Source organism: Roseomonas sp. 18066, assembly GCF_902706185.1.
In the GTDB taxonomy this organism is placed as follows: Bacteria; Pseudomonadota; Alphaproteobacteria; order Acetobacterales; family Acetobacteraceae; genus Pseudoroseomonas.
The window spans coordinates 1-56926 of record NZ_CACSJM010000014.1 but is presented as its reverse complement, the minus strand read 5'-3'; the positions used below and the strand labels follow the sequence as shown (position 1 = coordinate 56926).

At 72.5% G+C, this 56926-nt stretch carries 47 protein-coding genes and 1 pseudogene (1 of these 48 cut by a window edge); 31 read left to right on the top strand and 17 right to left on the bottom strand.

The window, feature by feature from the left end:
- Window positions 1–1475, bottom strand: partial view of a methyl-accepting chemotaxis protein gene (locus tag GVN67_RS04900; protein WP_159993373.1) — the 5' portion only. Its footprint begins 634 nt before the window's first position; 1475 of the gene's 2109 nt are visible here — the first part of the coding sequence; the start codon lies at window positions 1473–1475; its stop codon lies off the left edge, out of view.
- A gap of 170 nt (window positions 1476–1645) precedes the next feature.
- Between GVN67_RS04900 and GVN67_RS04895 the strand changes: the two genes are divergently transcribed.
- The 19 genes from GVN67_RS04895 (at window position 1646) to GVN67_RS04805 (ending at window position 23103) form a co-directional block, all read left to right on the top strand.
- Entirely contained in the window at window positions 1646–2245 is a 600-nt protein-coding gene (locus GVN67_RS04895) for a TetR/AcrR family transcriptional regulator (protein WP_159993372.1), read from the top strand.
- A gap of 56 nt (window positions 2246–2301) precedes the next feature.
- Window positions 2302–2787, top strand: coding sequence for a hypothetical protein (locus tag GVN67_RS04890; protein ID WP_159993371.1), 486 nt, complete (start codon window positions 2302–2304; stop codon window positions 2785–2787).
- A gap of 130 nt (window positions 2788–2917) precedes the next feature.
- Window positions 2918–3883, top strand: coding sequence for an SMP-30/gluconolactonase/LRE family protein (locus tag GVN67_RS04885; protein ID WP_159993389.1), 966 nt, complete (start codon window positions 2918–2920; stop codon window positions 3881–3883).
- A gap of 57 nt (window positions 3884–3940) precedes the next feature.
- Window positions 3941–4840, top strand: a complete 900-nt coding sequence (locus GVN67_RS04880; RefSeq protein WP_159993370.1) for a LysR family transcriptional regulator — start codon at window positions 3941–3943, stop codon at window positions 4838–4840.
- A 101-nt stretch (window positions 4841–4941) separates the two neighbouring features.
- Window positions 4942–5358 carry a DoxX family protein gene (locus GVN67_RS04875; RefSeq protein ID WP_159993369.1) on the top strand — a complete coding sequence of 139 codons (417 nt, stop codon included), beginning with the start codon at window positions 4942–4944 and terminating at the stop codon, window positions 5356–5358.
- A 17-nt stretch (window positions 5359–5375) separates the two neighbouring features.
- Window positions 5376–6152: a VOC family protein gene (locus tag GVN67_RS04870; protein WP_159993368.1), complete on the top strand. Its 777-nt coding sequence runs from the start codon at window positions 5376–5378 to the stop codon at window positions 6150–6152.
- 184 nt (window positions 6153–6336) lie between these two features.
- Complete coding sequence (locus GVN67_RS04865; protein WP_159993367.1) at window positions 6337–7548, top strand: MFS transporter; 1212 nt, start codon at window positions 6337–6339, stop codon at window positions 7546–7548.
- Window positions 7549–7616: 68 nt separating this feature from the next.
- Window positions 7617–7910, top strand: a complete 294-nt coding sequence (locus GVN67_RS04860; protein ID WP_159993365.1) for a hypothetical protein — start codon at window positions 7617–7619, stop codon at window positions 7908–7910.
- A gap of 32 nt (window positions 7911–7942) precedes the next feature.
- Window positions 7943–8173: a hypothetical protein gene (locus GVN67_RS04855; RefSeq protein WP_159993363.1), complete on the top strand. Its 231-nt coding sequence runs from the start codon at window positions 7943–7945 to the stop codon at window positions 8171–8173.
- Window positions 8174–8373: 200 nt separating this feature from the next.
- A complete protein-coding gene (locus tag GVN67_RS04850; protein WP_200845134.1) occupies window positions 8374–8841 on the top strand; it encodes a tripartite tricarboxylate transporter TctB family protein in 468 nt (155 codons plus the stop codon).
- Between the two features lie 7 nt (window positions 8842–8848).
- On the top strand, window positions 8849–10357 hold the full coding sequence (locus tag GVN67_RS04845; protein ID WP_159993359.1) for a tripartite tricarboxylate transporter permease: 1509 nt from the start codon (window positions 8849–8851) through the stop codon (window positions 10355–10357).
- Between the two features lie 97 nt (window positions 10358–10454).
- The gene (locus GVN67_RS04840) at window positions 10455–11444 is read left to right on the top strand and encodes a tripartite tricarboxylate transporter substrate binding protein (protein WP_159993357.1); all 990 of its coding nucleotides are present in this window, start codon (window positions 10455–10457) and stop codon (window positions 11442–11444) included.
- Between the two features lie 133 nt (window positions 11445–11577).
- On the top strand, window positions 11578–12477 hold the full coding sequence (locus tag GVN67_RS04835) for a DMT family transporter (RefSeq protein ID WP_200845133.1): 900 nt from the start codon (window positions 11578–11580) through the stop codon (window positions 12475–12477).
- 339 nt (window positions 12478–12816) lie between these two features.
- Window positions 12817–15795, top strand: coding sequence for a winged helix-turn-helix domain-containing protein (locus tag GVN67_RS04830; protein ID WP_159993355.1), 2979 nt, complete (start codon window positions 12817–12819; stop codon window positions 15793–15795).
- Window positions 15782–17371 carry an ABC transporter substrate-binding protein gene (locus tag GVN67_RS04825; protein ID WP_159993353.1) on the top strand — a complete coding sequence of 530 codons (1590 nt, stop codon included), beginning with the start codon at window positions 15782–15784 and terminating at the stop codon, window positions 17369–17371. Before GVN67_RS04830 ends, GVN67_RS04825 begins: the two co-directional genes overlap by 14 nt.
- A 59-nt stretch (window positions 17372–17430) precedes the next feature.
- On the top strand, window positions 17431–17931 hold the full coding sequence (locus GVN67_RS04820; protein ID WP_159993351.1) for a sigma-70 family RNA polymerase sigma factor: 501 nt from the start codon (window positions 17431–17433) through the stop codon (window positions 17929–17931).
- On the top strand, window positions 17931–18920 hold the full coding sequence (locus tag GVN67_RS04815; protein WP_159993349.1) for a FecR family protein: 990 nt from the start codon (window positions 17931–17933) through the stop codon (window positions 18918–18920). Before GVN67_RS04820 ends, GVN67_RS04815 begins: the two co-directional genes overlap by 1 nt.
- Window positions 18921–19037: 117 nt before the next feature.
- Window positions 19038–21437 carry a TonB-dependent siderophore receptor gene (locus GVN67_RS04810; RefSeq protein ID WP_200845132.1) on the top strand — a complete coding sequence of 800 codons (2400 nt, stop codon included), beginning with the start codon at window positions 19038–19040 and terminating at the stop codon, window positions 21435–21437.
- 100 nt (window positions 21438–21537) lie between these two features.
- On the top strand, window positions 21538–23103 hold the full coding sequence (locus GVN67_RS04805) for a diguanylate cyclase (RefSeq protein ID WP_159993347.1): 1566 nt from the start codon (window positions 21538–21540) through the stop codon (window positions 23101–23103).
- Window positions 23104–23169: 66 nt separating this feature from the next.
- Here the strand turns inward: GVN67_RS04805 and GVN67_RS04800 are convergent, their stop codons facing one another.
- The 3 genes from GVN67_RS04800 to GVN67_RS04790 form a co-directional block, all read right to left on the bottom strand.
- Window positions 23170–24603, bottom strand: coding sequence for a glycoside hydrolase family 108 protein (locus GVN67_RS04800; RefSeq protein WP_159993345.1), 1434 nt, complete (start codon window positions 24601–24603; stop codon window positions 23170–23172).
- Between the two features lie 255 nt (window positions 24604–24858).
- Entirely contained in the window at window positions 24859–25485 is a 627-nt protein-coding gene (locus GVN67_RS29910; RefSeq protein WP_235034953.1) for a YciI family protein, read from the bottom strand.
- Window positions 25482–26783 carry an MFS transporter gene (locus GVN67_RS04790; RefSeq protein WP_159993343.1) on the bottom strand — a complete coding sequence of 434 codons (1302 nt, stop codon included), beginning with the start codon at window positions 26781–26783 and terminating at the stop codon, window positions 25482–25484. Before GVN67_RS04790 ends, GVN67_RS29910 begins: the two co-directional genes overlap by 4 nt.
- A 199-nt stretch (window positions 26784–26982) precedes the next feature.
- Here GVN67_RS04790 and GVN67_RS04785 point away from each other — a divergent pair, with 199 nt between their 5' ends.
- Together GVN67_RS04785 and GVN67_RS04780 are read left to right on the top strand one after the other, a co-directional pair.
- Window positions 26983–28632 (top strand): globin-coupled sensor protein, encoded by a 1650-nt coding sequence (locus GVN67_RS04785; RefSeq protein ID WP_159993341.1) that lies wholly within the window; start codon window positions 26983–26985, stop codon window positions 28630–28632.
- A 165-nt stretch (window positions 28633–28797) separates the two neighbouring features.
- A complete protein-coding gene (locus GVN67_RS04780) occupies window positions 28798–28968 on the top strand; it encodes a hypothetical protein (RefSeq protein ID WP_159993339.1) in 171 nt (56 codons plus the stop codon).
- Window positions 28969–29036: 68 nt separating this feature from the next.
- On the opposite strand, the gene GVN67_RS04775 is transcribed toward GVN67_RS04780, so the two are convergent.
- The gene (locus GVN67_RS04775; RefSeq protein WP_159993337.1) at window positions 29037–30128 is read right to left on the bottom strand and encodes a nitronate monooxygenase family protein; all 1092 of its coding nucleotides are present in this window, start codon (window positions 30126–30128) and stop codon (window positions 29037–29039) included.
- Window positions 30129–30232: 104 nt separating this feature from the next.
- Between GVN67_RS04775 and GVN67_RS04770 the strand changes: the two genes are divergently transcribed.
- Entirely contained in the window at window positions 30233–31201 is a 969-nt protein-coding gene (locus GVN67_RS04770) for a 2-dehydro-3-deoxygalactonokinase (protein ID WP_159993335.1), read from the top strand.
- On the top strand, window positions 31198–31839 hold the full coding sequence (locus tag GVN67_RS04765; RefSeq protein WP_159993333.1) for a 2-dehydro-3-deoxy-6-phosphogalactonate aldolase: 642 nt from the start codon (window positions 31198–31200) through the stop codon (window positions 31837–31839). The genes GVN67_RS04770 and GVN67_RS04765 overlap by 4 nt, the downstream gene beginning before the upstream one ends.
- On the opposite strand, the gene GVN67_RS04760 is transcribed toward GVN67_RS04765, so the two are convergent.
- The 5 genes and pseudogenes from GVN67_RS04760 to GVN67_RS04740 all read right to left on the bottom strand — a co-directional run bounded on the left by GVN67_RS04760 (window position 31836) and on the right by GVN67_RS04740 (window position 38701).
- Window positions 31836–33557 carry a GMC family oxidoreductase gene (locus GVN67_RS04760; protein WP_159993331.1) on the bottom strand — a complete coding sequence of 574 codons (1722 nt, stop codon included), beginning with the start codon at window positions 33555–33557 and terminating at the stop codon, window positions 31836–31838. The two genes, GVN67_RS04765 and GVN67_RS04760, sit on opposite strands and share 4 nt — an antisense overlap.
- A 48-nt stretch (window positions 33558–33605) precedes the next feature.
- Complete coding sequence (gene fabI, locus GVN67_RS04755; protein WP_159993329.1) at window positions 33606–34388, bottom strand: enoyl-ACP reductase FabI; 783 nt, start codon at window positions 34386–34388, stop codon at window positions 33606–33608.
- The gene (locus GVN67_RS04750) at window positions 34382–35581 is read right to left on the bottom strand and encodes an acetate/propionate family kinase (protein ID WP_159993381.1); all 1200 of its coding nucleotides are present in this window, start codon (window positions 35579–35581) and stop codon (window positions 34382–34384) included. Before GVN67_RS04750 ends, fabI begins: the two co-directional genes overlap by 7 nt.
- A pseudogene (locus GVN67_RS04745) lies at window positions 35578–36552 on the bottom strand (phosphate acetyltransferase); the annotation flags it as partial. The gene GVN67_RS04750 and the pseudogene GVN67_RS04745, both read right to left, overlap by 4 nt.
- A complete protein-coding gene (locus GVN67_RS04740; protein ID WP_200845130.1) occupies window positions 36539–38701 on the bottom strand; it encodes a DUF3141 domain-containing protein in 2163 nt (720 codons plus the stop codon). The pseudogene GVN67_RS04745 and the gene GVN67_RS04740, both read right to left, overlap by 14 nt.
- Before the next feature lie 277 nt (window positions 38702–38978).
- On the opposite strand from GVN67_RS04740, the gene GVN67_RS04735 reads away from it, so the two are divergent.
- A complete protein-coding gene (locus tag GVN67_RS04735; protein WP_235034952.1) occupies window positions 38979–39785 on the top strand; it encodes a class II aldolase/adducin family protein in 807 nt (268 codons plus the stop codon).
- 42 nt (window positions 39786–39827) lie between these two features.
- On the opposite strand, the gene GVN67_RS04730 is transcribed toward GVN67_RS04735, so the two are convergent.
- Both GVN67_RS04730 and GVN67_RS04725 read right to left on the bottom strand, forming a co-directional pair.
- Window positions 39828–41171, bottom strand: coding sequence for a sigma-54-dependent transcriptional regulator (locus GVN67_RS04730; RefSeq protein ID WP_408906344.1), 1344 nt, complete (start codon window positions 41169–41171; stop codon window positions 39828–39830).
- Complete coding sequence (locus GVN67_RS04725; RefSeq protein WP_159993327.1) at window positions 41171–42991, bottom strand: ATP-binding protein; 1821 nt, start codon at window positions 42989–42991, stop codon at window positions 41171–41173. Before GVN67_RS04725 ends, GVN67_RS04730 begins: the two co-directional genes overlap by 1 nt.
- 267 nt (window positions 42992–43258) lie before the next feature.
- Between GVN67_RS04725 and GVN67_RS04720 the strand changes: the two genes are divergently transcribed.
- Window positions 43259–44593 carry a dicarboxylate/amino acid:cation symporter gene (locus GVN67_RS04720; protein WP_159993325.1) on the top strand — a complete coding sequence of 445 codons (1335 nt, stop codon included), beginning with the start codon at window positions 43259–43261 and terminating at the stop codon, window positions 44591–44593.
- A gap of 57 nt (window positions 44594–44650) precedes the next feature.
- Here the strand turns inward: GVN67_RS04720 and GVN67_RS04715 are convergent, their stop codons facing one another.
- On the bottom strand, window positions 44651–45304 hold the full coding sequence (locus GVN67_RS04715) for a glutathione S-transferase (protein WP_159993323.1): 654 nt from the start codon (window positions 45302–45304) through the stop codon (window positions 44651–44653).
- 108 nt (window positions 45305–45412) lie between these two features.
- On the opposite strand from GVN67_RS04715, the gene GVN67_RS04710 reads away from it, so the two are divergent.
- Window positions 45413–45967, top strand: coding sequence for a TetR/AcrR family transcriptional regulator (locus GVN67_RS04710; protein WP_159993321.1), 555 nt, complete (start codon window positions 45413–45415; stop codon window positions 45965–45967).
- Here the strand turns inward: GVN67_RS04710 and GVN67_RS04705 are convergent.
- Window positions 45954–48182 (bottom strand): M48 family metallopeptidase, encoded by a 2229-nt coding sequence (locus GVN67_RS04705; protein WP_159993319.1) that lies wholly within the window; start codon window positions 48180–48182, stop codon window positions 45954–45956. The genes GVN67_RS04710 and GVN67_RS04705 overlap by 14 nt on opposite strands.
- Before the next feature lie 253 nt (window positions 48183–48435).
- Between GVN67_RS04705 and GVN67_RS04700 the strand changes: the two genes are divergently transcribed.
- The gene (locus GVN67_RS04700) at window positions 48436–49878 is read left to right on the top strand and encodes an ATPase domain-containing protein (RefSeq protein WP_159993317.1); all 1443 of its coding nucleotides are present in this window, start codon (window positions 48436–48438) and stop codon (window positions 49876–49878) included.
- Window positions 49879–49908: 30 nt separating this feature from the next.
- Window positions 49909–50277 carry a response regulator gene (locus tag GVN67_RS04695; protein WP_159993315.1) on the top strand — a complete coding sequence of 123 codons (369 nt, stop codon included), beginning with the start codon at window positions 49909–49911 and terminating at the stop codon, window positions 50275–50277.
- Window positions 50278–50287: 10 nt separating this feature from the next.
- Here GVN67_RS04695 and GVN67_RS04690 read toward each other — a convergent pair whose 3' ends face one another.
- Both GVN67_RS04690 and GVN67_RS04685 read right to left on the bottom strand, forming a co-directional pair.
- Window positions 50288–51259 carry a 2-hydroxyacid dehydrogenase gene (locus GVN67_RS04690; RefSeq protein WP_159993313.1) on the bottom strand — a complete coding sequence of 324 codons (972 nt, stop codon included), beginning with the start codon at window positions 51257–51259 and terminating at the stop codon, window positions 50288–50290.
- A 79-nt stretch (window positions 51260–51338) separates the two neighbouring features.
- On the bottom strand, window positions 51339–51692 hold the full coding sequence (locus GVN67_RS04685) for a hypothetical protein (protein ID WP_159993311.1): 354 nt from the start codon (window positions 51690–51692) through the stop codon (window positions 51339–51341).
- Window positions 51693–51841: 149 nt separating this feature from the next.
- Here GVN67_RS04685 and GVN67_RS04680 point away from each other — a divergent pair, with 149 nt between their 5' ends.
- Window positions 51842–52582, top strand: coding sequence for an SDR family NAD(P)-dependent oxidoreductase (locus GVN67_RS04680; protein WP_159993309.1), 741 nt, complete (start codon window positions 51842–51844; stop codon window positions 52580–52582).
- Between the two features lie 9 nt (window positions 52583–52591).
- Here the strand turns inward: GVN67_RS04680 and GVN67_RS04675 are convergent, their stop codons facing one another.
- Entirely contained in the window at window positions 52592–53599 is a 1008-nt protein-coding gene (locus tag GVN67_RS04675; RefSeq protein ID WP_159993307.1) for an AraC family transcriptional regulator, read from the bottom strand.
- Window positions 53600–53764: 165 nt separating this feature from the next.
- Between GVN67_RS04675 and GVN67_RS04670 the strand changes: the two genes are divergently transcribed.
- Together GVN67_RS04670 and GVN67_RS04665 are read left to right on the top strand one after the other, a co-directional pair.
- Window positions 53765–55783 (top strand): TonB-dependent receptor, encoded by a 2019-nt coding sequence (locus GVN67_RS04670; protein ID WP_159993305.1) that lies wholly within the window; start codon window positions 53765–53767, stop codon window positions 55781–55783.
- Window positions 55783–56871 (top strand): MFS transporter, encoded by a 1089-nt coding sequence (locus tag GVN67_RS04665; protein ID WP_159993303.1) that lies wholly within the window; start codon window positions 55783–55785, stop codon window positions 56869–56871. The genes GVN67_RS04670 and GVN67_RS04665 overlap by 1 nt, the downstream gene beginning before the upstream one ends.
- The last annotated feature ends 55 nt before the right edge of the window (window positions 56872–56926 follow it).

Genomic DNA, 56926 nt, shown 5'->3' with positions numbered 1-56926 from the left:
AGCTCCTCGGCCGCCGCCGCCACCGTCTGCACGCCGCGGCTGGATTCGCCGGCCGCGACCGAGACCCGGCCGGCCTGGTCGTCGGTGGCGCCCGCGGTGTCGGACATGCCGCGCGCGGTGCCCTCCAGCTGGCCGGCGGCGCTGGCCAGCAGCGAGACCAGCGCGCCGACCCGGCCCTCGAAGCCCTGCACCAGATTGGCCAGGGCCGCCGCGCGCTTTTCCTTCACGGCGCGCTCGGCGGCCTGTTCCTCCGCCAGGCGGGCGGCGGTCTGCAGGCCGCTCCGAAAAACCTCGGTGGCGGCGGCCATGCGGCCGATCTCGTCGCCGCGGCCGAGGCCGGGGATGGCCACCGCCAGCTCGCCGGCGGCCAGGCGCTGCATGGTGGCCGTCATGGCGCCGATCGGGCGGATCACCCGGCGGCTGACCAGCAGCAGCCCGCCCAGCATCAGCGCCAGCGCCGCCAGCAGCACCAGCCCCGACAGGGCCAGCGCGGTGGTGGCGGACGACGCCTCGGCATCGGCGCGCGCCACCAGCTCGCGCAGGGCCAGGAGAGACACCTCGCCGACGGCGGTCACGTCGCCGGCGCTGGCGCGCTGGAAATCGGCCAGCGGCATGGCCGGGCGGCCGGCGGCCAGGTCGTCGGCCACCGCGCGCTGGCGGGCGATGAAGGCGCCGGGGAAGCGCTCGGCCAGCGGCGCCAGCGCGTCGCGCAGGCTCTGCGGCATCTCGGGGCGGGCGGCGATGGCCTGGGCCTGGGCCCACATGGCGGCGACCTGGCCGCGCAGCTCGGCCGCCGTCGCGACCTCGGCCGGCGTCGGCGCGCGGCGGGCGGCCAGCAGCACCTCGGACATGCCGCCGATGCCGCCGGCGGCGAGCCGCGCGCCCCAGACCGCCTGCTTCATCCCCAGCAGCTGGCCGATGCCCGGATTGGCGCGCAGGATGATGTCGGTCAGCGCCGCGTCGGCCCGCGTCAGCGCATCCAGATAGGCCTGGGTCTCGCGCGCGGCGGCGGCGGAGGCCTCGGCCTCGCGGCTGGCCCCCGTCACCGCGCTGTCGACCCGGCCGCGCAGCGCGGTCATGGCCGCCTGCGCCGAGGCCAGGGCGCCGGTCAGCCCGGCATCGAGCTGCGCGCTGGCCATGCGGCGCTGCGCCTCGGCGAAGGCGGCGTTCGCCCGGCCGCGCAGCTCGGCGATGCGGGTGGTGGCGGCGGCATCGGCCGGGCCCTGGCCGGCGAGGGCGGCCAGCATGGCGGCGCGCTCGACGCGGGCGGCGTTCAACGTGTCGAACAGCGCGGCATCGATGCGCGACAGGGTGGCGACCCGCTCGGCCTGGCCGCGCGCCTGCCAGCCATGCCAGACATCGGCGCCGCTGGTGGCCACGCCCAGCACGCCGAGCGCGCCGATCACCGCGCCCAGAATGCCCCGCACGGACATGCCGCGCACCGACATGCCCCGCGCTTTCGTGCTCTCCACCATGCCATCCCCTTTTGGGCCTGCCCCCCTGGGGGGCGCCGCTCGTCGAAAGCTTTGTCCAGAGCGTGGGGTTTAGGGAAAGGGTGCTGACATTTAATTAACCATTCTCGCGATTCGAGACGGGACAGACTGGGATGCTTGACGGCCGTCCTACTAGAAGGTAGGCAGACGGCATGGGCAGCCTCCAGACCCCCTCGACCACTGCTGACGACATCCTGGCCTGCGCCCGCGGCCTGATCGTCGAGGGCGGCTACAACGGCTTCAGCTATGCCGACATCGCCGCGGTGGTCGGCATCCGGAAGGCCAGCATCCACCACCATTTCCCGACCAAGGTCGAGCTGGTCCGCAGCCTGGTCGCCCGGCACCGGGAGGCGGCGGCGGCGGGCATGGCGATGCTCGAGGCCGAGATCCCCGACCCGGCGGCGCAGCTGGGCGCCTATCTCGGCCATTGGCAGGCCTGCATCGCCGATGCCGGCCCGCCCTTCTGCCTCTGCGCCCTGCTGGCCAGCCAGCTGCCCGCCTTGCCGGAGCCGGTGGCCCTCGAGGTGCAGGCGCATTTCCGCGCGCTGTCACGCTGGCTGGCGGCGGTGCTGGCGCGCGGCGCGGCGCAGGGCCGGCTGCGCCTGGCGGCCAGCCCCGCCGAGGAGGCCGAGGCCTTCATGGCGACCGTCCATGGCGCGATGCTGTCGGCGCGGGCCTATGGCGACCCGTCGATCTTCGCGGCGGTGACCCGGCCGCTGCTGGCCCGCCTCGCCGCGCCGCTCGCGGCGTGAGCGGCCGGCGCGGCGTTTTTTTGGCCTTTCAACCTACCTACTAGAAGGGAGATGTCATGTTCGGAATCTCGCCGCCCGGCTGGCTGCACACGCTCGGCAGCCTGCCCGCCATCCCGCTGGCCCTCTACATGTTCGCCCGCCACGGGCGGATCGTGCCGCGCTCGCTGCCGGGGCTCGGCTATCTCGTCGCCATGCTGATCGGCGGGCTGACCGTCTTCCTGGTGGCGCACCAGGCGGCGGGGCATGTCATCGGCGCGGTGACCCTGCTGCTGCTGCTGGCCGGCTATGGCGTCGGCCGCGTCCCGCGCCTCGGCGCCGCGGCGCGCTACCTGGAGACCATCCTGCTGAGCCTGACCGCCTTCCTGCTGATGGTGCCGACGGTCACCGAGATCCTGCGCCGGGTGCCGGACGGCCATCCCTTCGTCACCGACCCGGCCTCGCCGCTGCTGCTGGGCGCCCAGGCCAGCCTGCTGGCGATGCTGGTCATCGGCCTCTCGGCCCAGATCCTGCACCTGCGCCGGGCCTCCCGCCGCCGCGCATGACGGCGTTGATGTATGACGTCATACAATGCTACCGCTTGGGCTTCCTTGAGAATCAGGGGAGGAACCCAGAATGAACAAGATGACGCAGCGGCGCGGGTTGTTGGGCGCCGGGCTGGGGCTGGGCGCCGCCATGCTGGCGGCGCCGGCGCGGGCGCAATGGACGCCCACCGAGCGCTATCCCGATCCGGCGATCCGCATCCTCGACCCCAGCTTCGCCCGCTATCGCCTGGCGGCCGGCGCGGTCGAGCGGCTGTGGACCGGCGGCCGCTGGTCGGAAGGCCCGGTCTGGATGGGCGACCAGCGCGCGCTGATCTGGAGCGACATCCCGAACAACCGGCTGCTGCGCTGGAGCGAGGTTTCTGGTCGTGTCGAGGAATTCCGCAAGCCTGCCAACTTCGCCAACGGCAATGCGCGCGACCGCCAGGGCCGGCTGATCACCTGCGAGCACCTGACGCGCCGCGTCACCCGCACCGAGTTCGACGGCGCCATCACCGTGCTCGCCGACAGCTTCGACGGCAAGCGGCTGAATTCTCCCAATGACGTGGTGGTCAAGTCGGATGGCAGCGTCTGGTTCACCGACCCGCCTTTCGGCATCCTCGGCCATTACGAGGGCGAGCCCGCGCCGGTCGAGCTGCCCACCAGCCTCTACCGCATCGACCCCGCCAGCCGCGCCGTGACCCTGGTCACCGACCGGCTGAACCGCCCCAACGGCCTGGCCTTCAGCCCGGACGAGAAGCTGCTCTATGTCATCGAGGGCGGGCTGACGCCGCGCGTCATCCGCAGCTTCGACGTCAACCCGGACGGCCAGGGGATCGGCGCCGGCCGCGCTTTGGTCACCTGCGCCGAGGGCGAGACGCCGGACGGCTTCCGCGTCGATGTCGACGGCAATCTCTGGTGCGGCTGGGGCATGGGCAGCGACGCGCTGGACGGGGTGCGCATCATCAACCGCGACGGCAAGCCGATCGGCCATATCGCCCTGCCGGAGCGCTGCGCCAACCTGGCCTTCGGCGGCCGGCACCGCAACCGGCTGTTCATGGCGGCCAGCAAGTCGCTGTATTCGATCTACGTCAACACCCAGGGCGCCGCGCTGGTCTGAGCGACGCGGCCCGCGTAGAACCGTCGCGCCATCGGCGCGACGGGAACTGACAGAAAAATGGAGCGGCTGGACTGCGACCGGATGTTCATCGCGGTGCTGGAGACGGGCAGCTTCGCCGCCGCCGCGACCCGTCTCGGCACCAGCTCCGGCCAGGCCTCCAAGCTGGTGGCGCGGCTGGAGGCGCTGCTCGGCGTCCAGCTGATCAAGCGCACCACCCGGGCGCTGGCGCCGACCGAGCTCGGCCAGGCCTATTACGAGCGGCTGCGCCCGCTGCTGACCGAGTTCGAGGCGCTGGACGCCTCGCTGCGCCAGGCCTCGGGCGCGCCGGCCGGGCGGCTGCGGCTCTCGGTGCCGATCAGCTTCGGCACGGCGCAGCTGGCCCCGGTGCTGCTGGATTTCGCCGCCGCCTATCCGGCGATCGAGCTCGACGTGCATTTCTCCGACCGGCCGGTCAGCCTGGTCGATGAAGGCTTCGACGCCGCCATCCGCATCGGCCAGCCGGAGGATAGCAGCCTGATCGCCCGCCGGCTCTGCGACATCCGCGTCGCCTGCGCGGCGTCGCCGGCCTATCTCGCCGCGCATGGCACGCCGGCGACGCCCGCGGACCTGGCGGCCCATGCGCTGATCATCGACAGCAACCTGCGCGACCCGTCGCATTGGCGCTTCGCCGGCGGGATCAACCTGGCGGTCGCCGGCCGGCTGCGCTTCTCCAACGCCGAGGCCTGCAGCCGCGCCGCCGAGGCCGGCTTCGGCATCGCCCGCCTGCCCAGCTTCGTCGCCGGCCCTGCCTTCCGCGCCGGCCGGCTGCTGCCGCTGCTGCGCGACGCCGAGCCCCTGGCCTTCGGCCTCTACGCCCTCTACCCCCCGGCGCGGCAGCTGGCGCTGAAGCTGCGGGTGCTGGTCGACTTTTTGGCAAAAGCCTTCGCCGCCACGCCGCCCTGGGACCAGGGCTGGTGATCCCTTCCGCAATGGAAGAAGTAACCCCCGTTTTCCGCGGCTAATCCCGTGGATCGGAAGCGGGCATCCTGCGGGCAACCTTGCTCATGGAGCCCGCCGCGATGACCACCGATCCCCGCACCGCCCCCTATGCCGCCCTGCTGCTGCGCCTGTCGCTGGGCGGGCTGTTCCTGGCCCATGCCGGGCTGAAGTTCTTCGTCTTCACCCCCGCCGGGACGGCCGGCTTCTTCGCCTCGCTCGGCCTGCCCGGGTGGCTGGCCTATGTGACCATCCTTTGGGAGGTCGTCGGCGCCGCCGCGCTGATCCTGGGCGTCTGGCCGCGGCTGGCCGCCCTCGCCATGATCCCGGTGCTGCTCGGCGCCATCGCCACCGTGCACGGCCCGGCCGGCTTCTTCTTCACCAACCCCAAGGGCGGCTGGGAATTTCTGGCATTCTGGATCGCTGCCCTGGTCGCGCTGGCCCTGACGGGTGACGGCGCCCATGCCCTCCGCCCGACCCCGCTGCGCCGCGCCGCCTGAAGGAAACGGACAGAAAAATGACCAACCGCCTCTTCGCCCCGCGCATCGGCCAGGTCACCCTGGTCGTGCATGACCTGGACCAGGTCAGCGGCTTCTACCAGCGCATCCTTGGCCTTTCGCTGCTTTCGGCCGGCGGCGGCGAGGCCATCCTCGGCGCCGGCGCCACCCCCTTCCTGACGCTGCGCCAGGACAAGGCGGCCCGCCGCAGCGCGCGCCGCGAGGCCGGCCTGTTCCACACCGCCTTCCTGCTGCCGGAACGCGCCGATCTCGGCCGCTGGCTGCGCCACATGGCCGGCACCGGCCAGCGCATCGCCGGCGCCTCCGACCACGCGGTGTCGGAAGCGATCTACCTGTCGGACCCCGAGGGCAACGGCATCGAGGTCTATGCCGACCGTCCCGAGGCGGAATGGCGCTGGCAGGACGGCCAGGTGACCATGGGCACCGAGCCGCTGGACCTGCAGGCGCTGATCGCCCTGGGCGACGGGCCGGCCTGGACCACGGCGCCGGAAGGCACCCGCATCGGCCATGTCCACCTGCAGGTCGGCGATATCCCCGCCGCCGAGGCCTTCTATGCCGGCAGCCTCGGCTTCGGCATCACCGCGCGCTACCAGGGCGGCAGCTTCTTCGGCGCCGATGGCTACCACCACCAGCTGGCGGCCAATGTCTGGAACAGCGCCGGCGCCGGGCGTCGCGACATGCCCTGCACAGGGCTGGCGGAAGTCGAGCTCATCGGGCTGCCCGAGGCCCGGCATGAAGACCCTTGGGGCACCACCATCACCACGACAGAAAGCTGAGGCCGGGACCAGGGATCGCCCCGCGCCAGGCGAGAGGCGCGCGCTCCGTCCCGGCGACGGCGGCGCGGGGCCTTCGCGGCATTCCCGCCGCCTTGCCGGGGCAGGGGGCGCGGCCCATGCTGCGCCGCATGCCCCTGCCCAGCATCGACGCGACTCCCGGAACTTCCAGTCTCCGGCAAAAACCTTGACCAGCGGGGCCAGGCCGCGCTGGCAATCGGCGCTCGGCGTCACCCTGACCATGCAGACCGCCGCCGCCGCCCTCGGCCAGACCCTGCCGGTGGTGGCGCCGGTGATGACGGATGCCCTCGGCCTGTCCGGCCAGAGCATCGGCTACCTGGCCGGCCTCGGCTCGCTCGGCACCGCGCTGTTCCTGGCCTGCGGCGCGCCGCTGCTGCTGCGCTGGGGGCCGGTGCGCACCTTGCAGCTGGGCGTGGCGCTGGCCGGCTGCGCCATCGGCCTCGCCGCGCTGGGCTGGGCGCCGGTGCTGTTCGCCGCCTCCCTGCTGCTGGGCATCGGCTATGGCCCGACGCCGCCGGCCGGCAGCCGCATCCTGGCGGCCACCGCCCCGCCGCGGCACCGCACCCTGATCTTCTCGGTCAAGCAGGCCGGCGCGCCGCTCGGCGCGGTCATCGCCGGCCTGGTCGGGCCGGCGGTGGCGCTGCGCCATGGCTGGGAGGCGGTCTGCCTGCTCGGCCTCGCCTTCGGCCTGGCGGCGGGGCTGGTGGTGCAGCCCTGGCGCGCGACGCTCGATGCCGGGCGCGAGGCCCGCCGCCCGATCGGCCCGCGCGCCCTGCTGGCGCCGAGCAACCTGGCGGCCCCCTTCTCGGCGCTGTCGCTGCACCCGATGCTGCTGCCGCTGGCGCTGCTCAGCGGCGCCTTCGCCTGCCTGCAGGGGTCGCTCTTCGCCTTCGTCGTCACCTGGCTGGTGGCCAAGCACGGGCTGTCGCTGACCGAGGCCGGGCTGATCTTCGCCGTCATGCAGGGCAGCGGCGTCACCGCCCGCCTGCTGCTGGGCTGGGTCGCCGACCGCAGCGGCCGGCCGAGCCTGGTGCTGGCCGTCCAGGCCTTCGCCGGCTCGGCGCTGGCGGCGGTCTTCGCCCTCGCCCCGGTGGGGACGCCCGCCTGGCTGCTCGGCACCCTGGCCGCCGGCTGCGGCTTCGTCGCCGCCAGCTGGAACGGCATCTCGCTGGCCGAGGTCGCCCGCGTCGCGCCAGAGGGCCGCATCAGCGACGCCACCTGCGGCGTCACCCTGGTGGTTTTCTTCTGTTATTTCGCCGCCCCCTTCGCCTTCGCCCTGATGGTCGCGGCCTTCGGCTGGACCCTGCCGCTGCTGGTCATGGCCGCCCTGCCGGCCGCCATGGGCCTGCCGATGATCCCCCGGCTGCTGAGGGGCTGAGAATCGGCTTGTTCATGTTCTGTTCTTGGTGGTAGCTCTGGAGCACCGCCAAGGAGGACATGATGCGCATGGCTTCTGCGATGACCCCGCCCCCGCTTCGCGCCGGGGGCGCGCTCGCCACCCCGCTCTCGCATTGGGCCGCCTGGTCGGTCCGCTACCGCTGCGCCGATCCCGGCTGCCAGCCGGGGCTGCCGCTGCCGGTGGCCGGGCTGCTCGCCGAGCGCGGCGCGCTGTCGCTGCGCGCCTTCGCGGGCAGCCTGCGCTGCGCCGGCTGCGGCCAGGCGGCGGCCGATGTCTCGCTGCGCCGGGCCTGCCCGGGCGGCGAGGTGATCCAGCCCGTGCAGGGCTGCGCCCTGTCATGACCACCCCCTTCGCGACCATGAGGAAGATCCCGATGTCCGAGCCCCGCGTCCCGCTGCGCCTGGCCGACCCGGCCGAGATCGCCGGCCAGATTTCCCTGGCGCTGCGCTATGACGAGCGCGGCCGCAGCCGCCCCGTCGCCCCCGGCAAGGTGCTGGGCGAGTTCGTCGCCGACCAGACCGCCGAGGCGGTGCTGCGCATGCTGGAGCGCGGCGGCTATGTCATCATGAAGACCCCGGCCCCGGCGACCCTGCCGGCGCAATGATCGGGGGGTGATCGGGGCGGCAGGAGGGCGCCTCCTGTCGTCTTGTCCGACAAGTCCTTGACCGGAATCTTCCGGCATCGTCACACTTCCCCGACCAAGAAAGTCGACGCCCGCAAACGGGGCCGGGAAGGCGGCTGCCGCCTTCGCCAGGACCCCGAGGGCCAGGGAAGGGGATCGAGGCATTGCAGCTTTCGGACAGAGTGACCGGGGCCTTCCTGGTGGCGCTGGGCGGCTTCTCCGTCTACGGCGCCAGCCTGCAGCCCGGGGTGCCCGGCCAGGATGTCGGGCCCAGCGTCTTCCCGACCATCATCGGCCTCGGCCTGGTCGGCTGCGGGGCGCTGATCCTGCTGCGCGTCGGCCACAGCTTCGAGGCGCCCGAGGACGTCATCCCGCCCGCCGCCGGCGAGGCGGTGCCGCAGCCGCCGCGCTTCGCCGAGCTGCGCGCCTTCATCCCGCCGCTGCTGCTGGTTTTTTACACGTTGGTGGCGGATTGGCTGGGCTTCCTGCCGACGGCCGCCACGATGGTGCTGGTGGTCGCCCTGGCCCTCGGCGCCAGCTGGCGGCTGGCGCTGCCGCTGGCGGTCCTCGCCCCGCTCGGGATCGCCACGATCTTCATGAAGCTGCTGCGGGTGCCGCTACCCGACGGCCTGCTGCCGCTGCCCTGGTGATCCGGCGATGAACGACCTCATCGAAGGCTTCCGCCTCGTCGGCCAGATGGATGTGCTGATCGCCATCCTGGCCTCCTCGATCTACGGGCTGGTGGTGGGCTCGCTGCCCGGGCTGTCGGCCACCATGGCCACCGCCCTGCTGGTGCCCGTCACCTTCTACCTGTCGCCGATCGCCGCGGTGGCCACCATCATCTCCGCCTCGGCCATGGCGATCTTCTCGGGCGACATCCCGGGCTGCCTGCTGCGCATCCCAGGCACCCCCGCCTCGGCCGCCTACACGGACGAAGCCTATGCCATGACCCGCAAGGGCCAGGCGGAGCTGGCGCTGGGCACCGGGCTGTGGTTCTCGGCGGTGGGCGGCATCGTCGGCACGCTGTCGCTGGTGATCATGGCGCCGCTGCTGGCCGAGGTGGCGCTGAACTTTTCCTCCTATGAGTATTTCTGGCTGGCGGTGCTCGGGCTGATGTGCGCGACGCTGGTGGCGCGCTCCTCGCCGGTGAAGGCCATCGCCTCGATGCTGCTCGGGCTGCTGGTCTCCTGCATCGGCATGGAGAACCCGGCGGGCGCGCCGCGCTTCACCTTCGGCATGGCCGACCTGCTGGGCGGGATCGAGCCGCTGCCGGCCCTCGTTGGCGTCTTCGCGCTCTCCGAGGTGATGCGGGCGCTGGCCACCTTCGACCCGCCGCCGCTGCCCCGCCGCAAGTTCGGCAGCATCATGGCCGGGCAGTGGAAGCTGACCAAGCAGTACCAATGGCCGATGTGGCGCGGCAATGTCATCGGCATCATCATCGGCGTGCTGCCGGGGGCGGGCGCCGACATGGCCGCCTGGGTCAGCTACGCCATGTCGAAGCGTTTTTCGAAAACCCCGGAAAAATTCGGCACCGGCCACCCCGAGGGGCTGGTCGAGGCGGGGGCGAGCAACAACGCGTCGCTGGCCAGCGGTTGGGTGCCGGCGCTGCTCTTCGGCATTCCGGGCGACACCATCACGGCGATCGCCATCGGCGTGCTCTACATGAAGGGGCTGAACCCGGGGCCGACGCTGTTCACCGAGCGGGCGTCGAGCATGTACGCCCTCTACATCATTTTTATCCTCGCCAATATCATCATGATCCCGCTGGGCATCATCATGATCCGGCTGGCGGCGCATGTGCTGCGGGCGCCGCGCGCCTCGATCATGCCGATCATCCTGATGCTCTGCGCGGTCGGCGCCTTCGCCACCGGCAACAACATGTTCTCGGTGCTGCTGGTCGGCTTCTTCGGCGTTGTCGGCTACGTCATGGAGCGCAACGGCTATCCGGTCGCCGCCCTGGTGCTGGGCATCGTCATGGGCTCGATGGTGGAGCAGAGCTTCGTCACCTCGCTGATCAAGTCGGACAACAGCCTGCTGCCCTTCATCGACCGGCCGATCTCCAGCGTGCTGGCCGCCATCACCGCCGGCGCCCTGCTGTGGCCGGTCGGCGCCTGGCTGCTGCGCCGCCGCGCCCGCAACCGGCCGACGCTTCAGCGCCCCGCGTAATCCTGGCTGACGGCCGCGCTTTCGTTCATAGTTCGAGATGAACCGGCATCCATGCCGGAGCCATGAAAACGACAGAAAAACACAGGAAGGAAGCACCATGTCCCCATTCTCCCGCCGGACGCTGCTCGGCGCGGGCGCCGGGCTGGCGGTCGCCCCGCTGGCCGCGCCCGCCCTCGCCCAGCCGCGCTACCCGGTCCGACCGCTGCAGCTGATCTGCCCCTGGGGCGCCGGCGGCGGCACCGACGCCACCGCGCGCATCGTCGCCGCCCTGCTGGAGAAGGAGCTGGGCCAGCCGGTGAACGTGGTGAACCGCACCGGGGGCTCGGGCGTGGTCGGCCATGCGGCGCTCGCCAGCGCCAATCCGGACGGCTATTCGATCGGCATCATCACGGTCGAGATCGCCATGATGCACTGGCAGGGGCTGACCGAGCTGACCCATGCCAACTACACGCCGCTTGGCCTGGTCAACCGCGACGCGCCGGGGGTGCAGGTCAGCGCCAGCTCGCCCTACAAGGACATCAAGGCGCTGGCCGAGGGCATCAAGGCCAGCCCGCCGGGCCGCCTGAAGGCCTCGGGCACCGGGCAGGGCGGCATCTGGCACCTGGCGCTGGTGGGCTGGCTGCAGGCGATGGGGCTGAAGCCCGACCATGTGCGCTGGGTTCCCTCCAACGGCGCGGCGCCCGGCATGCAGGACCTGGTGGCCGGCGGCATCGACATCGTGCCCTGCTCGATCCCCGAGGCGCGGGCGATGCTGGATGCCGGCCGCGCCCGCAGCCTGGCGATCATGTCGCCGCAGCGCGACCCGCAATTCCCGGATATCCCGACGCTGAAGGAGAGCCTGGGCGTCGACTACCAGACCGCGGTGTGGCGCGGCATCGGCGCGCCGCTGAAGCTGCCGGCCGAGCATGCTGCCTTGCTGACCGGGGCGCTGGAGAAGGTCTACAAGTCCGACCAGTATTCCGAGTTCATGAAGGCGCGCGGCTTCGGCATGGACTGGGCCGACGGCGCCGGCTTCGGCAGGGTCATGGCCGAAACCGACGCCGCGATGGGCGTGGCAATGAAGGCCGCCGGCCTGGCGAAGACCTGATTGACAGAAAGAGAAGGGGGCGCGGGGGAATTCCTTCCCCCGCTGCTTGCTTTCTTTTGGTTGTCATTCGTTGCCCCCTGGCGGTCCATGCTGCAACGCGTCAAAGGGTGGGTTTACGCCCGGGACGTTGTTCATGGACCGCACGATGACGCAGGGCATCCTGCTGGCTTTCCTTGCTTATCTTGCCTATGCGGTCTCGGATGCCTCCGTGAAGCTGCTGGAGGGCTCGATCAGCGCTTACGAGGCGGTGTTCTTCGGCGCCGTCTCCGGCATGGTGGCGATCCCGTGGGTGAAGCGCCCCGGCGAGCGCTACCGCGACATTTTCCGCGCGAAGAACCGCATCATGTGGGGCGTGCGCGCCGGCGCCGCGGCCACCGGCAGCCTGGGCAGCGTGGTGGCCTTCACCCATCTCTCCATGGCCGAGGCCTTCTGCCTGTTGTTCCTGATGCCGACCTTCGTGACCATCCTGTCGGTGGTGTTCCTGCAGGAGCAGGTGGGCTGGCGGCGCTGGGGGGCGGTGCTGCTGGGCTTCGCCGGCGTGCTGGTGGTGCTGCGCCCGGGCTTCCGCGAGCTCAACATCGGCCATGTCGGCGCCGTGGTCGGCGGGCTGTCGGGGGCGATCACCGTGGTCACGCTGCGCGCCTTCGGCCAGACCGAGAAGCGCATCTCGCTCTATGGCGCCGGGCTGATCGGGCCGATCCTGGCCACCGGCCTGCTGATGCTGCCGGGCTTCGTCTGGCCCAGCCCGCTGCAATGGCTGTGGATCCTGGGCTATGGGCTGCTGGCGGCCACAGGGAATATCCTGGTGATGCTGGCCTCGGCGCGGATCCCGGCCAGCCTGGTGGCGCCGGCGCAATACAGCCAGATGATCTGGGCGATCCTGTTCGGCTACCTGGTCTTCGAGGACCATCTGGAGCCGATCATGGCGGTGGGCGTCGCCATCATCCTGTTCTCCGGCGTGCTGACCTTCAAGCGCGAGCGGGTGCGCCGGCCGAAGGGCTGGAGCCGGGTGCCGCCGGTCCACCCCCAGTAATTCCCCGGCGGATGTGTCCGGGTCTGGCGGCAGCGTGAGGGCGGCCCGCATTCCCTGAGGGCGGCGCGGTTCCTTGTCCTGGGCGCCAGGGCGCCAGGGCGCCAGGGCGAAGGCCGCGGCGCGGGAGGGCAATGCCGCGCGCTCTGCCGAGGGGGCGGTGGCCATGTTTCGCCAGCAGGCCGGGCTGGACCCGCGCAGCCTGGTGCCGGACGCCCGGGGGTTCCACCGCGGAAGCTAAGCACACCCTCCGGTTGCCGCTGGCCGGGCCGCATGGCAGATTGCCGCCCCGCCCGGCGGCTTCCTTGCCCGGGCGAGATGGTTGACGGGTGCTGGAAATCGATGGCGCAGGGGCGACAGGGCGCAGGCGCGGCCGGTGAATCACACGCCCTCCGCTTCGGCGGTTTCACCCTGTGGCCGGCCCGGCACCTGCTGACGCAGGATGGCGACGGGCAGGATGGCGACGAGCAGGCGGTGCCGCTCGGCAGCCGCGCCCTGGCGCTGCTGGTGGCGCTGACCCGCCAGCCCGGCGAGATGGTCGACAAGCGGCAATTGATGGCCGAGGTCTGGCCCGGCCAGCAGGTCGACGAGAGCAACCTGCGCGCCCAGGTGGCGACGCTGCGCCGGGCGCTGGCGCAGGATCCGGCGCTGGCGCGCGCCATCCTCAGCATCGCCGGCCGCGGCTATTGCTTCGTCGCCCCCGTCCGGTCGGATGCCGGGGCCGTGCCGGCGCCCGCCGCCGAGCCCCGCCCGCTGCCGCCGCCGCCGGCGCGGCTGGCCCCGGTGGTGGGGCAGGAGGCGACCATCGCCGCGCTGGCCGCGGAGCTCGCCCGGCGCCGGCTGGTGACGCTGACCGGCTCGGGCGGCATCGGCAAGACGACGCTGGCCATCGCCGTGGCGCAGGCCAGCGGGCTGCCGGTCTGCTTCATCGACCTCGGCAGCCTGGCCGATCCGGCGCGGCTGCCCAGCCGGCTGGCCGCGGCGCTGGAGCTCGGCGGCGGCGGCGACCTGCTGGTCAGCGTGGCCGCGGCGCTGCAGGCGCGCCCGGCGCTGCTGCTGCTGGACAGCTGCGAGGCGGTGATCGACGCCACCGCGGCGGCGGCCGAGGCGCTGCTGCGCCAGGCGCCGGGCCTGCGCATCCTGGCCACCAGCCGCGAGCCGCTGCGCGTCGAGGGCGAATGGAGCTACCGGCTGCCCTCGCTCAGCGTGCCGCCGCAGGGCGGGGCGCGCGATGCCGCGGCGCTGCTGGCCTTCCCGGCGGCGCAGCTGTTCCTGCAGCGGATGCAGGCCGCCGGCGCCCGCGCGCCGCTGCGCGATGCCGAGGCCCCGGCGCTGGCGGACATATGCCGCCGGCTGGACGGCATCCCGCTGGCCCTCGAGCTCGCCGCCGGCCGCGCCGCGCAGCTCGGCATCGAGGGGCTGGCCGAGCGGCTGGACGAAAGCTTCGCCCTGCTGATGCAGGGCCGCCGCACGGCGCTGCCGCGGCACCAGACGCTGCGCGCCACGTTGGACTGGAGCCACCGGCTGCTGGCGCCGGCGGAGCAGGGCTTCCTGGCCCGGCTGGCCATCTTCAAGGGCCCGTTCAGCCTGGAGGCGGCGCTGGCGCTCGATGCCCGCTGCCGTGGCCTGACGCCCGAGGCGGCGCGGCGCGGCGAGGCGGAGACGGTCGGACGGCTGGCCGACTTGGTGGAAAAATCCTTCATCCTGGCCGAGCCCGGCCCGGCCGGCATGCGCTACCGCTGCCTCGACGTCACGCGCGCCTATCTGCTGGGCCGGCTGGCCGAGGATGGCAGCCTGCCGCGGCTGGCGGCCTGCCATGCCAGCTGGCTGCTCGACCTGCTGGAGGCGGCGGCGCCGCTCTGGGAAAGCCGCCCGCCGGTCGAGCTGCGCCGGCTGCTGGCGCCGCATCTGGACAATCTGCGGGCGGCGCTGGACTGGAGCCTGGGCGAGGGCGCGGCCGAGCCCGGCGCGGTGGGCACCGGCCTGGCGCTGTCGGTCGCCGCCGCGCCGCTCTGGGCGCTGCTCGGCCTGGTCGAGGAAAGCCGCCGCCGGCTGGAGCTCGCGCTGGCCGCGCTGGCCGGCGCGCCGGAAACCCCGCCGCGGCTGGCGATGCGGCTGCACGCGGCCTTCGGCACCACGGCGCTGCTGATGGGCGACGTGCCGGCCCAGGCGCGCGGCTGGCAGGGCACCCTGGCCCTGGCCGGGCAGCTGGACGACCAGGAGCACCGGCTGCGCGCGCTGAACGGGCTGACCGTGGTCGCCATGGACCAGGATTTCCGCGCCGCGCTGGCCATGGCCGAGCGGTTCCGCGCCGAGGCGGCGACCGCCCCCGACCCGAACGATGCCGCCATGGCCGACCGGCTGGTCGGCTATGTCCTGCACAATCTGGGCGAGCAGGCCGAGGCGCGCCGCCTGACCGAGCGGATGCTGGCGCGCTACACCCGCCGCCCGGTCGCCTCGCATCTGGGGCGGATGAACTATTTCGACCAGCGCATCCTCTCGACCAGCACCCTGGCGCAGATCCTGTGGCTGCAGGGCCAGCCGGACCGGGCGCTGGCCCTGGCCAATGCGGCGGTCGAGGATGCGCTGACGCTGGACCATCCCTTCTCGCTGGGCTTCGCCGTCTTCTACGCCGCCCTGCCGGTGGCGCTGCTCTGCGGCGGGCTGCGCCATGCGGCGCCGGCGCTGGCCCTGGTGCAGGACCGGCTGGGCCAGCACGCCGTCTGGCAGCCGCGGCGCGAAATCTTCGCCGGGCTGGAGGCGATCCGCGCCGCCGGCGAGGAAGGCGGCTCGGCGGCGGAGGGCGTGGCGCGGCTGGCGGCGGCGCTGGCCGGCATGTCGCCCACCGCCATCGCGCTGCGCTCCGGCCAGATCCGCGGCGGGCTGGCCGAGGGCCTCAGCCTGACCGGCCGCCATGCCGAGGCGCGGGGCGAGATCGACGCCATCCTCGAGCGCACCCGCGGCAACCACGACCATTGGTACGAGCCGGAGCTTCTGCGCCTGCGCGCAGACATCCGGGCGCGGGCGGGGGAGGCGCCGGGGCTGATCGCGGCCGACCTGGCGGAAGGCCTGCTGCTGGCGCGCCGCCAGCAGGTGCCCGGCTGGGAGCTTCGCCTGGCCACCAGCATTTTTTTCCACTTCGCCGAGGGCGCGTTGCCGCCGGTATTGGCCGAGCTGGCGCCCGAGGGGGCGGCGGCGTTGCTGCGCCAGGCGCTGCGCGCCATCGAGGGCGGCGCCGCCACCGCCGACCACCGCCGCGCCACCCTCCTGCTCGGCGGCACGCGGAAAACCCTGACCGCGATCGCCGATGACCGTGCGTGAGGCCTTCGCGATCTTGCTGCTGGCAGCAGCGCTGTCGGCGCCAGCGATGGCGCAGCCGGCGGCCGGTCCGACCATCGGCCTGGCGGCGCCGCCGACCAGCTTCGACCCGCATTACCAGACCCATGCGCCCAGCTTCGCCCTGCAGCGCCATGTCTTCGAGACGATGCTCGACTGGTCGCCGGAGGGCGCGCTGCTGCCGCTGCTGGCGCGCGAATGGGCGCCGCTGGAGACGGGCCATGGCTGGGAATTCCGCCTCGACCCCGCCGCCCGCTTCCAGGATGGCAGCCCGGTCACCGCGGAGGATGTCGCCGCCAGCCTGCAGCGGGCGCGCACCCTGCCGAACAGCCCCTCGCCGCTGACGCCCTTCTTCCGCGACATCCGCGCCGTCGAGATCGTCGATGCCCGCACCCTGCGGCTGACGACCGACGGGGCCGTGCCGCTGCTGCCGACCAACATGACCACGCTGATGGTCATCCCCGCGCGCCTGGCCGCGGCCGCCACCGGCGCCTTCAACGACGGCAGCGCCGCCATCGGCAGCGGCGCCTGGCGCCTGGCGCGGTTCCGTCCCGGCGAGGGCGCGGTGCTGCAGGCCGATCCCGGCTGGTGGCGCCCGGCCGCCGAGCACCCCGCCTGGCCCCAGCTGTCGCTGCGCGCCATCCCGCAGGACGCCGCCCGGGTCGCGGCGCTGCTGGCCGGCGACGTCGCCCTGATCGAGGCCGTCCCGCCGCGCGATTTTTCTGTCCTCGACGCGCGCGACGATGTCGCGCTGGCGCGGGCGCAGAGTCCGCGGCTGATCTACATCGCCCTCGACCAGCGCGACGCGGTGCCCGACGGCGTGCTGGACGCCGATGGCGCGCCGCCACCGCGCAATCCGCTGGCAGACGTCCGGGTCCGCCGCGCCCTGTCGCTGGCCATCGACCGCGACGCGCTGGTGGCGCAGGTGATGCAGGGCGAGGCCCGCGCCACCGGCCAGCTGCTGCCCGCCGACAGCGTCTCGGCCGATGCCAGCCTGCCGCCGCCGGCGCTGGACCGCCCCGAAGCCCGCCGCCTGCTGGCCGAGGCCGGCTGGCCGCGCGGCTTCCGCCTGACCCTGACCGGGCCGCAGGACCGCTATGTCAACGATGTCGAGACGCTGCAGGCGGTGGCGCAGATGTGGGGCCAGGTCGGCGTCGCGACCGAGGTGCAGACGATGCCGAATGCGGCCTGGCTGCCGCGCTTCGTCCAAGGCCGCTTCGCCGCCTCGCTCTCCGGCTGGCTCGGCCTGTCGGGCGAGCCGCAGAGCTACCTGACCGCCATGCTGGCCAGCCGCGACCGGGCGCGCGGCCGCGGCAGCTTCAACCCCGGCGGCTATGCCAATCCGGCGCTGGACGCGCTGATCGATCGCGCGGTGGAGACGCCCGGCAGCGACGCGCGCCAGGCGCTGTGGCGGCAGGCGGTGCGGCTGGCGGTGGTCGACGATGCCGCGCTGCTGCCGCTGCTGCACGGGGTCAATGCCTGGGCGATGCGGCGCGGCCTGGCGTTTGCCGCCCGGCGCGACGGGCTGACCATCGGCACCGGGTTGCGGCCGGCTCCTTGATGGAACCATTTGCGAATCACTCGCATCCAGGCTAGCAGCGGCGCCAGAAGGAGCGCCGCTTGTCCCAGGACCCCCTGCTGATCGAGGCCTTCCTGGGCCATCGCACCGCGCTGCTGAAGGCGGCCGTCGCCGTGCTGCGCGACCGCAACCGGGCCGAGGATGTGCTGCAGGACGCCTATCTGCGCCTGTGCAGCGCGCCGCCGCTGGCTCGCGTCGAGCAGCCGCTCTCCTACCTGTTCCGCATGATCCGCAACTTGGCGATCGACGCCGCCCGGCATCTGTCGCGCGAGGGCCGGCTGCGCGACGGCCTGGCCGCGCCGCCGGCCATCCCCTCGCCGGAGGACGAGGCCGCCGGCCGCGACCGCCTGCGCCGGCTGGAGGCCGCCCTGGCCGAGCTGCCCGACCGCACCCGGCTGGTCTTCGAGATGAGCCGCATCGGCGGCTATACCGTCGACCATGTCGCCGGCACCCTCGGCATCTCGCCCCGGCTGGTGCATCTGCACCTGCGCGACGCCATGACCCATTGCCGCGCCCGGGTTTTTCCGGGAGGGGAGGGCTGATGCCGCCCGAACCCCCGCCCGGCGCCCTGGCCGCCGCCGCCGACCCTGCCTGGCAGGCCGCGATGGATTTTCTCCTGGCGCTCGAGCAGCGGCCGGACGACGCGGCGCTGCGCGCCCGGCTGCGGCGCTGGCTGGCGGAAAGCCCGGCGCATGCCGCGGCCTATGCCGAGGCCTGCACCCTGTCCGAGCTGGCGCCGCAGCTCTCCCCTGGCCTGGCCTGGCCCAGCGCCGTGGCGCCCACCCGCGGCCCCACCAGCGGCATGGCCCCGCGCCGCCGGCTGCTGGCCGGCGGCGCGGCGCTGGCGGCTGCGGCGGCCGGCCTCGCCTGGACCGGCTGGCCGGCGCCGGAGGGGCTGCTGCAGACCGCGACCGGCGAGATCCGGCTGGTCGAGCTCGCCGATGGCAGCCGCGTGACGCTGGACACCGGCAGCGCGATCCGCGTCGATTTTGCGGACGGCGCCCGCCGCGTCGCGCTGCTGCGCGGCCAGGCCTTCTTCGCCGTCGCCCCCGATGCGGCGCGGCCCTTCACCGTGGCCATCGCCGCCGCCGAGGCGCGCGTGCTCGGCACCCGCTTCGCGCTGCGCCGCGGCGCGGCGGAGCTCGAGCTGGGGGTGGAGGAAGGCCGCGTCGGCCTGGCCTTCGACGGCCGCGACCTGACCGCCGCGGCGCCGCTGACCGCCGGCGCCCGCGCCCGGCTCGACCTCGGCAATGGCGCGCTGCGGCGCGAGGCGGTGGCGCTCGCCGCCATCGCCCCCTGGCGCCAGGGCCGGCTGGTGGTCGAGCGCTGGACGGTGGCCGAGGTGCTGGCCGAGCTGCAGCGCTACCTGCCGGCGCGGCTCTGGCTGCGCGACGCGGCGCTGGGGGCGCAGCGGGTCAATGGCAGCTACGACCTGTCCCGCCCCGAGGCGGCGGCGGCGGCGGTGGTCGAGACCGCCGGCGGCCGGCTGCGCCGCCTGACGCCCTGGCTGCTGCTGGCCGAGGCGCGCTGACGCTCATTGGTGAAGAATCTTTGCAGGGTTTGCCCGGCCCGGACGTCAACCCGGCAAGAGCGAGCTGCGACTGACTGTCAGCCGCAGCTCGGAAGCGCTGCCCGGAGACTTGCCGCCTTGCCACCGACCCTTTCGCTGACCCGCCCGGCCCTGCTGGCCGGGCTGCTGGCCACCACCGGCCTGGCCCTGCCCGCCGTCGCCCAGGCGCCCGCCGCGGAAAGCGCCCAGGCGCTGCGCCGCTTCGACATCCCGGCGCAGAAGCTGCCGGCGGCGCTGGCTGCCTTCGGCCTGCAATCGGGGCTGCAGATTTCCTACCCTTCGGCGCTCGATGCCGGCGCGACCGCCCCGGGCGTCAACGGCTTGATGACGCCCGAGGAAGGGCTGCGCCGGCTGCTGGCCGGCAGCGGGCTGACCTGGCGTTTCGCCGGGCCCGGCACGGTGACCCTGGTGCCGCTGCCGCGCCCGGCGGCGGAGGGCGCGATGGCGCTGCCGCAGGTCGATGTCCAGGCCGCCGCGGCGCGTGGCTACAGCCCGGTCGCCGGCATGGTGGCGCCGGTCTCCGCCACCGCCAGCAAGACCGACACGGCGCTGTCCGAGATCCCGCAATCGATCAGCGTCGTGCCCCGCGCGCAGCTGGAGCAGCAGAACGTCCAGTCGGTCTCCGAGGCGCTGCGCTATGTCCCCGGCGTCGCCATCGAATCCTATGGCGTCGATCCCAAGGGTTTCGACTGGATCCTGCTGCGCGGCTTCAACGCGCAAGGCACCAGCGACTATCGCGACGGCATCCGCCAGGCCAACAACAGCTACAGCTTCTTCCGCACCGAGCCCTATGCGCTGGAGCGGATCGAGATCCTGCGCGGCCCGGCCTCGGTGCTCTATGGCCAGGCGGATGCCGGCGGCATCGTCAACCGTGTCAGCAAGCGGCCCTCGGCGACGCCCGCGCGCGAGGTGCTGCTGCAGGCCGGCAACAACAACCGTCTGCAGGCGGCGATCGACGCCACCGGCCCGCTCGACGAGAACGGCCACTTCCTCTACCGGCTGGTCGGCGTGGTCCGGCGCAGCGACACCGGCTTCACCTATGGCAATGGCCAGGAGGTGGGCGACGACCGCGTCTACATCGCGCCGTCGCTGACCTGGGCGCCGGATGCCTCGACGAGCGTCACGCTCTTCGCCGACTATCTGCGCGATGAATCGGGCGGCACCATCAACCTGGTCACCCGCGACGCGCGGCCGACCCGCACCCTGGTGGGCGACCCGAATTTCGACCTGTTCTCCCAGAAGCAATTCAATGTCGGCTACCAGTTCGAGCACCGCTTCAACAGCGCGCTGACGCTGCGGCAGAACCTGCGCTACGGCGAGGTCGACATCCTGCTCAACAACCTGCAGCTGCTGACGCTCGGCGCCGATGGCCGCACCTATTCGCGCTATGCCCGCCGCTTCGACGAGCACCTGTCGCAATTCTCGGTCGACACCCATCTGCAGGCGGATGTCAGCACCGGGCCGGTGGCGCACACGCTGCTGGCCGGCATCGACTACTACCGCACCGCCGGGCGTGTGCGGCGGAGCATCGGCACGGCGCCCTCGCTCGACCGGCTGAACCCGGTCTATGGGGTGAGCATCCCCTACCCCACCACGCCGCAGGTCGACTACAACACCTGGTACGACCAGCTCGGCCTCTACCTGCAGGACCAGGCGAAGATCGACCGCTGGATCTTCACCCTCGGCGGCCGCTTCGACAGCTTCAGCAGCGACACGCATAACGAGCTGGCGCGCACGCGCAGCAGCCTGGACGACACCGCCTTCACCGGCCGCGCCGGCATCTCCTATGCCGCGCCCTGGGGCGTCACGCCCTATGTCAGCTATTCGGAATCCTTCGTCCCCAACAGCGGGATCGCCTCGCCGGCCAATGGCTCCACCCCCTTCGCGCCGAGCTTCGGCCGGCAGTGGGAGGCGGGGATCAAGTACCAGCCGCTAGGCACCGAGCTGCTGCTGACGGCCGCCGTCTTCGACATCGTCAAGAGCAACGTGCTGACCACCGACCTGCGCAGCCCGGGCTTCAGCGTGGCCGAGGGCGAGGTGCGCTCGCGCGGGCTGGAGCTCGAGGGCCGCGCCAGCCCGGCGCCCGGCCTCGACCTGCTCGCCTCCTACACCTACACCGATGCCGAGGTGACCCGCAGCAACAGCGGCAATCGCGGCCAGGCGCCGACGCTGGTGCCGCGCCACATGGCCTCGGCCTGGGCCAATTACCGCGTGCCGGAGGGGCTGCTGGAAAGCCTCAGCCTGGGCGCCGGCATCCGCTATGTCGGGCAGAGCTGGGGCGATGGCGCCAATACCCTGCGCATCGCCGCCCATACCCTGCTGGACATGGCCATCGGCTATGACATCGGTCCCGCCCGGCTGCAGCTGACCGCCACCAACCTGACCGACCAGCGCGTCATCTCCACCTGCGGCGCGCAGGATGCCTGCTACCTGGCGGCCGGCCGCACCGTCATCGCCGGCCTCCGCTACCGCTTCTGAAACGAACCGGTCCCGTCGCCGTTTTGCGGGCGGCGGCGCTGGCGTCCGGGACCCATCCGTTCATATACCGCTATCAATCGGCGGCTATGGGGGCCGCGGGATGGGCCGGCTTGACCAGGGCCGGCGGCGGAACAGGACGATCGGGCGCGGCATGGTGCTGGAGCAGGTGGAGCGCGAGGCGGGCAGCCCGGCCCGGTTCGGGCGCCGGCTGAACCTGCTCGCCCTCGGCATCGCGCTCGGCGTCATGGGGGTGATCGGCGCCAGCCTGTGGCAGTCGCGCCAGGATGCCTGGGACAGCGCCGAGATCGGCGCCCGCAACGTCATCGCCGCCCTCGGCCGCGACATCGGCGGCAATATCCGCCTGGTCGAGGCCGCCATGCAGGGCGTCGCCGACGGCCTGGCCCTGCCACATCTCTGGGACTACCCCGACGATGTCCGCTACCTGATCCTCTTCGACCGCTCGGCGCGCTCGCCCTATCTGCACAGCATCATGGTCTTCGATGCCGCCGGCGAGGCCGTCGCCGATTCCAACGGCATCGCGGTGCGCCGGCTGAACGTCGCCGAGCGCGATTTCTTCCAGGTCCATCGCGCCGCCGCCGATGCCGGGCTGTTCCTGAGCCAGCCCTTCCCCAACCGGCTGCATGACGGCGCCACCAGCATCGCCATCAGCCGCCGGCTGCAGGGGGCCGATGGCAGCTTCCGCGGCGTCGTCGCCGCCACCCTGTCGCTGAGCGCGGTGCAGCAGCGGCTGGCCGGCATCGCGCTGGCCGAGAACAGCTCGCTGAACCTCTTCGCCCTCGATGGCAGCATCCTGGTGCGCCAGCCGCCGCTGCCGGGCGGCGCGCCGCTCAGCCTCGGCGGCACGCCGACCTTCGAGCGGATCAAGGCCGAGCGGGAGGGCGTCTTCACCGGCTCCTCGGCGATCGATGGCAGCCTGAAGCTCTATGCCTTCACCCGGCCCGAGGGGCTGCCGCTGATCCTCGACGCCGCGCTGTCGACGCGCGAGATCATGCAGCCCTGGCTGCGCAAGGCGGCGATCCTGGCGGCGCTGAGCCTGCTGCTCTGCGGCGCCGTGGTGGTGCTGACCTTCCTGTTCCAGCGCGAGCTGACCCGGCGCAGCCGGCTGGAGGCGGCCCTCGCTGCGCTCGCAGTGACCGACGCGCTGACCGGGCTGGCCAACCGCCGCGCCATGGACCAGGCGCTGGAGCGTGAATGGCGCGCCGCGCGGCGCAACGGCCGGCCGATCAGCTTCATGATGATCGACCTCGACTGGTTCAAGCAATTCAACGATTTCTACGGCCATACCGACGGCGACCAGGCGCTGCGGGCGGTGGCCGGCCTGCTGCTGGACATCGCCCGCCGCCCGCGCGACCAGGCCGCCCGCTATGGCGGCGAGGAGTTTTGTCTGTTGATGCCGGAGACGGACGCCGCCGGCGCCCGCAGCGTCGCCCGCGCGCTGCAGGCGGCGGTGGGGCGGCTGGCCATGCCGCATGCCGGCAGCCCGAGCGGCCTGCTCAGCCTCAGCATCGGCCTGGCCACCGCCGATCCGCGGCTGCAGGAGCCGGGGCCGGAGGATGCGCTGCAGCTGGTCGAGGCCGCCGACCGCGCGCTGTACCGCGCCAAGGCCGCCGGCCGCGACCGCATCGAGGCGCGCAGCGTCGCCTGAGCCGGAGCACGTTCTCTGATCGCGTGATTCAGGCTTCTCGGTGATGCCACCTCAAGCCATCACGCTCTACCGCCCCGCTGCCATGGCCAGCGCCTTCGGCCGCAGCGCCGCCACCCGGTTCAGCCAGCCGCGCAGGAAGACCTCCTGGCTGGGCTCGTCGACGACGCGCTGGCGGTGGAAGGCCTCGCGCGCGTCGCAGAGCGCGCTGACGAGCGCCGCGGGCGCGCAGGCGGCGACGGCGGCGGCGGTGGCGCGGCCGAAGTCGCCATCGACGTCGCGGCCCCGCAGCCCGGCCGCCTGCTGCAGCATGCGGATCGCGGCGCCCGGCCCGCGCAGCACGGCGGTGTCGAAGACGCAGAGATCGACGCCGGCCGGCAATTCCGGGCAATGCGCCTTCTTCCAGTATTCGGCCTGGTAGATTTCCAGCGCGGCGTCCTCGGTGAGCGACGACAGCTCCTCGGGCGTGGCCGGGCGACGCAGCCAGGCCGACAGCGTGTCGCGGGTGATGCCGCGGTTGGTGTGGCCGCCGCGATCGGCCGGGTGGTTCACCTCGCCGCCCTCGCGCAGCAGCACGAAGTCGGCGCAGGCCTGCCAGCGCGCGCCCGCCGGCGCCGAGGACGCAAAGGCGGGGGGCGACGGGTGGGGGGTGCCCGCCGATAAGGAGGCCGAGATGCCGGCGGGCCTGGTCGCCGGCGCCGGGACTGCCGGCATTGGTGCTGCCGGCATCGGGGCTGCCGGCATCGAAGCTGGCGCGGCGGCAGGCTGCATGCCGACGGCGGCGGTCTCCACCACGGTGCCGTCCGGCGTCTCCACCCGCGCGGCGAGGCCGGTGGGCCCGGTCATCGGCTGCGGCGCCATCGGGGCGGGGGGCGGCGGCGACTGGCGCTGGATCTGGCCGAGTTGGCTGATGGCGTTGGTCGCCTGGGTCTGCAGCAGCTCCGACTTCTCCTTCGAGCCGGCGGAGGAGCCGAAATAGAAGCTGACCACCTGCTGCGCATTGGCCGAGAAATAGCCGAGGATGGCGCCGACGAAGCCGGAGACGGCGACCCAGGTCTGCGCGTCGACCCCGGCGGTGCGCAGCCCGCCGGTGACCATGGCGACGACCACGGTCAGCGTCAGCAGCGCCACCACGGTGAAGGAGGCGAGCACCGCCCAGGCCAGCCGGTCGGCGGTGTTGCTGCCGGCGGCATAGGCGGCGGCCTGGCGCGAGCGGGCATCGGCCATGTCGCGCTGCGCCATGTCGGCGAAGCGGAACTCGTTGTCGGCCTCGAACTTGCGCAGCGCCAGCTCGGCCTCGCGCAGCCGGGTCATGTCGGCCGGGTCGGTGATGCGGGCGATGCGCTCGGCGACGCTGGCGGGGGTGGCCTTGGCCTGCTTGTCGGGCTCGTCGGGGAACAGGAAGCCGGCCACCACCGAGGCCACCATCCCCCCCGCCGGGCCGAACAGCCCGGTCGCCACCGTCGGCGCCACCACCCGCGCGATGTCGGTCCACTCGGCCATGATCTGTCTCCCCCCCCGCCTCGCCGGGCGACGCTAGGGGAGGGTGGCAAACCGTTTCCATTAAATAACGGACAAGCGTCAGCACGGTTTTTTGTGAATTGCGCCCGGGGTATATTCTTCCCAATATTGATCCGGGTCGCGGCTTTAGAGCGTGATGGCTTCAGGGGGAATCACCGAGAAGCCTTGATCACGCGATCAAGCAAAGAGCGAGGGTGAGTTGGCCTCGTTCTTCCGAAGCCAGCTCACCCCAGAGGCTCAGCCCGGCAGCGGCCGGTAGGGCAGCGGCGCGAAGCGGCTGGCATGCCATTCCACCCGGCTCCAGACGCCGCCGGTCAGATAGGGATCGGTCGCCCACCAGCGCTGCGCCTCGGCCAGGCTCGCATGGCGGGTGATGGCGACCGAGCCGGCCATGCCGCCGGCCGCGTCCAGGATGGCGCCGCCGACAGTCAGCAGCCCTTCCTCGGCGGCCGGGCGGACGCGCGCCAGATGCGCCTCCCGCACCGCCAGGCGGCGGGCCGGGGCCTCGGCATCGCTGCCGTCGAAGGCGATGGCCACCGCATGGCTCGGCTGCGCCGGCGCCGGGCCCTTGGGCAGCGGGCGGTAGGGCAGCGGGGCGATGCGGAAGCGGTGCACCACGTGGCTGGCCCAGATGCCGTGCCGCAGGAAGGGCTCGGCGGCCAGGTAGCCGTCCAGCGCCTCGGTCGCGACCAGCATCAACGAGCCCTGGTAGCCGGCGCCCTCGCCCATCAGCGGGATGCCCAGGATCAGCGCGCCCGAGGCCGCCATCGGCTCGATCAGCGCCAGGTGGGCCGCGCGATGCTCGCCGATGCGCGCCGCCGCATCGGCCGCCCCGCGCGCCAGGACCAGACGGCATTCGGTCATCGATCGTCTCCCTTCGCCGTCGTGTCGCGGCGCAGCACAAGAAAGCTGATCGCGCCGAACAGCGCCAGCTGCAGGGCGGCGGCGAGGAAGGCGAGCTCGTAGCTGCCGCTCCAGCCGACCAGCCAGGCGAAGGCCAGCGGCCCGGTGATCGAGCCCAGGAAGCCGAACAGGCTGGCCGCCGAGGTGACGTCGCTGACCAGCGGCAGCGGGGCGACGCGCGCCAGCTCGGCGATATGCACCCCGTTCCAGCCGATGGCGGTGAAGCCGACGAGCGCCGCGCAGGCGTAGAGGGCAAGGCCCCCGGCGCCGCCGGCCACCAGCAGCAGGGCCACGGCCGCGGCCGAGGCCAGCGCCTGCAGCGCCAGGTGGCGCAGCGCCCGGCCACGGCGGTCGGCGACCCAGCCCATCAGCACCCGGCCGATCATGCTGCTGAACTGCATCACGGCGACGATGCCGCCGGCCTCGGCCAGCGTCGCGCCGTGGCGGGTGATGGCATAGGTGGCGGTGAAGGCCATCAGGCAGGCCTGCATCGTCGAGTACGAGGCGCCGAGCGCGGTCAGCAGCGGCAGCGAGGGATGCGAGCGCAGCACGCCGAGCGAGCGGGCGAAGACCCGCGGCGAGAACAGCGCCCGCCCCCAGCTTGCCGTGGGTGCCGGGGCTGGCGTGGTGCCGGCCGGCGCGTCGAGCCGGCGGCGGAAGGGCTGCACCAGCAGGATCGAGACCAGGGTGACGCCGGTGATGGTCCAGAGCGCCGCCTGCAGCCCGTGATGCTGCACCAGCGGCGCGATGGCGAGGCCCGCGAGCGCGCCGCCCAGCGGCACGCCGGCCTGCTTGATCGAGAAGATCAGCGTCCGGTGCCGGGCCGGCGCCGTGCGGATCAGGATCTGGCTGCCCGCCGGCGTGTTCGGCCCGCAGCCGAAGCCGATGGCCAGCGCGCCCAGCAGCGCCACCAGCCCGACGGGCTGGGCCATCAGCAGCAGGCCGGCGGCCATGCAGGCCAGGCCGATCTGCAGGCTGCGCACCGCGCCGAAATGCCCGAGCATCGGCCCGCCGCAGGCCAGGAACCAGGAGATGCCGCCCGAGGTCAGCGCCGAGACATAGCCGATGCTTTCCGGCGACAGGCCGCTGCGCGCCATCAGCGGCGGTCCGAGCAGCGGCAGGGCCATGCTGCTGAAGGAGCTGACGGTCTGGACGAAGAGCGTCGCGGTCAGCGCGCTGACCCAGAGGGGCAGGCCCTGGGGCCGCCCGCCACGGGGTTCCGGATCAGCCCCGGGTTGATCCCTGGAGCTTGAAGGCACTGGCAATTTCTGGTGTTCCCATCCCGCCGCCGGCGGCAGGGGCCCCCGGCGGCGGCGCCAGCATGGCCGAGCCCCCGCCCCCTGCCAAGCCGAGCCCCGTGCCGGCGCGCGCAGTTCAGCCCGGCGCGGATCGCAGACTTTCACGGCTTGTTGAATCTCTTGCGCCATGCTGCGCCGGACAGTGGCAGTCGAGGACCCCATGCCCCTCCGCAATGACGGCGAGCTGGAAAAGCGGCTGGCGACCTTCAAGGTGACGGCCGAGGATGTGGCGGTGCTGAAGGGCATGGCGGATTACGCCCGCTCGCGCCTGCCCGACCTGCTGCAGGAGCTGCATGTCGAATTCGCCGGCTGGCCGGAGATCCAGGCGGCGCTGACCAAGGCCGATGTGCACCGTGCCCGCGTCGCCCATTGGTGCCGGGTGGTCAGCGGCGACGTGGGGCCGGGCTTCACCGACTCGGCGCAGACCCTGGCCTCGCTGTTCTACGACAACGGCGTGCCGGGCTATGCGGTGGCCATCTGCCACTCCTCGGTGATGAACGGCATCCTGCGCGACCTTGGCATCGGCGACGGCGCCCGGGCCAAGGGCGGCCTTTTCGGCCGCGGCGGCCCGCGCAACGCGGACGCCATCCGCAGCGCGCTGAACAAGGGCGCCTGGTTCGACCTGGAGCTGCTGCTGGAGGTCTATGCCGCCGCCGAGCAGCGCAGCCGCGCCGCCGCGCTGAACAACATGGCGGAGGCGATCGAGCGCGAGGCCGGGATCGCGGTGGAGAAGGTCAGCCAGCTGACCGGCGACATGTCCGGCACCGCCAAGGCGATGGCCTCCACCGCCGCGCGCACCGGCCAGAATGCCGGGGAGGCCGCCGAGGCCGCCCTGCAGACCCGGCTGACCGCGGAGACGGTGGCCTCCGCCGCCGACCAGCTGACCAGCTCGATCCACCAGATCGTCCGCCAGGTCAGCGGCAGCACCGCCTCGGCGCAGCGCGCGGTGGTCGCCGGCCGCGGCGCCCGCACCAGCATCGAGGCGATGTCGCAGCAGGCCGCGCAGATCGGCAAGATCGCCGAGATCATTGCTGACATTGCCGCGCGGACGAATCTCCTGGCCCTGAACGCGACGATTGAGGCCGCCCGCGCCGGCGATGCCGGCAAGGGTTTTGCCGTCGTCGCCGGCGAGGTGAAGCAGCTGGCGACGCAGACGGCGCAATCGACCGCCGATATCACCCGGCAGATCGCCGCTGTCCGCCAGGCGACGCAGCTGGCCGCCGACGAGGTCAGCCAGGTCGTCGGCCTGATCGGCGAGATCGACACCACCACCTCGGCCGTCGCCGCCGCGGTGGAGGCGCAAGGCAGCGCCACCTCCGCCATTGCCCGCAGCGTCAGCGAGACGGCGAGCGCTGCCAGCCGCATGTCGCAGCGCACCGACGATGTGCGCGCCGCCGCCGCCGAGGCCGACCGCCAATCCGACACCGTGCGCAAGACCGCCAGCGTGCTGGACGAGGCGGTGCGCCAGCTGCGCCAGACGGTGATCCGCGTCGTCCGCACCTCGACCAAGAGCGTCGACCGGCGCAAGGGCGACCGCGTCGATGTCGACCTGTCCGGGCGGCTGCTGCTGGCCGGGGGGGGCGGCGCCGGGGAGGCGGTGCGTGTCACCAATCTTTCCGACAATGGCGCCCTGGTCACCGGCGCCCGCGACGCCGCCGCCGGCATGCAGGGCAGGCTGCAGGTCGAGGGGCTGGATATCCCCGTCTCCTGCGTCGGGCTGCGCGGCGGCGCCATGGTGCTGCGGCTGATGCCGAGCGAGCGGCAGCTGCAGCAGCTGGGCGACCTGCTCGGTCGGATGAAGGCCGCCTGACCAAACATGGCGGAATGACGGCCGGGTCATGTGGCGAATCGCTGAAAGCCGCATGAAGATTACGTAGGAGCCGCGCGCCACACGCAGTGCTGCGCCGCAACATGCGGACTGGCGATTGCCGGCGGGATGCCTAACTTCCGCGACAACAACCGCGGAGCAAGTGCCATGGCCAACGCCACCCATGCCGACCGTCGGGACCGTGCCGAGGAATCGCGGCGCGACAGCCAGACCCACCAGGCCGCGGCGCCCCGCCCGGCCGAGCAGGACCAGCCTGCCGAGGAGAGCCAGGCCCCGGCCGTCTCCTTCGAGAAGCTTTCCGGCTTCATGGCGTCCTGAGGCGGGCAGAAGCCCCCTTCGATGGGCGGGCGGGCGGCCCCTGAACCGGGCCGCCCGCCCGCTGTTTCCTAGCTGACCGACAGGCGCTGCAGCAGCGCCTGGGCCTCCGCCGCGATGGTCTTTGTCAGCGCGGCCGCCGGCATCGCCCGCCCCAGCCGGAAGGCCTGGCCGGCCCAGAGCGACATGAAATCCCCCGACCCTTGCGGCTCGCTGGCGCCCCGCAGCGGCGTCAGCGCGCCGCCGGCCAGCGGAAAGGCCGGGGCGGCGGGCTGCAACGGCCCGTGCTCGCGCATGAGCCGGTTCAGGATGCCGCGCGCCGGGCGGCCGGTGAACAGGTTGGTCAGCGCCGTCTGGTCATCCGCCGCCTCGCGCAGCGCGGCGCGGTGCGGCGCCGGGACCCGGGCCTCCGGCGTGTGCAGGAAGGCGGTGCCGATCTGGACCCCCGCCGCCCCGAGGGCGAGGGCCGCGACCAGCCCGCGCCCATCGGCGATGCCCCCCGCCGCGATCACCGGCACCGAGACCGCATCCACCACCTGCGGCACCAGCGCCAGGGTCGTTGGCTGGCTGGCCACCGCCGCCACCGGGTCATCGGCGAGGAAAACGCCGCGATGGCCGCCGGCCTCGGCGCCCTGGGCGATGATGGCGTCGCACCCCTGGGCTTCCAGGAAGCGCGCCTCGGCGACGGTGGTGGCCGAGGCGATGACCCTGGCCCCCGTCGCCTTCACCCGCGCCAGCAGCGCCGCCTCGGGCAGGCCGAAATGGAAGCTGACCACCGAGGGCCGCAGCGTCTCCACCAGCGCGCAGGCCTCGGCGTCGAAGGGGGCGCGGTTGCTGGCCGGGATCGGCGTGTCCGGCGGCAGGCCGAGCTCCGCGAAGTAGGGCGCCAGCCGGGCGCGCCAGGCCTGCTCCCGCGCTGCGTCGAAAACCGGCGGCACGTGGCAGAAGAAATTCAGGTTCAACGGCCCCGCATGCCGGGCGCGAACGGCCAGGAATTCGGCCTCGACCTGGGGCAGGGTGAGCAGGGCGCAGGGCAGCGCGGGCAGGCCGCCGCCCTCGGCCACGCCGATCGCCAGCGGCGCCAGGCCGGGCCCGGCCATCGGCGCCAGCAGGATCGGCTGGGTGATGCCGAACAGCTCCAGCAGCCGGCGGTCCTTCCACATTCTTCTGTTCCTTCGTGTGACCTGTCGCAGATTGGCGCGGAAGGTCGCGTTTGACAGCCCCTGGCCGCGCGCCCTAGGCGTGTTGCGGGAGGGCAACGAGACCGATGACGCCTGCGCTGATCGCCCTGGACTGGGGCACCTCGAGCCTGCGTGGCTTCCTGATGGATGCCGGCGGCGCCGTGCTGGACAGCCGTGCCAGCCCGCATGGCATCACCAACCTGCCCGCCCCGGGGCCGGAGGGCTTCGACCTGGCCTTCGAGGCGCTGTGCGGCGCCTGGCTGCAGGCCGACCCGACCCTGCCGGCGGTGGCCGGCGGCATGGTCGGCAGCGCCCAGGGCTGGCGCGAGGCCCCCTATGTCGCCTGCCCGGCCGATCTGCAGGGGCTGGCCGCCCAGGCGGTCAGCCTGACCACCCGCCAGGGCGTCGAGCTGTGGATCGCCCCCGGCGTGCTGGCCGACCCGCCCGGCGGCACCCCCGACGTGATCCGTGGCGAGGAGATCCAGATCGCCGGCGCCCTGGCCCAGCAGCCTGGCCTGGCGGCGCGCGGTCATTTCCTGATGCCGGGGACGCATTCGAAATGGGTGGCGGTGGAGGGCGGCCGCATCACCCGTTTTTCCACCTACATGACCGGCGAGCTGTTCGCCGTGCTGCGCCAGCACTCTTTGCTCGGCCGGCTGATGCCGGCCGGCGAGGAAGGCCATCCGGACGAGGTCGCCGCCGCCTTCGCCCGCGGGCTGCAGCTGGCACGCGACAGCCGCCCGGGCGACCTGTCGCGGCAGATCTTTGCCGCCCGCAGCCTGGGGCTGACCCGGCAGATGGCGCCCGCCGTGCTCAAGGATTTTCTCTCAGGCCTGCTGATCGGGCATGAGCTGGTCTCCGGCCTGGCCGAGGCCGGACGTGACACCGCGCTGGCGCTGATCGGCGACCCGGCGCTGTGCGACCGCTATGCCGCGGGGCTGGCCGCGCTGGGCGCGCCCGCGCCGCTGCGGCTGGGCAACACCGCGCCCTCCGGACTGTTTCACTTTGCCCGGGCGGCCGGGTTGCTGGCCACCGCGCGAAAGGCGACGCCATGACCCCTCTCGCTCTGCTGGCCCGGCTCGATGCGGCCATGGCGCAGCTGCCGCTGGTCGCCATCCTGCGCGGGTTGACCCCCGCCGAGGCGGTGCCGGCGGCCGAGGCCCTTTACGCCGCCGGCTTCCGGCTGATCGAGGTGCCGCTGAATTCGCCCGACCCCTTCGCCAGCATCGCCGCCATCCGCCGCGCCTTGCCGCAGGATGCGCTGGTCGGCGCCGGCACGGTGCTGCGCGTCGCCGATGTCGAGGAGCTGAAAAAAATCGGCGCCGAGCTGGTGGTGATGCCGCATGCCGACACGGCGGTGATCGGCGCCGCGGCGACGGCCGGCTTGCTCTGCGTGCCCGGCATCGCCACGCCGACCGAAGCCTTCGCTGCCCTCGCCGCGCGGGCGGTCGCGCTGAAGATCTTCCCGGCCGAGATGGTCGGGCCGCCGGTGGTGAAAGCGATGCTGGCGGTGCTGCCCAAGGGGACAAGGCTGCTGCCGGTGGGCGGCATTTCGCCCACCACCATGGGGCCGTTCCGCGCGGTGGGCGTGGCCGGCTTCGGGCTGGGTTCCGCCCTCTACAAGCCGGGGATGACGCTGGCGGAGCTCACCGCCAATGCCGAGGCCTTCGTCGCCGCCTGGAAGGCCGGCTAGCCGCGCTTCACCGCATCGGCCAGCTTCTCGGCGATCATGATCACCGGGACGTTGAGGTTGGCGCAGGGGATGCTCGGCATGATCGAGGCATCGGCGACCATCAGCCCCTCGACGCCGATGACGCGGCCTTCGGCGTCGCAGACGGCCATGGCGTCGTCCGCGGCGCCCATGCGGCAGGTGCCGCAGGGGTGCCAGACGCCGCCGACATGCTGGCGCAGGTGCTTCTCCAGCGCGGCCGGGTCGGCGCAGAGCGTCTCCAGCGGCGCGATGCCCTGCTGCGCCATGCCGAGGATGCGGCCGCGGACCAGCGCGCTGCGGTCCATCAGCGGCCCGGCGATGGCGGTCAGGAAGCCGTTGCGCTTCGTCGGCCGCAGCAATCTTTTCACTTCCTCCGAATAGGTGGAGGGGAATTTTTCGACCACCACGCCCGACAGTTCCGGCGCGTCCAGCACCCGGGCCGCGAGAAGGAAAGCCTGGGCCAGCCGGGTCAGGTCGCGTTCGTCCGACAGCAGGTTGAAATCGACATCGGGCGGCGTGTCGGCACCGGGCGACGTCAGCGAAACGCGCCCCTGCGAATAGGACTTGTTGACCCAGGAGAAGAGCGTCGCGATGCGATGCCCGACCGCATGCCAGCCGGAGCGGGTATTGACCGCGGTGTGCATGTCGCCGGGTGCGACGCCCTCCATCCCCGAGGACCAGCGCAGGATCGATTGGATGTGGTAGCGGTCGCCCGCCGCCAGCCGCGCCGCGGGCGCGATGAAGGCGGAGAGCCCGATGGAGGGATGCTCCAGCAGGTTGCGCCCGACGCCGGCGCGGGCGGCGACCGGGGCGATGCCCAGGCGCTGCAGCTCCGCCCCCGGCCCGATGCCGCTGCGCAGCAGCACCGCCGGGGAGTGCAGCGCCCCGGCGGAGAGGATGACCAGCGGCGCCGTCACCATCCCCTCGGCCCCATCGCGGCGCAGCAGCGCGCCGGTCGCGCGGCGGCCTTCGAACAGCAGGCGCAGCACGGTGGCCCCGGTCCAGACCGTCAGGTTCGGCCGGGCGCGAACGGCCTCGGTCAGATAGGCGGTGGCCACCGAGGCGCGGGCGCCTGCGCGGTCCAGATTGACGGTGATGGGGAAGACACCGTCCTCCCAGACGCCGTTCTGGTCGTCATGGGCGGCGAAACCCTGCGCCACCATCGCCGCCTCGGCGGCCTGGGCGAAGCCGGAATGCAGGCGCCGCGGAATGCGCTGGATCGGCAGGGGCCCGCTGCCGCCATGCAGCGCGCCGTCCTCGCCATGGTCGAGATCGGTTTCCAGCTTGCGGAAATATGGCAGGACATCGGAAAAGCCCCAGCCGGCGGCGCCCATCGCCTCCCATTCGGCATAGTCCGAGGGCGCGCCGCGATTGGCGCCGATGCCGTTGATCGAGGACCCGCCGCCCAGCAGCCGCGCCTGCTCATAGGGGCGGATGGTGGCCTGGCCGGCATTGCCCGGCGCGCGGCCCATGCTGGCGCGAAGCCCGGGCCAGGTGTTGTCCGGGTCGAAATACGCCCGGCCGGGATAGGGCGAGGCGATGGAGGCCGGCACCGCGCCGGGGCGCAGGTCGCGCCCGGCCTCGACCAGCAGGATGCGGCGGCCGGCATCCTCCGACAGCCGCGTCGCCAGCACGCAGCCGGCCGAGCCACCACCCAGGATGACGGTGTCGAAATTTCCCAGCAGCGGCGCAGCGGACATCACGATCTCCCCCGAATCCGGTCAGGCTAGGCCCGGGGGAGGCATCGCTCAATCGACGATGTGGTAGCCGCCGTCGATGAACAGCGTCTGGCCGGTGATCAGCCGGGCGGCGTCGGTGGCCAGATAGGCGGTGGCCAGGCCGACATCCTCGATTGAGACCAAGGCCCGGGCCGGGGCCTTGGCCTCGGCGCGGGCCAGCAGGGCGTCGAATTCCGGGATGCCGGAGGCGGCCCGCGTCTTCAGCGGCCCGGGCGAGATGGCATGCACCCGGATGCCCTGCGGCCCGAGCTCGGTCGCCAGGTAGCGGGTGGCGGATTCGAGGGCGGCCTTGACCGGGCCCATCATGTTGTAGTGCTCGACCACCATCGAGGCGCCGTAATAGCTCATGCAGAACAGGGCGCCGCCATCGCGCATCAGCGGCTCGGCCAGCTTCGCCATGCGGATGAAGGACCAGCAGGAAATATCCATCGCCTGCAGGAAGCCGTCGCGCGAGCAGTCGGTGACGCGGCCCTGCAAATCGTCGCGCGGGGCGAAGGCGATGGAATGCAGCAGGAAATCCAGCTTTCCCCACTTTTCTTCCAGTGCCGCGAAGACCGCTTCGAGCTGGCCTTCGACGCGCAAATCCAGCGGCATCAGCAGGGAGGCTTCGACCTCCGCCGCCAGCGGCTCGACATAAGGCCGCGCCTTGTCGTTGAGATAGGTCACCGCCAGCTCGGCGCCCAGGCTGCGGAAGGCGCGGGCGCAGCCCCAGGCGATCGACTGGTCGTTGGCGATGCCTGTCACCAGCCCGCGCTTGCCTTCCAGGCTCGGCAAAGCGAGGGGCGTCACCATGCCGTCTTCCTCCCGCGCAGCAGGTCCAGGGTGTGGCGGGCGATCATGCGTTCCTCGTTGGTCGGCAGCACCCAGGCGGAGACGCGGCTGCCCTCGGCGCTGATCCGCGGGCCCTGGGCGTCGTTGCGCGCGGGGTCCAGCGCCAGCCCCAGCCAGGCGCAGCGTTCGGCGATGGCGGCCCGGATCGGCGCGGCATTCTCGCCGACGCCGGCGGTGAAGACCACGGCGTCCAGCCCGCCCAGCGCGCTGCCCAGCTGGGCGATGGTGCCGGCGGCGCGATAGGCCAGGAAGTCGAGGGCGAGCTTCGCCGCCGGCGCGTCGCTGCCCAGCAGGTCGCGGACATCGCCGCTGATGCTCGACAGGCCCTTCAGCCCGCAATCATGGTAGAGCAGGTGCTCGATCTCGGCCGGCGCCATGCCCTGCTCGGCGAGATAGAGCACCACGCCGGGGTCCAGCGCCCCCGGCCGCGTGCCCATCGGCAGCCCGTCGAGCGCGGTGAATCCCATGCTGCTGTCGACGCTTTTGCCATCGCGCAGGGCGCAGGCCGACATGCCGCTGCCGAGATGCAGCACGACGACGCGGGCCGACGGCAGCGACGGGTCGAGATCGGCGAGATGCCCGGCGATGTATTCGTAGGACAGGCCGTGGAAGCCGTAGCGCCGGACGCCCTGGGCATAGAGCGCTTCGGGAATGGCAAAGCGTTCCGCCAAAGGCCCGTGGCTGCGATGGAACGACGTGTCGAAGCAGGCGACCTGCGGCAGGTCCGGGCGGCGCGCCAGGATCGAGCGGATCGGCGCCAGGTTGGCTGGCTGGTGCAAGGGCGCCAGCGGGGTCAGCGCCTCCAGCCGCGCCAGCATCGCCGCATCCACGCGGACGGGCGCGGTGAACTCCGTGCCGCCATGCACGACGCGGTGGCCGACGGCGCTGGGCGGCGCGCCGGCATGGTCGAGATACCATTCGCCGAGCAGCGCCTGCGCCGTCTCGACATCCGCCAGCCGCGCCGGGTTGGGGCGCTCGTCGGCGAGGGTCGCATCGGCGCCATCGACCACCTGCAGCCGGCCATGCGGCGTGCCGATGCCGCCGATCAGCCCCTTGAAGCGGCGCGACAGGGTGTCGCCTGGACCCACGTCATAGAGCTGGAACTTCAGGCTGGAGCTGCCCGCGTTCAGCACCAGGATTTTTTCTCCGTTCATGCGGAGACCGGGCGCTTCAATAAAAGATGCCGGGCGTAAAGCAGAGCAACGGCGGTCGAGGCCAGCCGCGTGCGCGAGGAATCCGCCCGGCTGGTCAGCACGATCGGCACCCGCGCTCCGAGCACGATGCCCGCGGCATCGGCCCCGGCCAGGAAGGTCAGGTTCTTGGCGAGCATATTGCCGGCCTCGAGGTCGGGGACCACCAGGATCTGCGCCCGGCCGGCGACCTCGGAGCGGATTCCCTTGATCTTTGCGGCTTCCAGGCTGACAGCATTGTCCAGTGCCAGCGGGCCGTCGAGGATGCCGCCCTGGATCTGGCCACGATCGGCCATCTTGCAGAGCGCGGCTGCCTCGATGGTGCCGGGCAGCTTCGGGTTCACCGTCTCCATCGCCGACAGGATCGCCACCCGCGGGATGCCGAGGCCGAGCCCGTGATGCAGGTCGATGGCATTTGAAATAATGTCGGCCTTGGTCGCCAGGTCGGGGGCGATGTTGATGGCGGCGTCGGTGATGAACAGCGGCCGCGGATAGTCGGGCACGTCCATGATGAAGACATGGCTGATGCGGCGCTCGGTGCGCAGCCCGCCTTCGCGGGCGACGACGGCGCCCATCAGCTCGTCGGTGTGCAGGCTGCCCTTCATCAGCAGGTGCGCGCGGTTCTCGCGCACCAGGCGGACGGCATATTCGGCCGCGGCGTGGCTGTGCGGCGCGTCGATCGTCTCGAAGGCGGCGATGTCGAAGCCGATCCCCGCCGCCGCGGCGCGGATCTTTTCCAGCGGTCCGACCAGGATGGGGGTGATCAGCCCCTGGCGGACCGCCTCGGCGACGCCGGTCATGGCGGCGGCGTCGCAAGGATGGACCACGGCGCAGGACAGCGGCTCGACCCCGGCGCAGAGGGCGATCAGCGCGTCGTAATGCGGATGCGCCTTGGCGCGGGGCGGGGGCATGTCGGTCATGTCAGGAGGCCGGCTGCAGCGTGCCGCCGGCGAGCACCGCCAGCCGGGCCTCGATCTCGGCCAGGCGGGCGGCGGCGGCGGGGTTCAGCGGCGCGGCGGTTGCCACCTGGCGCAGCGCGTCGGCGAAGGCGGGGATGGCCTCACGCGGCAGGTCGCCCAGCATGGCGGGCAGTGCCGCCAGCGCCGCCGCGCGGTCCAGGCGCAGCATCAGGAACTGCTCGCGCAGCAGCGCCTTGAAGGCGGCGAGGTCCTCGCCGCCATGGCTGCGCCACAGGGCACGCAGCACGGTGAAGCTGCGCTCGTCGGCGCGGCGCTCGGCCAGGCCGATGAAGGCGACCAGGCGCAGGAAGGCGGCGCGCGGGCCGCCCCCGGCGATGCGGCCGCGCAGCTCGGCGATGCGGGCGGCGCGGAAGGCCTGCTGCGCCGGCTCGGTGGCCGGGCGGCGGCGCACCGGCCCGTCGCCGGCGCCGAGCCCGACCAGCGCCTGCAGCAAAGGCTGGCCATAGATCGCGTGGAACAGGTTTTCCTGGCCGTGGTCGCGGCTGGCCCCGGCCAGCATCAGCACCGCCTCGATCCAGGCCGAGGTCGCGTGCTCGGCCTGGCGCCAGGGGTTTTCGTCCGGCGCCGCGCGGCGGTTGGCGCGCACCGCCCCGGCCAGCGGCGCCAGGGCGGCGACGGCGGGATTGCTGTCAGAGAAAAAAGAGTACTGGAAGCGCAGCGGCTGCAGCTGGCGCAGCGCCTCGGCCACCGGCGCCGTCACCGCGCCGCGCAGCCAGGGCTGCAGCAGCTGGCGATAGAGGCCCAGATTGATCTCGGAGACGCGGCGGACGGTCGCGAACTTGCGGTCGTCCTCCGGGTCGGGGCGGGTGATGGCGCGCAACGCCTCGATCTCGCGCGCGGCGAAGCGCAGCAGATGGCCGCCTGGGCCGCTGCCATCCTCGATCTCCGCCTCGTAGAGGCCGGGCGGCAGCACGTCGATGAAGTCGATGTTGGAGGCGAATTCCTCGTGCTCGCGGCGGGCGATGCTGCCGGAGACGAAGATGCCCAGATGGCCGATGCTGGGATGGATCATGTAGACGATGGTCTGGCCGGCGGCGCGGATGTCGTCGACGCTGTCGTAGAGATCGGTGATCCAGCCCAGCGCCTGGGGCGGCGGCGTGATGTTGTCGCCCTCGGAGCAGAAGACCAGGATCGGCGCCTGGATGCTGCGCAGGTCGATGCGCTCGCCCTCGCGGGTGGTGAGCTCGGCGGTGGCCAGGCGGTTGCCGACGAAGAGCTTGTCGACGATCTCCTGCATCTCGCCGGCATTGGTCAGGACATGGTGGGTCCACCAGCGCTCGAAGCCCAGATAGCGGGCGGGCTCGGTGTCGATGCGGTCGTAGAGGGCGTATTGCTTGGACCACAGCGTGTTGGCCGGGTTCAGCTTCTCGAAATTCTGCACCAGCCAGGCGCCGTCGAACAGGCCGTGGCCCAGGTCGCCGGCCAGCGCCGTCAGCCAGGTGCCGCCCAGCAGCCCGCCGGAATAGCGCATTGGGTTGCGGCCGCGCTCGCCGGCCCAGTAGGAGAGCGGCGCGCCAGCCAGGATCAGCGGCCCGAAGATCTCCGGCCGGGTCGCGGCGGCCATGGCGAGCTGCCAGCCGGCCTGGCAATTGCCGATGGCGACGGGGCGGCCATCGGCCTCGGGATGGGCGGCGGCGACGGCCTCGAGGAAGGCCTGCTCGGCGCGCATGACGTCCTCGATGGTCTGGCCGGGGACGGGCAGCGGCAGGAAGCCGATGAAGTAGCAGGGGTGGCCGGCGCGCAGCGCCACGCCGATCTCGCTGTCCGGCTTGAAGCCGCCGATGCCCGGGCCGTGGCCGGCGCGCGGGTCGACGATGACGAAGGGCCGTTTCCGATCATCGATCACGGTGCCCGCGGGCGGGGTGATGCGGAGCAGCCGGTAGTTCACCGGGCGGGGCAGGGTGGCGCCGTCGAGCACCAGCGTGCCGTCGAAGCTGAGCACCGTGGGCGCGGGCTTCTGCAGCTCGGCGGCCAGCTGGTTGCCGCGCTGGCGCAGCGTGTCGAGGAAGAGCACGCCGCGCTGCCAGGAATCCAGCGCATAGGCGGCGCCGTCCAGCCAGGGCTGGGCCCAGAAGAGCGAGGCTTGGGCGAGGGTGCCGGTCATGGGCCATCCTGTCGCTGCGTGGGGGCGCGGGCCGACCCTATTGCAGCGCAAAAAGGGGGGTCAAGCCTTGGGACCGCTCCCAGGCGGGCCCGATGGCGCGCGGCGCAGCAGCAGCGGGGCTGGCGAAGGGGCGTGAATTCTGCGTGACGGGGTTTTATGCGTCCCTGATCGTTAAATTCATAAATAGCGATTCAGGAATGGACTCTGTCCCCGATCTTCGCTTGGATGCGTGAAAGGCGCCGTGCTGCCATCGGCGCCGCCGAGAGGAGAATGCCGCGTGAACCAGATCACCCGCCTCGACCCCCGTCTGGCCGGATCGCCGAGCTTCAAGAGCCTGCTGCGGGAGGGGTCGCCCGCGCGCGACATCGCGGACGAGCGGCTGCACCGCAAGCAGCGGCTGGCGGCGACCTTCCGGCTGTTCTCGCGCGCGGGCTTCGACCAGGGGCTGGCGGGGCATGTGACGGCGCGCGACCCGGAGCATCCGCACAGCTTCTGGGTCAATCCGCTGGGCAAGCATTTCGGCCTGATCCGCGTCTCGGACCTGATCCGGGTCGACGAGACGGGCGAGGTGGTGGAGGGCGACCAGCCGGTGAACCGGGCGGCCTTCGCCATTCATTCGGCGATCCACAAGGCGCGGCCGGATGTGGTGGCGGCGGCGCATACGCATTCGACCTATGGCAAGGCCTGGGCCTCGCTGGGGCGGAAGCTGGATCCGCTGACGCAGGACAGCTGCAAGTTCTATGACGACCATGCGCTGTTCGACGATTTCACGGGCGTGGTGCTGGACGCTTCGGAGGGCGATCGCATCGCGGACTCGCTCGGCGCGCAGAAGGCGGTGATCCTGAAGAATCACGGCTTCCTGACGGTGGGGACCTCCGTCGAGGAGGCGGCCTGGTGGTATCTGTCGATGGACAATGCCGCGCAGGCGCAGCTGCTGGCCGAGGCGGCCGGCACGCCGCAGCCGATCCCGCACGAGGTGGCCGCGCATACCGCGAAGCAGGTGGCCCGCCCCAATTCGGGTGTGCTGAGCTTCCACCCGTTGTGGGAGCTGATCGTCTCCCAGGAGCCAGACTTGCTTGACTGACAGAAATAGAAGGGGGGTGCGGGGGAATACCTTCCCCCGCGCTTACTTTCTGTATCCCTGCGGTTCTATGTTGTAGCGCTTAAGCTTGTCGTAGAAAGTTTTCCGCGGGATTTTCAGCGCTTCCAGCGCTGTGCGGACGTCGCCCTGGGCGGTTGCCAGCGCCTCGCGCAGCAGCCGGGCCTCGAAGGCGTCGACGCGTTCGGGCAGGCTGCCTTCCTCGGCGGGGGCGGGCTCGGCGTTGGTGATGTTGGCCAGGCCCAGGGCGGCGCGCTCGGCGAAATGGGCGAGCTCGCGGATATTGCCGGGCCAGTCGTGCTCGGCGAGGTAGCGGTGCAGCGCGGCGTCGAGCGGCGGCACCGGTCTGCCGAAGCGCTTCGCGGCTCTGTCGACGAACTGGCCAAACAGCAGAAAAACATCCTCGCGGCGGTCGCGCAAAGGCGGCACGCGGAGCGTCACGACGTGCAGACGATAGTAGAGGTCCTCGCGGAAGCGGCCCTGGCGGACCAGCTCGGGCAGCGGCTGCTTGGTGGCGGCGACGACGCGCAGGTCGAGGCGGCGGATCTCGTTGGTGCCAAGGGGCGCGATCTCGCGGCTTTCGAGGACGCGCAGCAGCTTGACCTGCATGGCCAGCGGCATGGCCTCGATCTCGTCGAGGAACAGGGTGCCGCCATCGGCATGCTCGATGCGGCCGATGCGGCGTTTCTGGGCGCCGGTGAAGGCGCCGGGCTCGTGGCCGAAGAGCTCGCTCTCGATCACCGTCTCGGGCAGGGCGCCGCAGTTGAGCGCGACGAAGGGGCGGTGGGCGCGGCGGCTGGCGCGGTGCAGCGCCATGGCGGCGACGTCCTTGCCGCTGCCGGTCTCGCCCTCGATCAGCACATCGACATCGGTGTCGGCGATCTGGCGCAGCAGGGCGCGCAGCCGCTCGGTCGCCGGCGCGCGGCCTTGCAGCGGGTCGTCGGCATCGGCGATGGCGAGCGCCCGGGCCAGTCGGCGGTTCTCCAGCACCAGGCGGCGCTTTTCCAGCGCATGGCGGATCGGGCCGAGCAGGGCTTCGGCAGGGTAGGGCTTGGGCAGGAAGTGGTAGGCGCCCTGGCGCAGCGCCTCGACCGCCATGGGGATGTCGCCATGGCCGGTGATCAGGATGACGGGCAGGTCCGGGTCGCGGGCGCGGAGGCGGGCGAAGAGGGCCAGGCCGTCCATGCCGGGCATGCGGATGTCGCTGACGACGACGCCGGGGAAGTCGTCGCCGACCAGCTCCAGCGCGCGCAGCGCCGAGGGGGCGGCCTCGGCCTGGAGGCCGGCGAGGGCGAAGCTTTGGAGGTTGGCTTCGCGCAGCATGGCGTCGTCATCGACGAAAAGCACGTCGGTCTCGCGCATATCCGGCATCAGGGGGCCTGCTCCAGCTCCAGCACGAAAAGGGCGCCGACGGATCCCGCGGCGGGCGGCGGGGCCTCCAGCGTGCCGCCCAGGTCGGCGGCGATCTGGCGGGAGATCACCAGGCCGAGGCCCAGCCCCGCCGATTTGGTGGTGGTGAAGGGCATGAACAATGCCGCGCGCACCGTGGCGTCGAGGCCGGGGCCGTTGTCCTGCACCGCGACGCGGACGCGACCGGCCCCGGCCGAGGCGGTGATGGCGATGCGGCCGTCGTCGCGGTCACCCAGCGCCTCGATGGCGTTCTGCACCAGGTTGACCAGGACCTGCTCCAGGCGGACGCGCTCGGCGCGGACGGCGGGGTCGCCCTCGACGGTCACCACGACGGCGACGCTGTTCTGGCGCAGGCGGTGGCCGAGCAGCAGCAGGGCGCCGTCGATGGCGCCGCGGATCGGCTCGGGGCGCATCTCGCCGGTCGACTTGCGGGCGAAGCCGCGCAGCCCCGCGGTGATGGCGCCGATCCGCTCGGTCAGGCCGGCGATGGTGGTGATGGCTTTCGCCGCCGCGGGCGTCTCGCCGCGGGTGACGAGCAGGGAAGCATTGTCGGCGAAGGTGCGGATGGCGGCCAGCGGCTGGTTGATCTCATGCGCGACGCTCGCCGTGATCTGGCCGAGGATGGCCAGGCGGTTGGCCTGGCCGAGCTCGTCGCGCATGCGGTGGACGGCGGCCTCGGCGCGGCGGCGTTCCTCGGCCTCGGCGCGGAGGCCGTCATTGGCGGCGCGCAGCTCGGCGGTGCGGAGCCCGACCTCGGCTTCCAGGGCGGCGCGGCGGGCCTCGCCCCGGGCGCGGCCCTCGGTGATGCGGCGGTTGCGGCGGCGGGCCAGCGCCACCAGGAAGATGCCGAGCAGGCCCAGCAGCAGGGCGGCCAGGCGCGCGGTGGCACGGGCGGGTTCCAAAGCAGGGCGGAGGGGCGCCAGGAGCGACAGGCGCCAGTCGATGCCGGGCACCGGCTCCTCGACCATCAGCCAGGGGCCGGAGGGGCCGTCCTGCGGGCGCAGCAGCGGCGGCTGGCCGGGCAAGGCGGGGCGGGTCGCCGGGATGGTGCGGAAAGACAGGTCGCGCAGCGGCTGGTCGCCGAATTGCAGGCTGGCGCGGATCTCCTCGCGCTGCGCTGGCGTCAGCGGCAGGGTGGCGCGGAAGTGCCAGTCGGGGATGCTGGTGACGGTGACGATGCCGCGGGCGTCGACCGCCAGCGCCGGCTCCGGCAGCCGGGCCCAGCTTTCCTCCAGCTCGTTGAACTCGGCCTTGACGACGATGACGCCGACCGGGCCGGCGGCATCCTCGACGCGCCGCGACAGATACAGGCCAGGGCGGTGGCTGACGGTGCCGAGGGCGAAATGCTCGGCCGGGCGGCCGGCCCAGGCCTCGCCGAAATAGGGGCGGAAAGCATAGTCGATGCCGACAAAACTTTCCTCCTGGCGCCAGTTGCTGGCGGCGACCGAGCGGCCGGCGGGGTCCAGGGCGTAGAGCACGCCGGTGCGGGTGGCGGCGGCCAGCCGTTCCAGCTTGCGGTTCAGCGCGTCGAGGCGCGCGGGCGTCGGGTCGCGCAGGGTCTGCACCAGGTCGGGGTCCTGGGCCAGGATGACCGGCAGGCTGCGCTGCTTCTCGATCTCGGCGCGGAGCACGGCGCCATGCAGGCCGGCGGTGGCCCGGGCGCCGGATTCGAGCTCGGCCAGGACCTGGCGGGTGGCCAGCAGATCGGCGGCGCGGTCCAGCCCGGCCAGCAAGGCGAGGGCGGCCAGGGCCAGGCCGAGGCGCTGCCAGCGCCGGGTCATGCCATGCCCCGCCAGGCGGCCATGCGGGCGAAAATCCGCACCGAGGCCGCCGAGACTGTGCCGAAATCCGCACAAACCGGTTCCGTCCCGGCAAAATGCTGCACCGCAAACATGTATAAGACCAAAGACTTAAAAATCCTCCGGGCCGGCCGGGCTTGTGGCATCCGGCTTGCCATAGGGGAAGGGTCACACGGCGCCGCGGCGTCGACCCTGAACCATCCGCCCGGTCCCTCGAAGGCCCGCGGCGAAGCACCTGGAGGAATTTCCATGGCTGCCCTCGACCTTGCCGCGGCCCGGCCGCCGGCGCCGCAGAAATTCTACCAGCACCTTTATGTCCAGGTGCTGTTCGCCATCACCCTCGGCATCCTGCTCGGGCATTTCTACCCGCAGCTCGGCGCCGACATGAAGCCGCTGGGCGACGCCTTCATCAAACTGGTGAAGATGGTCATCGCCCCGGTCATCTTCCTGACCGTGGTCACCGGCATCGCCGGGGTGCGCGACCTGGGCAAGGTCGGGCGGGTCGCCGGCAAGGCGATGCTGTACTTCCTGGTCTTCTCGACGCTGGCGCTGATCATCGGCCTGATCACCGGCAATGTCATCCGCCCCGGCGCCGGGCTGAACATCAACCCGGCGACGCTCGATGCCGCGGCGGTGTCCGGCTATGCGGCCCGCGCGCATGAGACGACCATCACCGGCTTCCTGATGAACATCATCCCGGCCTCGCCGGTCAGCGCCTTCGCCTCGGGCGATATCCTGCAGGTGCTGTTCTTCTCGGTGCTGCTGGGCCTGGCGCTGGCCGCCATCGGCGACAAGGCGGAGCCGCTGATGCGGGTCTTCCACTCGGCCTCGGCGGGCATGTTCAAGCTGGTGGGCATCCTGATGAAGGCCGCCCCCATCGGCGCCTTCGGCGCCATGGCCTTCACCATCGGCAAGTACGGCATCGGCTCGATCGCCAACCTGGCGATGCTGATCGGCACCTTCTACCTGACCTCGCTGCTCTTCGTGCTGGTCGTGCTCGGCGCCGTCGCCCGCTACAATGGCTTCAGCATCCTGGCGCTGATCCGCTACATCAAGGAGGAGCTGCTGCTGGTGCTCGGCACCTCCTCCTCGGAAGCGGCGCTGCCGACGCTGATGGAGAAGATGGAGCGCGCCGGCGCCCGCAAGTCGGTCGTCGGCCTGGTGGTGCCCACCGGCTACAGCTTCAACCTGGACGGCACCAACATCTACATGACGATGGCGGCGCTGTTCATCGCCCAGGCCTGCAACATCGAGCTGTCGCTGTGGGACCAGGTGCTGCTGCTGCTGGTGGCGATGCTGTCGTCCAAGGGTGCCGCCGGCATCACCGGCGCGGGCTTCATCACCCTGGCCGCCACGCTGTCCGTGGTGCCCTCCGTGCCGGTCGCCGGCATGGCGCTGATCCTGGGCATCGACCGCTTCATGTCCGAGTGCCGGGCGCTGACCAACCTGGTCGGCAATGCGGTGGCCACCCTGGTCGTCGCCCGCTGGGAAGGCGAGCTGGACAAGGACCGGCTGGATGCCGCCATGGCCGGCAACCCGATCCCGCTGCGCGACCCCGACCTGGCGATGCAGCCGGCCGAATAATTTCTTGCGGTTGCCGCGACGGGAAGGGCGGGGGCGCGAGCCTCCGCCCTTTTTTTGTCAGCCGGCGACGGGTTCCGACATCGCGACGCGGTTGGCGACGCTCGGCCGCTGCTGGATGCGGTCCCACCAGGCGGCCAGGGCATCGCAGCCCTCCGGGATCTCCAGCGTCACCAGCCCGGCGAAGATCAGCCCGCCGGCCAGGGTGATGTCGGCCATGCTGAAGCTGTCACCGGCGACATAGGGCTGCGCCTGCAGCACCCCGTCGAAATAGCGCATCCCCCGCAGCGCCTTATCGCGCTGGCGCAGGCCCCATTCCGGGTTCTGGTACAGCTCGACATCCGGCCCGAGGCCGGGGGTCGCGTGGTGGAAATAGACGCTGACGGCGTCCAGCACCTCCAGCTCGGCGCGCTTGCTCATCATGTGGATCACGCCGCGCTCGCGCGGGGTGGCGCCGGTCAGCCGCGGCGCGGCGCCCAGATGGTCCAGGTATTCGGTGATGGCGGTGCATTCGGCGATGCAGGTGCCGTCGGCCAGCTCCAGCACCGGCAGCGTGCCGGAATAGTTCTTCTGAGCGCGGAATTCCTCCCGCTTGTGCTCGCCCTTGTACAGATCGACGGTCTCGAAGCGCATGCGGTCGCGCAGCCCCAGCTCGGCGACCGCGATGCGCACCCGCGCCGGATAAGGGCCGGTGGGCCAATCGTGAATGGTCATCATCGCCCGAATCTCCTACCTAACGTTCGGTAGGTAGACGACTAGGCCTTTCCAAAACCCTGGTCAAGCCCGATGGAGGGGGTGGCGATGCGACGGAGAGCCCGCGACGTGAGTCAGAATTCCCGGGAAGCGATCCTGGCCGCGGCCCGGCTGCGGGTGCAGGCGCATGGCTATGGGGGCCTGAGCTTCCGCGAGCTGGCGGCCGAGGTCGGCATCAAGGCCCCCAGCATCTTCCACCATTTCGCCAGCAAGGCGGAACTCGGCGCCGCCGTGGCCCGGCGCTACCGCGAGGATACCGGGGCGACGCTGGCGGCGATCGTCGCCGAAAGCCCGGACCCGGCGACGCGGCTGCGGCGCTATCCGGGGCTGTTCCGCCTCGCGCTGGAAAGTCAGAACCGCCTGTGCCTGGCCAGCTTCATGACCGCCGAGCTGGATGACCTGCCGGCGCCGGTGCAGGAGGAGGTGCGCGCCTTCGCCGCGATGAACATCGCCTGGCTGGAAGCGCAGCTGGCCGCCGCCGGCCTGGCGCCCGCCGGGCCGCGGGCGCAGGCCATCTTCGCCGCCATCACCGGCGCGCAATTGCTGGCGCGCGGCCGGGCCGATCCGGCGCTGTTCGACGCCGTGGTCGAGAGCTACCGCGCGGCGGGGCTCATCCCGGCCTGAAGGCGGCGGCCAGGTTGACCGTGCTGTCGGCGTCCTCTTCCTCCCCCGCCTCGGCGGCGCGGGCGGCGCGCTCCGACAGCTCGGCCCGGGCCTGGGCGGCGCGCCAATAGGTCACCACCAGGTCGGCGAAGGCCTGCGGCGTCAGCCCCTGGGCGGCGTAGCTGTGCAGGGCGACCTCGCGCAGCCCGTTATGGCTGCCGAGCTTCATGCCCTTGCCCAGCTTCAGCGGCAGCGGCAGGCGCGGGCGGATCAGGAAATTGCTGCGCAGCCGGCCATTGGTCACCTGGAAGGCCAGGTCGGCGACATGCAGCCAGGGGATTTCCGGCCCCTCCGGCACGCCGAAGCCATCGGGCGTCAGCCGCAGGAAGGGATGGCGGGCACGGCGCAGCAGGATCCAGGTGGCCAGCCCCATCAGCGCCGCCAGCAGCACCAGGGCGACGCCGGCCACCGGCACCGCGCGGTCGACCGGCCCGCTGCCGACGATGCCCTGCCACAGCGCCGCGCAGAACACCGCGCCCAGCGCGAAGAGGATGCCGACGCCACCGAGAAAAAAACCCTGGGCGCGGGTGTTGGGGTAGAACAGGCGCGCTTCCGCCTGCACCGCGCCGGCGGCTTCCTGCAGCGCCTCGGCCATGGCGGCGTCGCGCGAGCGCAGGCGCTGGATCAGCTCGTCCGACAGCTGGCGCATCAGCCCGGGGGCATCGGCGAAGGCATGCTCCAGCCCGGCCTCGGCCGCGACCACGGGCCGGGTGGCGCGGGCCAGCAGCGCCGGCGTCACCGCCTGGCCGAGCGAGGCCAGGCGCTGGCTGTCCGGCGGATGCGTGTCGGTCGGATGCGGCTGGCGGTCCTCCAGGTGGCGCGACGGGTCGTCGAGGCCGCGCTCGGCGGCGGCGGCCAGCATCTCGGCCAGCAGGTCGCGCGATCCGCGCGCGCCGGGGGCGTCGCGGGCGGCGACCAGCACCTCGTGGATGCGCGGCGCGATGGCGCTGCTGCGCAGCAGCGCGCTGGCGGCGGCCGGCGCCGAGGTGACGCGCGCGCCCACCGCGTCGGCGGCGAATTCGCGCAGGCGGCTCCAGTGATGCACCGCATGGTCGAACTGCTGCAGGAAGAAGGCGCCGAGCAGCAGCGCCGGGCGGGTCAGGATCGAATTCAGCCCGTTGCCACCCTCGCTGGCGGCCACCGCTTCCAGGCTGCGCAGCACCCCGGCATGGATGGGGACGAAGCGGCGCGAATACTCCGTGTCCTCGCCGGTGAAATGGCCGAGCTCATGGCCGATGATGGCGCCGCTTTCCGCCGCGTCCAGCATCGCCATCTGCGGCAGCGGCAGGTACAGCGTGCGGCCTTCCAGCTTCTCTTCGCCAGGCTGCAGCGCGACGTCGCTGGACGTGACGAAAAACCCCTCGGTCAGGCCGACCACCAGGTGGTCGGGCGGCGTGGCGCCGGCGGCCGCCGCCAGCTTCTCGATCCGCGTCCAGAGGCCGGGCGCCTGGGCGGGGTCCAGCCTGCGGCCGAAGACGGTCAGCGGGTCGGGGGTGAACAGCCGCCAGGCGGCGCGCAGCTGCCGCAGCGCCTGGACCAGCACCACCAGCGCGCCGAGGCCGAGGAACAGCGCCACCCCCATCAGCTTGATGTCGCCCTGGCTCAGCGAGCCGGCATGCCACAGCCCGGCGGTCTCGAAGCCCAGCGCCAGCAGGGCGGCCGCGGTGATCAGCAGGATCTGCGCCGCCATCTGCGCCGGCAGCAGGCGGCGCACCAAGCCGAAGCCGGCCAGCAGCGCCTGGCGCGAGGCGCGGCCGAGCCGGCCGATGACGATCGCCGCCAGCAGCCCGGCCGCCCCCAGCGCCGCCGCCAGCCCGCCGGCCAGCAGCGTCCAGAACGGCAGCGCCGCGCGGATATCCGTCACCGCCTGCACGCGGCGGACATCGTCCAGCCGGTCGGCGACGAGGGCCGCGGCCACCGGCGCGGTCTGCAGCCGGTCCTGGATGCGCACCCTTGTCTGCGGCGATTTCTCGGCCAGCGCGCGCAGCTCGGCCTCGGCGCGTTCCAGGGCGGCGACCAGCGCCGCGCCGTCCCGCGCGGTGGTGGCGACGCGCCCGGCCTGCCACAGGCCGATGCCGGAGAAGGCCAGCGGCAGCAGCACGGTCAGCGCCACCAGCCGCGCCCCGCGCCGCCAGCCGCCGCGCGCGGCGCCGCCCTTGTCCTGCCGTGCCGTCATCGCGCCGCGCCCTTTCTCGCCATCAGCCGGATCAGGAGGGGTGGCCCGCATCCTTGTCCAGTCAGAGCCGCTTCAAGCGGACGTGATGGCGCGGGCCGCCCGCGGGCGCAGCACGGGAAGGTGATCCAGGGCGGCGACCATGCCGCAGCCGTGATGCGCCCTTTGACCCGGCGGCGCATTCGGTGCAGGAAGGGCGGCGCGATCGGCCGGATCGGCTCGCGCTCCTACCCCCCAGGCCTGAGGCTTCGTTATCTTGGAACATCTTCCCAGGCTGCAGAGCGGCATCGAGGGCCTGGACACGCTGTTGAAGGGCGGGCTGGTCGCCGGCGCCTCCTACATGATCCAGGGACGCCCGGGTTCCGGCAAGACCATCCTCGCCAGCCAGATCGCCTTCCACCATGCGGCGCAGGGCGGGCGCGTGCTGTTCGCGACGCTGCTGTCGGAATCGCATGAGCGGCTGCTGCAGTTCCTCTCGACCCTGAGCTTCTTCGACAAGCAGCGCATCGGCACCGAGATCCAGTATGTCAGCGCCTTCGACACGCTGGAGAGCGAGGGGCTGGACGAGGTGGTCAAGCTGCTGCGCCGCGAGATCGGCCGGCAGAAGGCCTCGGTCCTGGTCGTCGACGGGGTGCTGAACGCGCGGTCCCGCGCCGGCAGCGCGCTGGACACCAAGAAGTTCATCGCCGAGCTGCAGGGCCATGCCGCCTTCGCCGGCTGCACCGTGCTGTTCCTGACCAGCGCGCGGCTCGATGATTCGAGCCCCGAGCACACCATGGTCGATGGCGTCATCGAGCTCGGCGAGGAGCTGAACGGCGTCCGCGCCAGCCGCAAGCTGCATCTGCGCAAGACCCGTGGCAGCGGCGCCATCGCCGGCCTGCACGAGATGGAGATCACCGACCGCGGCATCGTCGTCTATCCGCGGCTGGAGGCGATGGTCGGTCAGAGCCAGGCCGAGCCCGACCCGGCGGCGGCGCCGGTCTCCAGCGGCGTCGGCGACCTCGATGCGATGATCGGCGGCGGGCTGCAGCCCGGCTCGATCACCATGGCGATCGGCCCCTCCGGCAGCGGCAAGACCACGCTCGGCCTGCATTTCATGGCGACGTCGACGGTCGCCGAGCCCGGGCTGATCTTCGGCTTCTACGAGACCGAGCCGCGTATCCGCCGCAAGGGCCAGGCGCTGGGCCTGCCGCTGGCCGAGCTGATGGACAGCCGCGCGCTGCACATGCTGTGGCAGCCGACCACCGAGCGGCTGCTCGATCCCTTGGGCTACCGGCTGCTCGACCAGGTGCGGCAGACCGGCGCCCGCCGGGTTTTGATCGACAGCCTGGGCGGCATGGCGCGGGCCTCCACCAACCCTCAGCGGCATGTGGAGTTCTTCACCGCATTGCTGCAGGAGCTGCGGGTGATGGGGGTCACGGCGATGACGACCTGGGAAATTCGCGATCTCTTCGATTCCAGCGCCCAGGCGCCGGCGCTGGAGCTGTCCAGCCTGTTCGACAACCTGCTGGTGCTGCGCTTCGCCGAGGTGCGCTCCGAGCTGCGCCGGGTGCTGTCGGTGGTGAAGGTGCGCGACTGGCCCTACGAGGCCTCGCTGCGCGAGCTGGTGATCACGCCGCACGGGCTGCGGCTGAACCGGCATTTCGAGAATGTCAGCACGGTCCATCTGGGCGCCAGCGCCCCCCAGCCAGGAGGCTGAGCGCGACAGCGTTCGGGGCGGATCGCACGCATGACAACCATCCTGGTGGTCGATGACGAGTTCCTGATCGGCGACGTCCTGGCCTTCGCGCTGGAGGATGAGGGCTTCTCCGTGGTGCGCGCCAGCAATGGCCGCAAGGCGCTCGACGTGTTCCAGCGCGACCGGCCGGTGCTGGTGATCACCGATTTCATGATGCCGGTGATGAACGGGCTGGAGCTGGCCCAGGCGATCCGCCAGCGGCCGGAAGGCGCCACCCTGCCGATCATCCTGCTGAGCGGCGCCCAGGCGGAGATCGCCCGGCAGAACGGGCATCTTTTCGCCGCCGTCTTCGACAAGCCGTTCCGCGTCGCCGCGGTGCTGGCGCGGGTGGTGGAGCTGGTCGGCCAGCCGGGCGCCTGAGGCCGGCGCCTCAGGCCTCGGCGAAGCGGCCGCGCTGCGCCGGCACCAGCGTCGGCAGCGGCGCGCCGGCCAGGCCCGCGGCGAGGTTGGCCAGGATCAGCGCCGCCGCCGCCTGCACGCTTTCGGCCGAGCGCCCGGCCATGTGCGGCGTCAGCACCAGGTTGGGCAGGGCGCGCAGCGCCGCCGGCACCTCCGGCTCGCCCTCGATCACATCCAGCGCCGCGCCTGCTATTCTTTTCTGGGCCAGCGCTTCGATGAGCGCCGGCGTGTCGACGGCCGAGCCGCGCCCGACATTGACCAGGAAGCCCTCCGGCCCGAGCGCCGCCAGCACGGCGGCATCGACCAGGTGCCGGCTGCCGGCGCCGCCCGGCACCGCCACCACCAGGATGTCCGAGCGCGCCGCCAGCGCCACCGGATCGGGCGCGTAGCCGTAAGGGCTGCCCGGCACCGGCTGCCGGTTGTGATAGGCGATGCGCATGGCGAAGCCGGCAAAGCGCCGCGCGATCCGCCCGCCGATATCGCCCATCCCCAGGATGCCCAGCCGCTTGCCGCTGGCCATCGGCCGCATGGTGCCGCCGCTGCGCCAGCCGCCCTGGCGCACCAGCGCATCCATCGCCGGGATGTCGCGCAGCATCGCCAGCACCAGCGCCGCGGCATGGTCGGCGACGCAATCGGCATTCGCCCCACGCCCATGCGTCACCGGCACCTGCCGCGCCGTGGCCGCCGCCAGGTCGACGCCCTCATGGCCGACGCCCTGGGCGTGGATGATGCGCAAGCCCGGCAGCGCGGCGATCAGGGCGGCGGAAATCTCGGTGGTGCCATTGGTCAGGATGCCGCCGATGGCCGCACCCCGATCGGCGGCGATGGCCAGCCGGGCCTCGGGGGTCAGCCCGTGATGCAGGGTGAATTCGGCCTCGAGCAGCGCCCGGGTGGCGGGGGCCAGGTCGATGGCGACCAGGATCTCAGCGCGGGAAGCGGACATGCGCGGCGCCCTCCAGGCCGCCGGCAGACAGGGCGGCGGGGCCAGACTTAGCCAGCCCCGCGACGCCGCGGCAAGAGGCTCAGCCGCGCCCGGGCAGCCAGGGATGCGGCGGGATGGTCTGCGGCGGCTGGCTGGGCGCGCGCTGGCCGGGGGCCAGGCTGCCGGCCGGCGGCAGCAGCGGCCCGCGGCCCTGGGCGTCCAGGCGGTATTCGCTGAACTCGCTGTCCACCCGGTTGCCGTCGCCGCGCGGGCCGCCGGCCGGGCCGTAGCCGCCGGGATTGCTGCCGCCGGCATCCGAGCCATTGCCCTGGCCGGGGGCGGCCGGCTGGGTGGTGACGGGGCCGAGGGTGTTGCCGTCCTGGCGCGGCGCGCCCTGGGCGAGGGCCGCGCCGGCCAGCAGCGAGGCAGAGAAAGCAAGGGCAAGGGCGCGCATCAGAAGGACCTCCATGGCAGGCTGCGCCGGGCAAGGGGGGCCGGCGTCACGGGGGATAGACGCGCGGCGCACCCTTGCGGTTGCGCCCACGCCTTGCCGGCGTCGCGCCCGGGGTGCAGGCTCGGGGGCAACAGCGGAGGGAATGCGGCATGACGGGCAGACGCGTGGCGCTGGTCACCGGCGCGGGCCGGAATATCGGGCGGGCCGTGGTGCTGGGCCTGGCCGAGGACGGCTTCGACGTGGTGGTCAACGGTTCGAGCGACCGCGCCGCGGCCGAGGCCGTGGCCGCCGAGGCCGGGCAGCGGGGCGCCCGCGCCCTGGTCGCCATGGCCGATGTCGGCAGCCCCGAGGCCTGCGCCGCACTCGCCGCGGCGGCGCTGCAGCACTTCGGCCGCGTCGACGTGCTGGTCAACAACGCCGCGCTGCGGCCGGCCCAGAAGTTTCTCGACATCACCCCGGCCGATTGGGCGCGGGTCATGGCGGTGGACCTGGAGGCGGCGGTCTGGCTGTCCCAGGCGGTGCTGCCCGGCATGGTCGAGCGCGGCTGGGGCCGCATCGTCAACTTCACCGGGATGAACGCCATCCATGGCTATGCCGGCCGCGCCGCGGTCTCGGTGGCCAAGCATGGCGCCTGGGGCCTGACCAAGGCGCTGGCCAAGGAATTCGCCAGGCAGGGCGTGACGGTGAACGCCATCTCGCCCGGCCCGATCGCCGCCGATGACGAGGACCCGGCCGCCCCCGGGCCCCGCCAGGCCTATGTCGCGAAGGTGCCCTCCGGCCGCATGGGCACCCCGGCCGAGGTCGCCGCCGTGGTGCGGATGCTGGCCGGCGACGGCGGCGCCTATGTCAACGGCCAGATGCTGCAGGTCAATGGCGGCGCCGAGACCTGAGCGCGCCGGTCACGGCATGGCCCGCCCCACCGCCTCCGAGGGCGGCATGCCGTAGCGGCGGCGGAACATCAGCGCGAAATGGCTGGGATTGGCATAGCCCACGGCCAGCGCCACCTCGGTGACGCTGAGCCGCCGCTCGGCCAGCAGGGCGCGCGCCTTCTGCAGCCGCGCCTGCTGGACGAAGGCATTCACCGTCGTCCCCAGATGCGCGCGAAAACCTTCCTTCAGCTTGCGCTCGTTCAGCCCGGCGCGGCGCGACAGGGCGCGGATCGTCCAGGCCTCCTCGGGCGCTGCCAGCACCAGGCGGCGGGCCAGCTCCAGCCGGGCGAGCTCGCGTGGCGGGGTGGCGCGCTCGGCCGGCGGGTCGCGCATCAGCGCCATGGCGCCGACCAGGATGTCCAGCGCGCCCTTCTCGGTCAGCAGGTCGTCGCCCTCGGCATCCAGCCCGTGCCGCAGCAGGCGGGTGGCGATATCGGCCAGCGGCTCCGGCGTGCGCAGCAGGCCGACCCAGACCTGGTCGTCGGCGACATGGCACAGCGGATGCGCGTCGCCGGCGGTGCGGAAGGCGTCGCGCAGGCCGATGCCGTCGAGGAAGTCGAGCGACAGCCGCAGCTCGACGGCGCGGAAGGCGGCGTCGGGCGGCAGCCGGCTGCGCCCATGCACCGCGACGCCGCCATAGCAGAAATACAGGTTGTCGCCGCGATAGGGGATGGAGACATTGGACATCGCCTTGCCCGGCTGCGCCAGGTAGCCATGGCCGCTGCCGCTGAGCAGCAGGGTGACGGTCAGGCCCGGGGCCATGAAGCCGCCCTCGGGGAAGCCATGCGTCATGGTGAAGTCGTAGAGCGTCAGGTCGAAGCCCGGCCGGATGCCCAGGCGCCGGCATTGCCCGTGATAGGCGTTGGGCGCCGGCGCGCGGCTCTGCAGCTCCGACAGCAGCGAGCAGGGCGGGTCGAGCCGCGGCGCATGGCGCAGCGTGCGCTCCTCCAGGGCCAGGGGGATGGGGGCGGGCGGCATGATGGCGCTCCGGGTATTGCGACTGATTATCATTATCGTGCCATAAGGGGCGGGGCGCCGGCAACAGTCCCGATCCCGGCCTTCCCCGCCCCGCTTCCGGTGGCAGGGCAGGGCCCGGATCTCTAGGGCTGCCCGGCATTCCAGCCGACCCGGAGAGCCGCCGCCATGCCCCATCCCCCCCTCGCCCAGGCGCTGCGCCGCGGGTTTCTGCCGGTCTTCGCCCTGCTGGCCTTGCAAAGCGCCGCGGTGGTTGCGCAGACGCCCTCCCCGACCACCGCGGACGGCGCCGTCGTGCTGCCCGCCGTCAGCGTCACCGGCGCCAAGCGGCCGCAGGACCCGATGAGCGTGGACGGCACGCTGGAAACCGCCGAGCCGGAAATTCTGCGCGCCCGCGGCATCGCCTCGATCGACCAGCTCGACCGGGTGTTTCCCGACCTGCATATCCGGCCGCGCTCGGCCCGCGCCTATGCCAACCTGACCATGCGCGGCCAGACGTCGTCCGATTTCTATTCGCCCTCCGTCCTGGTGCTGGTCGACGGGCTGCCGCAGGATTTTTCGCTCGCCGGCCAGCTGATGCCGATGCAGCTGGAGCGGGTCGAGGCGCTCTACGGGCCGCAGGGCACGCTCTATGGCGCCGGCGCCGTGGGCGGCGTGCTGAACATCGTCACCCGCCGGCCGGATGACCTGTTCCGCGCCTCGGCCATGGCCGGCATCAGCAACCGCCGGCGCGAGGCGGGGGTGCTGCTGAACACCCCGCTGGTCCCCGGCGCGCTCTTCGCCGACCTGGCGCTGCAGACCCGCCAGGAGCTCGGCCGCTACCAGCAGATGAGCGGCAGCGACGATGTCGGCGGCAGCCGCGACTACACGGGGAGCCTCCGCCTGCGCTACGCCCCCGAGGGCAGCCCCTGGGACATCATGCTGAGCGCCGCCCGCGGCATCCAGCGCTCCACCGAGGAGCAATATGCGCTGGCCAATTCCCGCGTCGCCCTGCCCTTCGACTCCCACTACCGCCTGGCCACCACCAGCCTCGGCCTGAATGCCAGCTACGACCTGGGCGGGATGACCATCGCGTGGATCACCGGCTGGCAGGACCGCGACTTCGACCGCACCATCCAGGGCTACTACACCCCCGAGACGCAGCGGACCTTCAGCCAGGAGCTGCGCCTGGCCACCACCCCCGGCCAGGGCCGCGCCGTCGACTTCGTCACCGGCCTCTACTACCAGGATGTCGAATTCGAGCGGCGCATGCCGGGCCAGGTCTCGCGCCAGACGCTGCGCTCCTACGCGGCCTATGGCGAGGCCACCTGGCACATCACCAGCCGCCTGGACCTGACCGCCGGGCTGCGCGCCGACACCATCGACACCACCGCCGAGGCGCATGGCTTCGTCCCCCTGCGCGGCAGCCGCAACGACAGCGCGCTGTCGCCGAAGCTTTCTCTCGGTTATCGCCTGACCGAGGCGCTGCGCCTCTTCGCCCTCTACAGCAGCGGCTTCAAGTCGGGCGGCTTCACCCGCACGGTGACGCCCTACAACTTCGCCTATGACTTCGCCCGCGCCCGCACCGACAATCTGGAGGCGGGAATGCGCGCCCGCCTGCTGGACGGCCGGCTGGAGGCCTCGGCCAGCGGCTACTACGCCTATACCCATGGCTACCAGACCTTCGTCGGCACCCAGCCGGTGCAGTATCTGCAGAATGTCGGCGACGTGGAATCCTACGGCTTCGACGCCCGCCTCACCGCCTATGCCACGCCGGCGCTGCGGCTGAGCGCGGGGCTTGGCCTGAACCACGCCGAATTCGTCCGCTACCGCGACCCGACCGGCCAGGGCCAGGACAACAAGGGCCGCCGCCCGGCCTATGCCCCCGCCGTCACCGCGCAAGGCGAGATGGCCTATACGTTTGCCCTGCCGCGCGAGACCGGCGAGCTGGTGCCGCATGTCGGCGTCACCCATGTCGGCCGCACCTGGTTCGACGAGAGCAACAGCGTCGGCCAGGCCGCCTACACGCTGCTGGATGCCGGCATCAGCTGGAACCACCCCTCGGGCTGGGGCGTGCATGTCTACGGCGCCAACCTGACCGACAAGCGCTACGCCAGCTATGGCTTCGCCACCGGCACGCCGCTGGGCAATGCCTATCAGCTGGGCGCCGGGCGCGAGGTCGGCTTCCGCGTCACGGCCAGCTTCTGATGCCGGCGCCGCGGCTCGGGCCGGTGCTGGCGGCCATCGGCGGGCTCTATCTGGGCCAGTCGGTGATCGGCGGCCTGGCCTTCCAGACCCTGCCGGCCGTGCTGCGCCAGCAGGGCCAGGGGCTGCAGGTCATCGGGCTTTTTTCTCTGATGTTCCTGCCGCAGGCGCTGAAGTTTCTCTGGGCGCCGGCGGTGGAGCGGCTGCGGCTCCGCGCCGACGGGCGGCGGCATTCGAAGCCGATCATCCTGGCGGGGCAGGGGATCGCCGTGCTGCTGCTGATCGTCCTCGCGGCAGGCGACGGCGACCCCTGGTTCAGCTTCGGCCTGATCGCGGCGGCCATGCTGGTCGCCGCCACGCTGGACATCGCCTGCGACGGCTTCGCTGTGGAACAGCTGCCGCCCCGCGTCCGCGGCTGGGGCAACACGCTGCAGGTCGGCGGCGCCTATCTGGGCATGGCGCTCGGCGGCGGGCTGGCGCTGGTCCTGCTGCGCCATTGGGGCTGGAGCGCCGCCATCCTGGCCCTGGCCGCGGCCCTGGCGGTGGCCGCCATCCCGCTGGCCCTGCTGCGCGAGCCGCCGGGGGTGGCGCCCCCGGCCCGGCCCTCGCTGCGCCAGGCCTGGGCGCGGCCGCTGCTGCGGGACGGGCTGCGCCGCGTGGCAATGACCCAGACCGGGCTGCGCATGGCCATGGCGCTGCTGCCGGCGCTGCTGGTCGATGCCGGGCTGGGGCTGGGCGGCATTGGCTGGCTGAACGGGCTGGGCGGCACCACGGTCGGCCTCGCCGGCACCCTGGCCGCCGGAGCCTTGGCCGCCCGCGCCGGCGGCAGCGAGGCGCTGCTGCGCCCGGCGCTGGTGGCCCAGGCCGCCATCTTCCTGGCGCTGGGCGCGGCGGCGTTCTTCGCGGCCCCCGCCGCCGTGCTGGTCGGGCTGGCGCTGCTGCTGGGCCTGGCCGCCGGCTTCGCCTTCGTCGCCCTCTACGCCGCCATGATGGGCTGGGCCGCCGGCCCCCAGCCCGGCATCGACTTCTCTCTGTTGCAATGTGCTGATGCGGGGCTGGCGGTGGTGGCGGGGATGGCGGCTGTCTCTTAGACACATCTGACGCCGCCGACGACTTAATAGGTGTAAAACTCGGTGGTCGCCGTAT

Bases quoted from the DNA above. Each gene is read 5' to 3' on its own strand.
- GVN67_RS04895 (WP_159993372.1), top strand. From the start codon at position 1,646: ATGGGCAGCCTCCAGACCCCCTCGACCACTGCTGACGACATCCTGGCC.
- GVN67_RS04890 (WP_159993371.1), top strand. From the start codon at position 2,302: ATGTTCGGAATCTCGCCGCCCGGCTGGCTGCACACGCTCGGCAGCCTG.
- GVN67_RS04885 (WP_159993389.1), top strand. From the start codon at position 2,918: ATGCTGGCGGCGCCGGCGCGGGCGCAATGGACGCCCACCGAGCGCTAT.
- GVN67_RS04880 (WP_159993370.1), top strand. From the start codon at position 3,941: ATGGAGCGGCTGGACTGCGACCGGATGTTCATCGCGGTGCTGGAGACG.
- GVN67_RS04875 (WP_159993369.1), top strand. From the start codon at position 4,942: ATGACCACCGATCCCCGCACCGCCCCCTATGCCGCCCTGCTGCTGCGC.
- GVN67_RS04870 (WP_159993368.1), top strand. From the start codon at position 5,376: ATGACCAACCGCCTCTTCGCCCCGCGCATCGGCCAGGTCACCCTGGTC.
- GVN67_RS04860 (WP_159993365.1), top strand. From the start codon at position 7,617: ATGGCTTCTGCGATGACCCCGCCCCCGCTTCGCGCCGGGGGCGCGCTC.
- GVN67_RS04855 (WP_159993363.1), top strand. From the start codon at position 7,943: ATGTCCGAGCCCCGCGTCCCGCTGCGCCTGGCCGACCCGGCCGAGATC.
- GVN67_RS04845 (WP_159993359.1), top strand. From the start codon at position 8,849: ATGAACGACCTCATCGAAGGCTTCCGCCTCGTCGGCCAGATGGATGTG.
- GVN67_RS04840 (WP_159993357.1), top strand. From the start codon at position 10,455: ATGTCCCCATTCTCCCGCCGGACGCTGCTCGGCGCGGGCGCCGGGCTG.
- GVN67_RS04835 (WP_200845133.1), top strand. From the start codon at position 11,578: ATGGACCGCACGATGACGCAGGGCATCCTGCTGGCTTTCCTTGCTTAT.
- GVN67_RS04830 (WP_159993355.1), top strand. From the start codon at position 12,817: ATGGCGCAGGGGCGACAGGGCGCAGGCGCGGCCGGTGAATCACACGCC.
- GVN67_RS04825 (WP_159993353.1), top strand. From the start codon at position 15,782: ATGACCGTGCGTGAGGCCTTCGCGATCTTGCTGCTGGCAGCAGCGCTG.
- GVN67_RS04815 (WP_159993349.1), top strand. From the start codon at position 17,931: ATGCCGCCCGAACCCCCGCCCGGCGCCCTGGCCGCCGCCGCCGACCCT.
- GVN67_RS04805 (WP_159993347.1), top strand. From the start codon at position 21,538: ATGGGCCGGCTTGACCAGGGCCGGCGGCGGAACAGGACGATCGGGCGC.
- GVN67_RS04800 (WP_159993345.1), bottom strand. From the start codon at position 24,603: ATGGCCGAGTGGACCGACATCGCGCGGGTGGTGGCGCCGACGGTGGCG.
- GVN67_RS29910 (WP_235034953.1), bottom strand. From the start codon at position 25,485: ATGACCGAATGCCGTCTGGTCCTGGCGCGCGGGGCGGCCGATGCGGCG.
- GVN67_RS04785 (WP_159993341.1), top strand. From the start codon at position 26,983: ATGCCCCTCCGCAATGACGGCGAGCTGGAAAAGCGGCTGGCGACCTTC.
- GVN67_RS04780 (WP_159993339.1), top strand. From the start codon at position 28,798: ATGGCCAACGCCACCCATGCCGACCGTCGGGACCGTGCCGAGGAATCG.
- GVN67_RS04775 (WP_159993337.1), bottom strand. From the start codon at position 30,128: ATGTGGAAGGACCGCCGGCTGCTGGAGCTGTTCGGCATCACCCAGCCG.
- GVN67_RS04770 (WP_159993335.1), top strand. From the start codon at position 30,233: ATGACGCCTGCGCTGATCGCCCTGGACTGGGGCACCTCGAGCCTGCGT.
- GVN67_RS04765 (WP_159993333.1), top strand. From the start codon at position 31,198: ATGACCCCTCTCGCTCTGCTGGCCCGGCTCGATGCGGCCATGGCGCAG.
- GVN67_RS04760 (WP_159993331.1), bottom strand. From the start codon at position 33,557: ATGTCCGCTGCGCCGCTGCTGGGAAATTTCGACACCGTCATCCTGGGT.
- fabI (WP_159993329.1), bottom strand. From the start codon at position 34,388: ATGGTGACGCCCCTCGCTTTGCCGAGCCTGGAAGGCAAGCGCGGGCTG.
- GVN67_RS04750 (WP_159993381.1), bottom strand. From the start codon at position 35,581: ATGAACGGAGAAAAAATCCTGGTGCTGAACGCGGGCAGCTCCAGCCTG.
- GVN67_RS04740 (WP_200845130.1), bottom strand. From the start codon at position 38,701: ATGACCGGCACCCTCGCCCAAGCCTCGCTCTTCTGGGCCCAGCCCTGG.
- GVN67_RS04730 (WP_408906344.1), bottom strand. From the start codon at position 41,171: ATGCCGGATATGCGCGAGACCGACGTGCTTTTCGTCGATGACGACGCC.
- GVN67_RS04725 (WP_159993327.1), bottom strand. From the start codon at position 42,991: ATGACCCGGCGCTGGCAGCGCCTCGGCCTGGCCCTGGCCGCCCTCGCC.
- GVN67_RS04720 (WP_159993325.1), top strand. From the start codon at position 43,259: ATGGCTGCCCTCGACCTTGCCGCGGCCCGGCCGCCGGCGCCGCAGAAA.
- GVN67_RS04715 (WP_159993323.1), bottom strand. From the start codon at position 45,304: ATGACCATTCACGATTGGCCCACCGGCCCTTATCCGGCGCGGGTGCGC.
- GVN67_RS04705 (WP_159993319.1), bottom strand. From the start codon at position 48,182: ATGACGGCACGGCAGGACAAGGGCGGCGCCGCGCGCGGCGGCTGGCGG.
- GVN67_RS04695 (WP_159993315.1), top strand. From the start codon at position 49,909: ATGACAACCATCCTGGTGGTCGATGACGAGTTCCTGATCGGCGACGTC.
- GVN67_RS04690 (WP_159993313.1), bottom strand. From the start codon at position 51,259: ATGTCCGCTTCCCGCGCTGAGATCCTGGTCGCCATCGACCTGGCCCCC.
- GVN67_RS04685 (WP_159993311.1), bottom strand. From the start codon at position 51,692: ATGCGCGCCCTTGCCCTTGCTTTCTCTGCCTCGCTGCTGGCCGGCGCG.
- GVN67_RS04680 (WP_159993309.1), top strand. From the start codon at position 51,842: ATGACGGGCAGACGCGTGGCGCTGGTCACCGGCGCGGGCCGGAATATC.
- GVN67_RS04675 (WP_159993307.1), bottom strand. From the start codon at position 53,599: ATGCCGCCCGCCCCCATCCCCCTGGCCCTGGAGGAGCGCACGCTGCGC.
- GVN67_RS04670 (WP_159993305.1), top strand. From the start codon at position 53,765: ATGCCCCATCCCCCCCTCGCCCAGGCGCTGCGCCGCGGGTTTCTGCCG.
- GVN67_RS04665 (WP_159993303.1), top strand. From the start codon at position 55,783: ATGCCGGCGCCGCGGCTCGGGCCGGTGCTGGCGGCCATCGGCGGGCTC.